Origin of the sequence: Microcoleus harperi Pol14_C6 (assembly GCF_036701295.1) — a bacterium.
Lineage (GTDB): Bacteria > Cyanobacteriota > Cyanobacteriia > Cyanobacteriales > Microcoleaceae > Microcoleus.
Map to the genome: position 1 here is coordinate 1 of NZ_JAUBQN010000041.1, position 57,671 is coordinate 57,671.

The following is a 57,671-nucleotide window of genomic DNA, read 5'->3' on the forward strand; positions in this document are numbered from 1 at the left end:
CTTTTTTTGGCATAGGGGGTTTGGCCTCCCTGTGAATCGGCTGCCCTTAATTATAACTAATTATCCGAACCTGATATAAAGCCTGGAAGCGCGTCGCCTTCAGGCATGGAAATATTAAGATACAGACTTTTGCTGGCTGGGTATCATAATGAGAGCCCAATAGGGAACTTCAGCGGGATCGACATCTGCGATCGCCCGAATTCGCTGATTCGGCATAGTGGCGCGTTCTATATACAGTGCTCGATCGAACTGTCCCAACTCAATCAGTACGTCTCGGACTTTCGCAAAATGCCGACCCAGCTTAATAATCACAGCAGCATCAACAACCGCCAGTCGATCGCGCAAAACCTCAGCATCCAGCGTCGCAGGCATAATACTTAACACATCGTTACGATAAGTCAGCGGCACTCCCAACGCAGCCGCACTCGCCATTGTCGAAGAAATTCCCGGCACAACTTCAGTCGTAAATCTCCCCGACAAACGGTTGAATAGATACATAAACGAACCGTAGAGAAAAGGTTCGCCCTCACATAGCACCGCCACATCCCGCCCCTCGCTCAGATGTGCGGCAATTTTCTCGGCAGCAATATCATAATAAGGTTGAGACGATCGCGTCGGACTAAAAGGCAACGGCATCGGAATCTCAATTTGCTCCGGGCGCAGATAATCGGCGACGATCGCCCGCGCCAGCACCTTACCATTTTCCATCGCCGGATAAGCAATCACCGGCACCGATTGCAAAATCCGATAAGCTTTCAAAGTAATCAACTCTGGATCGCCAGGGCCAATACCCAAACCGTACAATTTACCACTAGCCTTAGTCATAATTCATCCTTTTTCGCTAACGCATTCACTGCCGCCGTTGCCATTGCACTGCCGCCGCGCCGCCCGTGCAACGTAATAAATGGCACTCCCCGACTGTTGGCCGCCAGTTCGGCTTTGGATTCGGCGGCCCCGACAAATCCTACCGGGAAACCCAAAATTAAAGCCGGTTTGGGTGCTCCGGCATCCAGCATTTCCAGCAGTCGGAACAAAGCAGTCGGGGCATTGCCAATTGCCACAACCGCACCCTGCAAGTTGTCTAGCCATAAATCAAGGGCTGCGGCCGATCGAGTATTTCCCATTTGCCGCGCCAACTCTGGGATTTCGGAATGCCAGAGGGTGCAAATCACCGGATTATCAGCGGGAAGACGTTTGCGAGTGATGCCTTCGGCTACCATCCGGGCATCGCACAGAATCGGCGCACCTGCGACGAGGGCTTGGCGTCCGCAGGTGGCTGCACCGGGGGAAGCTGCTAAATCTGCAACAATATCGGTCATGCCGCAACTGTGAATTAGTCGCACGGCTACGGATTCTAAATCGGGCGGCAAGCTTGACAAATCTGCTTCGGCTCGAATTGTAGCGAAGGATTTAATGTAGATTTCTGTTCCGTCTCGAATGTAGTCAATCATTGTTTAAAACTGCTATGGGAATTTTGTGGGATTTGTGAAATAGATTTTTTGAATGAACCGCGAAGGCGTGAAGGGCGCGAGGGAAGAAATCTCAAGAGAGATAGAAAGAGAAATGCTTAAAATTTGTCTTTTTTTATGGGATATTTTTTCACTTTCAATTCCTATTTTCGGTGCTCAACAACTCCTGCAATTGGTCGATCGCCTGGCGATCGACAAACTCACCCAATGACTCCACAGGCTCCCGAAACCGCTGATACACCCGCAACATTCGCTCGATCGCACCGGGCATCTCGATCGCACTCACCGCCTGAAAAATTTGTCGTCCGAAGGGCAAATCTTTTCTACCCGCATAAATGTCGTAACCTTCGATCGTCTCGTCTCCTCGCTCAATCTGAATTCCCACCAGCGTGATATCAATTGGCTGGTGCTGGGCGCAGGACTTTTCGCAACCGCTGAAATGAATGTTAATCGGCAGGTCGATCGTCAATTTTTGCGCTAAATCCCTCACCATTGCTAGGGCGTGACTTTGAGTATCTGTCGCCGCCGACGCACAGCCGCTGCTGCCGGCACAAGCCACCAAGCACGAATCTAGGCGAGTCGCCGACGAGTGCAATCCCAAATCTGCCACTTGCTGTTTTACCTCAAAAAGCTGGGAGTTGGGGATATCAGAAATTAGCAGATTTTGCCACGGCGTAAGTCTCAGGGTACCGCTGGCTAGATTTTGGGCTAAACTTGCCAAATTCCGCAGTTGCTTTGATTCTAGCCTACCGAAAGGCAGTGCAATTCCCATGTAGGAGAAACCGGACTGTCGTTGAGGATGAATGCCGAGATGTCGGTGATGGGGGAGGGATTTTTCAGATGAGGCATCTTGGCTGTTTTTGGGAAAGGTGCAAGATGTGAATTGCCATAAAAATGGTAAATTCTGCTGTACCCTTTCTAGATAACTTTCAGCGCCCCAATCTGCCAGCAGGTGACGCAAACGCGGTTTTTTGCCATCAATTCGAGGTCTTATTTTGGTATATTCAAGATAGGTGCTAGCAAGGGCGGCTAATACTGAAATACATTGCGATTCTGGGATTAAAATTCCTGTATCGCTGTTTAAATGCAGCCGAAAAACGATTCCTGATTGGGTTGAACGACCGCATGCAGCTAATAAAATATCGTTGCGTAAAGCCTGGATCGAAACCGATTCCCCGCCGTCGAAGCCAATACTGAACTTAGGCGAAAGTTTCGACAACTCGGAATGTGTTTGCAGGTAATCATCCCAAGCTTTGACTAGCGGCCGAGTATCCAGTAACTGCTGGCGATCGATCCCTGCTGTCGGACTTGCCATAATATTGCGAATCGGGTCAACTTCAACGCGGCGAGACGCTATCCCCAATTCCTGCAAGCGGTTCCAGACTTCCGGGGCTATTTCCGAGTTCACTTCTCGGATTTGCAAATTTGCCCGATTTGTCACTTGCAAACAGCCGGTACTGTATTGAGCGGCCAAATCGGCGATAGTCCGACACTGCTGCGCGTTTAAAATTCCCCCCGGAATCCGCATTCTCGATAAAACTCCGTCTCGGGCTTGGGAACCGTAAAATAAACCCGGACAAGTCGGCAAATCAGTCAAAGCTAACAAATAATCTCCTCCCCGTGCTACGCAGGGAATCCAAAAGTAAACGCCCACAAAGCGCCCCCGAAATCGGCATTCTGACTTTTACAGTTGCGGCACAGCGCCGGAATTGCACCGGACTTTCCCGCTTTCAGGTTTTAGAAAGGTATCACGAGCTGACCCACAGAAAGCAAAACCCTCAACTTTCTTAACAAAACCCCTGACGATCGCCCATCTCTCTGGTTTCATCAGCTTTCCTAATATCAGTCATCAGTTTAACTGTCGCTCAACCCCTTTACAAACCTTAACAACACCGTTAATAATATAAACATCATCCGAACATTGACAACCAAATACAGCAATCATAAAACCATGACAACAACCTTACAGCAGCGCGAAAGCGCCAACGTCTGGGAACGCTTCTGCGAGTGGGTCACAAGCACCGACAACCGCATTTATGTAGGTTGGTTCGGAGTCTTGATGATTCCTACCTTGCTCAGCGCCACCATCTGCTACATCATCGCCTTCATCGCTGCCCCTCCAGTGGACATCGACGGCATCCGCGAACCAGTAGCAGGTTCCTTGATGTACGGCAACAACATCATCACAGGTGCAGTTGTTCCTTCATCCAACGCCATCGGCTTGCACTTCTACCCAATCTGGGAAGCAGCTTCCCTCGATGAGTGGTTGTACAACGGCGGCCCTTACCAATTGGTAATTTTCCACTTCCTGATCGGTGTATTTTGCTACATGGGTCGTGAATGGGAACTGTCCTACCGCTTAGGTATGCGTCCTTGGATCTGCGTCGCTTACTCTGCACCAGTTGCAGCAGCAACCGCAGTATTCTTGATCTACCCAATTGGTCAAGGTTCGTTCTCTGACGGTATGCCTTTGGGTATCTCCGGCACATTCAACTTCATGATCGTGTTCCAAGCTGAGCACAACATCCTGATGCACCCGTTCCACATGTTGGGAGTTGCTGGTGTCTTCGGTGGTAGCTTGTTCTCCGCCATGCACGGTTCTTTGGTAACATCTTCCTTGGTTCGTGAAACAACCGAAACCGAATCGCAAAACTACGGTTACAAATTCGGTCAAGAAGAAGAAACCTACAACATCGTCGCAGCCCACGGCTACTTCGGTCGTTTGATTTTCCAATACGCTTCATTCAACAACAGCCGTTCCTTGCACTTCTTGTTAGGTGCATGGCCAGTAGTCGGCATCTGGTTTACCGCTTTGGGTATCTCCACGATGGCTTTCAACTTGAACGGTTTCAACTTCAACCAATCGATTATCGACTCTCAAGGTCGTGTCATCAATACTTGGGCTGATGTGATCAACCGCGCTAACTTGGGTATGGAAGTAATGCACGAGCGCAACGCTCACAACTTCCCGCTTGACTTGGCTGCAAGTGAAGTCACTCCTGTAGCTTTGGTTGCTCCTTCTATCAATGGCTAAGTTTTAGTCTGAGATAACAAAAAGCGCTCCTAGAAATAGGGGCGCTTTTTGTTTTGGGAAAAAAGAGTTTTACTGGGGGGATGGGAAGTATCGCAGTCGCTAAGGCAGTTAGGACGCTTGACCTAAGACATCTTCAATTACCAGAACGTAAACAATCAAACTGTTGCAGTTGTTGGCGGGTTCGACTCTTTAACCAAGACTCTTCTTGGCTCAATCTTGTTTAGCTAGAGGAGAATATGGTGGTAAGTACACTAATGTTTCAAAAAAATTTTGTTCAATAAATAACCATCAATAGCTGTGCGATCGAGCTTTTTAATTTTCCCATCCCTGAAGTGCTACGAAGCTACTGCAAAATCTGTGTACTGCCGCATCCCAGGCTCGTGAAATGCCAAAACAATATCTTACTTGGGAACTCCAGCGCGCACCAAATCCGTTGCAATCCCATCTTCTGTCCAGTCTTCCTCAATCCAGAATTTGCGATCGCGAATCCGAACGTAAACAGTGATATCGGTAGTGCGCTCGCCCTTTGGCCAGCCCAGGTTCATCCAGATGTAATGACCGTTTTGTTCGTTTGTAATCAAGAATGTCTCAATGTCTTGTTGAGAAGGGCGATTATTGCACAATTCTATATACTCGGTCAAAATACGCTTGATTAGTTTGGGATATTCGATTAGTTGATCTATTGCACAATTTTCTCTACTTCTGTATTTACGATAATTATTTTATAGATGACAAGCAGATAGTTTGGAATCTAACCAATGCAATCCCAATCCCCAGCTATTTCCACCAGGGACGATGACTCTTCTATGTCCTAACCAATATACAAAAGTATGGGGAAGATGACCAAGGGGAGCGCGGAGTTCATAGGTCATTCTACTATTAAATGAATCCCATTTAACGTATTCGCAGAATTTGTCATAATCTTTGCCCGCTTGTTGCCAAATAGACCTTTGTACTGAAAATCCGAAACGCTCATTTGAGTATTTTACCCAAAGTTGGTTAATTGTTTGGAGGTCTGTACAAGGAAAGTTTACCCAATCTGAATGCCATAAATAGCCTAATTTTTCACAGCACGCTACCCAAAGTATAATTTGTTTAGTTTCGCAATCAGCTTCTTTAAACTTGCCCTCTGCTAAAAAATTGCGTAATTGAGTGTAATCAGCTCCGCTTTCTGACGCTAGATTAAGAAATTGGTTGTCATAATTTAAAGATTGAAAATCACTCATGGTCAGCGCCCAAGATATTTTGAATATGAGATTATTTGACTTGATCCATATGAATTTGCTTCGCGCCCGCTTCGAGAAACCCATGCTTGAGTTAATTATAGTTTTGTAGGGTGCGTTAGGCCGTAGCCGTAACGCACCCATCCTAACCCTAGCTGCCGCCAATCCGAGCAACATCGCGAGCGTTTTCTTCAAACGCAGCCGTCAGCGCATCATCACCGCTTAAACCCGATGCGATCGCCCTTTCAATAGCTTGCAACACCCGCTTATAATCCCTCGGCATCACCTTCACAAACACCGGCACCATCGAGTCCCAATTTGCCAGAACCTTCGATGCTTTCGCACTTCCAGTCAAATCAAAGTGAGTCTGAATTAACTGCCGCAAATCGCTAATTTCCTCAACATCCTCCAACTTTTCCAAATCCACCATCGACATATTGCAGCGAGTAGCAAAATCGCCCGCTTCATCCAAAATGTAAGCAACACCGCCACTCATACCCGCTGCAAAATTGCGCCCGGTTTCACCCAAAACTACAACTTTGCCGCCAGTCATGTACTCGCAACCGTGATCGCCCACACCTTCAACTACTGCATTCACGCCGGAGTTACGCACCCCAAAACGTTCGCCCGCCATCCCTCGGATGAAAACCTCGCCGGATGTCGCGCCGTAAAGCACTACGTTACCCACAATCACGTTTTCCTCTGCGACAAAGGTAGAAGCTGGCGACGGATACAGGATGATTTTGCCACCGCTGAGGCCTTTGCCCAAATAGTCGTTAGCTTCGCCTTCGAGCTCCAGGGTGACTCCCTTGGGAACGAATGCGCCAAAGCTTTGCCCAGCGCTGCCTTGGAAGTGCAGGTGTACCGTGTCATCTGGCAAACCTTCCCAGTGGCGTTTGGTGATTTCGTTGCCGAGAATTGTGCCGACAACGCGGTTGACATTGGTAATTGGCAGTTTGGCGTGTACTTTTTCGCCATTTTCGATCGCACCTTTGCACAAATCCAACAACACCGTCATGTCGATCGACTTTTCCAAACCGTGATCCTGCGCCATCTGACAGTAGCGCCCGACATCCGCCCCAACTTCCGGCTGATAAAGGATTTTCGAGAAATCCAAACCCTTAGCCTTCCAGTGTTCCACAGCTTGTTTCGCTTCCAAAACATCAGTCCGCCCCACCATTTCATTCAGCGTGCGGAAGCCCAACTGCGCCATAATTTCCCGGACTTCCTGCGCGACGAAGGTCATAAAGTTTACCGTGTGATCGGGGTCGCCGGTAAAGTTTTTCCGCAGCAGCGGGTCTTGCGTCGCCACGCCCACCGGGCAAGTGTTCTGGTGGCAAACGCGCATCATGATGCAGCCCAATGTCACCAGCGGCGCCGTCGCAAAACCGAATTCCTCAGCACCCAGCAAGGCAGCAATTGCTACATCGCGGCCGGTTTTCATTTGACCGTCAGTTTCCACGACAATTCGGCTGCGGAGATTGTTGAGTACCAAAGTTTGATGAGTTTCCGCCAGTCCCAATTCCCAAGGTAATCCCGCGTGTTTGATCGAAGTTTGCGGCGAAGCGCCGGTTCCGCCGTCGTAGCCGGAAATCAACACGACATCGGCGTGGGCTTTAGCAACACCCGCCGCGATCGTCCCGACTCCAACTTCCGACACGAGTTTGACGCTAATCCGCGCTTCCCGGTTGGAATTTTTCAAGTCGTGAATCAATTCTGCCAAATCTTCGATCGAATAAATGTCGTGGTGAGGAGGAGGCGAAATCAATCCCACACCCGGAGTCGAGTTCCGCACCTTGGCAATCCACGGGTATACTTTTTTACCGGGCAACTGTCCGCCTTCACCGGGTTTCGCGCCTTGCGCCATCTTAATTTGCAGTTCCCGCGCTTGGGAAAGGTACAAGCTGGTAACGCCGAAACGCCCAGAAGCAACTTGTTTGATCGCGCTGTTTTTCGAGTCACCGCGATCGTTCGTCCAAGTGTAGCGTTCCGGGTCTTCCCCGCCTTCACCGGTGTTCGATTTGCCACCGATACGGTTCATCGCTACTGCTAGAGATTCGTGGGCTTCTTTAGAAATCGAACCATAACTCATCGCCCCAGTTTTAAAGCGTTTGAGAATTGATTCGATCGGCTCAACTTCCTCAATGGGTATCGATTCCCGCTGTTTGAATTGCAACAAACCGCGCAAGGTAAAATGCTGCTGGTTTTGTTCATTAACCAGCCCCGAATACTGTTTGAAAAGCGTATAACTGCCCTCGCGCACCGATTTTTGCAGTGCGTGAATTGTCTGCGGACTAAACAAATGCGCTTCGCCTTCTTTCCGCCACTGATATTCGCCGCCGACATCGAGAGTATGTCCGCTGGCTGGGCGATCGGGGAATGCGTGATTGTGGCGCAAAATAGCTTCTTGGGCGATGACTTCGAGGTCTACGCCTTCAATCCGCGAGGCTGTCCAAGCAAAGTATTTATCGACTACGGATTTGTTTAAGCCGATCGCCTCAAAAATCTGCGCGCCGCGATAACTTTGAATTGTGGAAATCCCAATTTTCGAGGCAACTTTCGTCACGCCTTTAGTTGCGGCTTTGATGTAGTTTTTGCAAGCAGTTTTGTACTCGACATTTAGCAGCAATCCTTCGCGGATCGAATCGGCGATCGTCTCAAAGGCCAAATACGGATTAATCGCGCCGCAACCGTATCCAATAAGTGTCGCAAAGTGATGCACTTCCCTCGGTTCGCCGGATTCGAGCACCAGTCCCGCCCGCGTGCGCGTACCTTTGCGGATCAAGTGGTGGTGCAGGCCCGCAACTGCCAGCAGCGCCGGAATTGGGGCTTTGTCTGGACTGATACCCCGATCGCTCAAAATGATGATATTCACCCCGGAGGCGATCGCGCTGTCTGCTGCTGCAAAAACCTCTTCTAAGGCTTGTTCGAGACCTTTTACGCCGCTTTTGGGGTCAAACAAAATCGGCACGGTGAGTGACTTGAAATTGCCCTCATTTACGTGTTGGAGCTTAGCTAATTCTTCATTGCTGAGAATTGGCGTTTTCAGTTCAATCAAATGACAGCTTTCCGGTTCCGGTTTGAGCAAATTGCGTTCAGCGCCGATCGTAGTTTCGGCCGAAGTTACAATTTCTTCGCGGATAGAATCGATCGGCGGATTGGTAACTTGAGCAAACAACTGCTGGAAGTATTCATAAAGCAGTTTTGGCCGATTGGAAAGCACCGCCAGCGGCGTATCCGCACCCATCGCGCCGACAGCTTCCACGCCATCTTTCGCCATCGGTGCTAACAGCAACCGCAGTTCTTCAAAGGTGTAGCCAAAGGCCATTTGCCGCTGCAATAATGTTTCGGGATGAGATTCTGCTACGGCCGGCGCATCTTTAAGTTTGGCGATTTCGACCATGTGCTTGTCGAGCCACTCACGGTACGGGTGTTCGGAGGCAATTTGATGTTTAATTTCCTCGTCAGAGACGATGCGGCCTTCCTCGGTATTTACCAGGAACATCCGCCCCGGTTGCAAGCGACCTTTTGATACAATTCGTTCTGGGGCAATCGGCAAAACTCCGGCTTCCGATGCCATAATTACCAAGTCGTCTTTGGTAACGCAGTAGCGGGAAGGGCGCAAACCGTTGCGATCGAGCACGGCCCCGATCGAAGTACCATCAGTAAAGGCGATCGAAGCTGGGCCGTCCCAAGGTTCCATCAAGCAAGAATGGTATTCATAGAAAGCCTTTTTCTCGTCACTCATGGACTCGTGGGCTGTCCAAGGTTCGGGAATCATCATCATTACAGCGTGCGGCAAAGAACGCCCGGCCAAATTCAGCAATTCCAAAGCATTGTCAAAAATCGTCGAGTCGCTGCCTTCGATATTGATTAAATTGGGGATTTTCTTTAAGTCATCGCCGAATAGTTCCGACTCGAACAGCGATTGCCGCGCGTGCATCCAGTTAATGTTGCCGCGCATCGTGTTAATTTCGCCGTTGTGAGCGATGTAGCGGTAAGGGTGCGATCGTTCCCAACTCGGAAAAGTATTCGTGCTGAAGCGCGAGTGAACCAGGGCTAGAGCGCTTTCCATGTCGGGGTCGTGCAGTTCGGGATAGTAATCTCCCACTTGCACCGGCATTAACATACCCTTGTAGACGATCGTCCGGCACGAGAGAGTGGAATTATACCAGTAGGGGTCTGTGTTAGTCCTGCGGATGGCATTGTGAGCCCGTTTGCGGATGACGTACAGTTTCCGCTCGAAAGCCGCCTCATCAATACCTGCGGCCCGCCGGAGGAACACTTGCTGCATGAAAGGTTCGCTAGCTTTGGCTGTGTCGCCGAGGGACGAGTTGTCCGTGGGAACATCGCGCCAGCCGAGCACTTCCTGGCCTTCTTCTGCGGCGATTTCCTCAAAAATGCGTTTGCCGTTTTCCCGTTCAGTTTGATTTGGCGACGAGTAAATCGCGCCAACGCCGTACTCGCCGGCTTCGGGAAGTTCGATGTTTAGGGCCGCTGTTACTTTCTTGAGAAACTTGTGGGGCACCTGCATCAAAATCCCCGCCCCGTCTCCGGTGTTGGGTTCGCAGCCGCACGCGCCCCGGTGGTCGAGGTTCAAGAGGATTGTCAGTGCCTGCTCGACAATTTCGTGGGATTTGTTACCCTTCATGTGTACGATGAATCCGACTCCGCAAGCGTCGTGCTCGAACTGCGGATCGTACAGACCTTGCTTTTGTGGCAGTCCGTTGCTGTTCATTTTGATGCTCCTGTCAAAGTGGCGAAAAGATGTTGATCTAGAGTAGAGGGTGGGATGCCGATCGCTCTAGTATCATGTATTATATGTGGATCTACTCAATTGGGTAGATGTACCCAAAAATCAAAGCTTATTCCATCCGAGTAAAAAATAGTTAAAGCCGATAATTTAACTAGGGAACCCGGAGATTAAAGATTTATGCTTAAAGACTCTTCAATTATGTGAATTATTAAAGCGCAGAGGCCGCAGAGAGCGCAGAAAAAGAGAAGACAGATGAGTAATTCCGATACTAACTCACATCTTGCACCCTTGTTAATAAGCTTTTCAAGGGCGGGCTTTCCGGCCGGACCGACAAAATTTACTCTCTGTGGAACAGGCCGGAAAGCCTGTTCTTGAGAAATGAGTTTATAGCATTTTTAATGCGACTGTATCCTCAGCGTGTGGGTGACATTCTCCACCAGCATTTTGCCTTCTCATCAGCAATGAGTATTTCTGAAAAATTGCAAAAAGTCGATCGACTCAAAGCGTGGTTAGATAGCTTTCGGCCGCTTTCTCCCACCCTGGTTGCAGAATTGAAAAAACTCTACGACGTTCGGTTCACTTATCACTCCAAGGCGATTGAGGGAAATACTTTGACGCAGGGCGAAACCGAATTAGTCCTAGAAACCGGCATTACTGTCGGCGGCAAAACTTGGCGAGAAAACCTAGAAGTCATCGGACATCGAGATGCGATCGACTACATTGAAATGCTAACGCGATCGGACACTGCGATCGGTGAATGGGAAATTAAACAAATTCACAACTTAATTATAAGGGCGATCGCCCCGGAGGAAGCTGGACGCGATCTGCAGTTAGAGCTCAAAGCCGCCGGTACCGAATACCTCTATCCGCCTCATTATTTGCTTTCGGGTTTGATGCGGGAATTTATCCAATGGCTCAACAGTGATAAAATCAGATCGTTACATCCGCTAGAGTTGGCAGCCAAAGCACATCTTCGCTTTGTTTCGATTCATCCATTCGGGATGGTAACGAACCCACCGGGCGGCTATTGATGAATCTGCTGCTGTTGCGGGCGGTATATCCCAGGGTCATTATCTCTAACCAGATGCTAGAAGTTTGGCGGCAGCAGTCTCAAGATGTGGATTAGGATTCACCTTTAATCAATATTCAAGAACCAGCGCCGTTTCTATGAAGATTTGATGTAGATTGGGGCGATCGATCTAATAACAGGTGACAACAGCTATGTTGGTTTTGCTATGGTTGTTAAGGCAAGTCGATCGGGCTGAGCACAACTCTTGCAAAACTCTACAGTCGGCTAACCAGTCCCCGCAGGTGGGCTTCGATTTTAACTATAGATTAGTTAATCTCAAAAAACAACGTCGTTTACCAAAGGATTCAGCAAGCAATCCTCAAGGAGTGAAAATCATGGTTCAGATTCAAGAAATTTCTCAAGTATCTACCCTGCACGCACCTGCAGCACCCAACGCAATAGCCGCTACAGAATTGCGGCCTTGGGGTTCATTTACGACTCTAGAAGAAGGCCCAGGATATAAAATTAAGCGGATCGAAGTTAAGTCTGGACACCGCCTCAGCCTGCAAATGCACCACCACCGCAGCGAACACTGGATTGTGGTTTCTGGTACTGCAAAAGTTACTTGTGGCGACACTGAACAAGTTCTGTTTACAAATCAGTCTACCTACGTTCCTCAGTGCACTTCTCACCGCCTGGAAAATCCGGGAGTTATCCCCCTGGTTTTAATTGAGGTGCAGAATGGCGAATATCTCGGAGAAGATGATATTATCCGCTTTCAAGACGATTATGCTCGTAATGAAAAAGCTAAGTAACTCACGTTGCTAAAAATATAGGGGTAAGGTGCGCGGCCCGGCGCACCCTACATTCTCCGGGTAAGGTAGACGCCTAGGCACATTTTACATTTTCAAAACTCAACATTACTTCCCAATTAGCAATTACTCATAATGATTCATCTGAGCAAAACAGCAGCAACAGAAGTAACGCGCCTCAAGTCGAAGCATCCGAACCCCAATGCTTTATTTCGTCTGGGCGTGGAATCGAGCGGCTGCTCCGGTTTGTCTTATACAATGGCATTTGACGATGCGCCAGCCCCAGAAGACGCTGTATGCGAGTCGGAGGGAATTTCCGTTGCGATCGACCCCCAGCACTTAAAATATCTCAATGAGCTCACCTTGGATTATTCAGAAGACTTGATGGGCGGAGGTTTCCGATTTCACAATCCCAATGCCGCCCAAAGCTGTAGCTGCGGCAACTCCTTTTCGGCTAAGGAATAATAAATAGGATGACACTCAAAGACTTATAAAAAGTCCAAAACGCCTTCAAATAAGCCGATCGAGAGTACCAGTGCCGAAGCCATTTTAGGATTAGGAACTGACTGCAATATCGAACTCAGAACTCCCAATACTTACCCCCTTAAGACTAAAACCAACTGTCACAAATAGGGGTTGAAATTTATTATGTAGTTGCCCTTCAGCGCTCTTAAATTAGAGAAGAGCGCTGAAGCGCAACTACATACTTTTGTTTAATGTGCCAGTTGCTTAATTCCTATATACCTAAGTTCCCAGAAAACCATTATGGTAAGGTGCGTCGCCCGCAACAATCTGCAAGTGTCATCCAACATCTAAGAGTTCCGCACCTAGAGATTCGCACCACATAATATACCCTTGAGGAGTAGAATTAGGCGTATATCACCTCCGTGAGAAGCGCTATAGATGGTTGTAAAATCCGCTTTTACGATCGCGCAAATTATAATATAACGAATCAACCAGAAATGATATAAAAGCTCGATCGACTATCAACACAATCAAGCTGGCTTACCGAGAATAGTCCACTGCATTAACTGCTGCCACTCGATAGATTGAGCTAATAAATCTGCATCGAATTCATTTCCCGCATCCTGCGAAAACTCGGCAAAAGCTTCCGCCCAATTAATTACTGTTTCCACAGGCAAATAAGGCGTATAATTCCAAGAACGCTGCAAAAACTCTACCATCTCAACAGAATGACCGGTGCGGTACAAATACCAAGCAATCCAAACTAAGGTACTGTACTTGATTTGCTTTTCCAACAAACGTATTTTATCCGGCAACTCGGGGCGGGCAAAAAAATTGTCCATCACTGCGGCGAGGGATTTAGCCTGCGGTAAACCTTTGTACATGGCGCTTTGTTCGTGCTGGCGGTAGCAAACAGTTACTTGCTGCAACCACTCTGCTTCGCATCCCATTAAGGCTAAACGCAGCACTAAATCTGTATCTTCCGCCGGTGGAAATCGAGGATCAAATCCGCCAGCGCGCTCTAACCACTGACGGCGAAATACCATCGCGCTGGGTAATACTGGTTTCCACCGCAGCCACATTTCTAAGTCTAATTTAGGGACATTTTGCCAGGGTTTGACATCTTTTAGGGGTTCGCCTATACTATTAACTAGACGCCAGCCGCTGTGAACTATTCCTAGATTTGGTCGCGCTGCAAATACAGCCATTTGTGATGCTAATTTGTCGGGGAAAAAGTAGTCGTCAGCATCAAGAAAAGCGATAAATTCTCCTTGGGCTAGCTCGATGCCGCGATTTCTAGCAATCGAAACTCCTTGATTTTGTTGGTAAATGTAGCGAATTCGATCGCCATATTTCTCTAAAACTAACTTGGTATCGTCTCGGGAGCCGTCGTCTACGACAATAATTTCCCAGTTAGTATAGGTTTGGTGCAGAACGCTATCTACGGCTTGGCCGACGTAAGCAGCGCAGTTGTAAGCCGGAATTACTACGCTCACCTGCGGAGTGCGATCGATCGTAACATTACTCATAATTAATTATCTTAAATTCGATTGCGTCTCTATTTTACAATGAGCTTAGGGTGCGTCAGGAACTGACGCACCCTGTAAGGGCTTCTTGTGTTCATTAATTTGGGGTCAAGAATTTGCCAAGGAAAGTTGGTGCGAGTTCAGTAAATCATTGGGGCGAATTGCGAAAGGGTAGCGATCGCCTTTTACCTTCAAATACTTGTCAGCTATTTGCAAAACCTGTTCGGGATTGGCTGGCTTGCTCAAAAAATCCGAAGCACCTGTCAATTTCGCTCGCGTGCGGTCAATTATACCGTCTTGACCGGTCAAAAACACGATCGGAGTTTCCCGAAAAGCCGGTGTCTTCCGCAAAAAATTGCACAAAGCAAAGCCGCTTGTCTTCGGCATCACCACGTCCATAAAAATTAAAGCAGGCTTTTGTTTGGCGAGGATACCCACTCCCTGCATTGGGTCTTGAATTTTTAGGACTCGATATCCCTCCGGCAACAAAATTTGCTCTAAAAATTCGCATACTGTCGGACTGTCATCGATACAGGCAATCAAAGGGCGACCCGGCCCTGCAATAGCTGCGGCCAGGCGCCACTGTTCTATAGGCGACGGCAAGTCTGGTACTGTTCGGAAATTTACTAAACCCTGCTTGATGTAATTAACTAAAGCGCGAGTTGCCACTGTCACGCACTGCTTTTTCTTAAATGCTATATCCCAAAGAGTATTCTCGCCGTTGAATACGTTACCCAAAGCGATCAAAGAATTAGAACTAAATCGATTTTGCTGCAACTGAGCCGACGGTTTTAAAAGCGGTGCTTGTTCTGGATCTACCAGCCACAAACCCATTGCTTTCCACTTCTGCCAAATTTCTTCTGTACAACACAGAACTTTCTCTACTTCTGTTAAAGACAGCAGCAAAGAAGAGGTAATTGTAGAAAAATATTTCTGGGACGGACGCCACTCCCGGCGCAAACCCGATTGACCGATCAGAGCAAATAACACTTCGGAAAGGCTGGTCTGGACGATCGCCCTAGCTTGTTCCAGACTCATTTCGCTGGCTGCTATCCCTCGCTGAAGCAGTTGATATTCCCACAGTTCTCCAGCATCAAGGTCTCTGAGATCCACATGAAAGTTTCTACAGTGTTGCCCGATCGCCCTGTACCAGCGCCTCGATCTGTGCGACCCTCCCGTGGCATAAACCAAACTACCCTGAAAAAAGTAAAGCTGCCACTGTTGTTCCCCTTGCTCTAACAGCAGTTTCCCCGTTGCTTGTTTCTGGCTGAGTACAGCCAGAGTATGGGACAACATTTTGTATCCGATTGCGGTAGCAGACATATCAACTCGCATCCCCTGTACTCTGTTTGTACCATTATATAGCTGCTGAGTTTTGAAAGATAACAGTGATATTACTGAATTTGGGTTAATAAAAACCACTAATTATGCGAATTTAACCCCATCAGGGAGTGATTCCCCTCGGTAGTTTTAGCCAGTAGGATGCCACGCCTATTTGCACTATTAACTAATCACTAAAATCCAGATTCTAACTAATAACTAATTGCCCTCGCTATCTTTGGGAGGTACTGGATCGTAACCCCCTGGATGAAAAGGATGACAGCGCAAAATCCGCTTAACTGCCATCGAACCGCCGCGGGCGGGCCCAAATCTTTCTATTGCTTCGATCGCGTATTGCGAACAAGTGGGCTGAAATCTACAGGCGTTAGGCAGGTAAGGAGAAATCCCCATTTTGTAGCCTCGGATTAATCCGATCAGCAATATTTTCACAATTTTTACCTCAGCGATTCATTAGATTAATAGCAAAATCTCGTCCCGTACCGCTGTAAGCTAGGTGAATCGAAGGCATTCTCAGCAGTTAGACTTCCGCTAACTTTTCCAGTACCAATTATACCTATTTTCATTTTTATTTTAGATAGCTACAGCACAATTTGAGGAGATAATATGGTACTTGTCTCTGAGTTGGCTACTTGACCGATACCTAAAAAATTACCGTCTCGATCGTACACCTGCAACGGATAGGGAGGTTGGGGTATTGGGTTGTCGGGGGGATTGTTCCTACTGTCCTCCTCTGGCCCGATCGGCGTTTCGGGAATCGGGAGGCGCTGTCCTTGAAACCAGCGTTTGGTATATTCAGGGGAAAGGACGATCGCCCCTAAATGCCCCAAAACCGCCGATGGCAAAATCGGGGAGAATTTATTTTCCTGCAATAGCAGTTCCAATTGTTCAAAACTGAGGCTTTCCTCGATCGAAAAACCGCTACTTTCGGTGCGAGTCAAACAAGCCAAGGTACCGCCTACATTCAACACAGCGCCCAAATCCCGCGCGATCGCCCGAATGTAAGTACCCGCCCCGCAGGCGATCGACAAATCCAATTCAGGAAAATCCCCCGGCCGCCAATCCAATATTTCCAGCCGAAAAACCTCGACATTCCTAGCAGCAACTTCTACAGTTTCCCCTTTCCTAGCTAACTCATAAAGGCGTTTTCCTCCCACCTGCACCGCACTAAAACTCGGTGGAAACTGCTCGATTTTTCCTATAAATTTTGGCAGTGCAGCTTGCACTTTTTCCAAACTCAACTCTGGCACCGGTCGAGAATGGATAATTTCTCCTTCTAAATCGTCAGTAGCAGTAGTTAAGCCAAACCGAATCGTACCTCGGTAAGCCTTATTGTGTTGGAGATATTGCAGCAGTCTGGTTGCTTTGCCCAGGGCGATCGGTAAAACGCCAGTCACAGCAGGATCGAGGGTTCCTCCGTGTCCGACTCGCTTGAGTTTCAATAGCCGACGCACTCGCCCCACGCAGTCGTGAGATGTCATGCCGGCAGGTTTGTTGAGATTGAGAAAACCGTCAGTAGTCATTAGTCATTAGGAAGAAGGAAGAAGGAAGAGGGAAGAAGGAAGAAGGAAGATGGCAAGGAAACAGCGTACGGGATTTAAAGCAGAGAAGCAAGCAAGAAAAAGGAAGATGAAAAGTTTTGAGATTGCTTTCCTTCGCATCGCGAAAGCTAACGTTATTAGCAACGGGAAAGCGGTTTGGAGTTAAAAAGTTCGACCTTGAAAACTTAAAACTACAAAGTACCCGCCCGCCCAATTATCAATTCCCAATTCCCCATTAAAAAATAAAGTCCGCCTGACTGATAGAAGTGCGCGCAACTCCGAATAAAGTAGCCAGAGTTTCCTTACTGCTTGTAAGCTGAATAATTGTACTCGGCGAAGTTCCGCTTCCAGCGGAAATGGTGAGTTCGCCAAAGGTGAGGCCGGCAGTCAAGCGAATTCGATCGGTAACATCAGTAAAATCTGTAATCACGTCACCATCTGCCGATCGCCCGATCGCAAAAGTATCGTTTCCGACGCCGCCAGTTAAAGTATCTCGGCCGCGATCGCCCGATAAACAGTCATCGCCGATGCCACCAAACAGCGAGTCATCGCCGGCCCCCCCAAAAAGCGTGTCATCGCCCGCGCCTCCCAACAAAGTATCGGTGTCTTGGTTGCCAAACAGCAAATCATTGCCCTCGTCGCCCAGCATGGAGTCAGAACCTTTGCCGCCGTAGAAAGTATCGCCGCCGGCGCCGCCCAAAACGCTATCGCCGCCGGCACCGCCGAACAGCAAATCATTGCCAACGTCGCCCAGCAGTGAGTCATCGCCGTCGCCGCCGTATAGGGAATCGTTGGCACCTAAGCCAAAAATGCTGTCAGGGCCACCCAAACCAAATATCAAGTTAGCGCCCGCACTACCTCTGAGGGAGTCAGGACCGCTGGTGCCCCGAGTGCCGCCAGGTGATCCTCCTGGACTGGTACCGTTGGTGGGGGTTGGGGTTGTGACGGGAATGGGTCGAATTGGCACTGCTGATGGCATGATTCTGAAGATGGGTAGAAATTTGCCATTCTAACTTAGCTTAAAACCGGAAGTTATAAGCTCGCCAACCGCCGAGATGAGAAATATCGATCGCATCCGCCACAGCATAAGGTTCGCACAAAAACCCCTGCACCGTCGAGCCGTCCTCCAACACCAGCGTACCAATTCCCAGCGGCGGGGGAATTTTAGCGACAAATCCGCCGAAAGCCGCGATCGACAACTCCCAAACTTCCACCTCGATCGCGCTACCGCCCTCTATCTGACGCACCAATCCCGGCTTGCCCAGGGCAGTACCCGTCAAAGCGTACAGCTTGTAAATCGGGCTGGTACGGCAGGCGCGAACCAAAACGCCTCCCCCCTCGATTAGTTGATAATTCAGCGGCTCACCGCTCAAATGAGCGCCAACCACGGCTATTTTGACTCGTTTTTCTGAGGAAGGTTTTGCTGCGATGACGGGTTCCGGGAGGGTGGGCAGCGGCAGGCCGGTTGCGCCCATAGTTCCCCCCAAGCGAGCGTGGAAAGCAGATCCCAGGCTGCAGAGCGATAAATCGTGCCACGCAGGAGCCATCAGTGTCAATCCTGCTGGCAATCCGCTGCTTTGAAACCCGCTGGGAACTGCGATCGCACACAAATCGAGCAAATTCGCAAAGTTCGTGTAGCGCCCGAGATTGGTGTTGAGCGCGATCGGCTCGGCTGCAACTTCTGCGACAGTATAAATAGTGCCTGTCGTCGGCACCGCCAACACATCCATTGACTCCCACTGAATTTCTGCTTGCTGGCGGAGTTCGGCCAATCGGTACGACGCGCGGTAGGCTGAGACGGCATCGTAGCGTTTGCCGCCGCTGATAATTTCGTAGACGATCGGATCGATATCCTCTGGGTGCGCGTCGAGGAAATCGCCGATCGCGGCCAACCTTTCTGCTACCCAAGGCCCGCCGTAGAGCAGTTCCGCAGCATCTGCAAAGGGTTTGAAGTCAATAGGTGCGATCGTGCAGCCCAATGATTGCAAGCGCGCGATCGCCTCTCGGTAGCGCTGTTTGGCTTCTGAATTCCCGAAAAATTCGAGTTCGCCGTCTCCGGGAACTCCCACTCGCAAGCGGGATAAATCCGGCAAAACTTTCGTTTCAGGGCGACGAGAAAACGCATCCTCAGCGTCAAAACCGCTGGCTACTGCCAGCACCGAGGCTGCATCCGCACAGGTGAGAGCGAACACAGAAACGCAATCGAGCGATCGCACCGCCGGCAGCAGGCCGCGAGTGCCGATCGAGCCGCAACTTGGCTTCAGCCCGACAATGTTGGTAAAAGCAGCGGGAACCCGCCCCGAGCCTGCAGTATCGGTACCCAGAGCAAAACTCACCAATCCGGCGGAGACTGCTGCGGCGGAACCGGAACTCGATCCGCCGGGGATGTAGCGTGAATCGAACGGATTGCGACAAACTCCATAAGGCGTGCGGGTTCCGACTAATCCTGTGGCAAATTGATCCATGTTTGTTTTGCCGATCGCGATCGCACCTGCAGCGCACAGCCGCTCTACGACTGCGGACGATCGCGCTGGAGTGCGAGCAAACTGCGGACATCCCGCCGTAGTGGGAACGCCCGCCCAATCGAGATTATCTTTGATCGCAAAAGGTATCCCGTAAAGCGGCAATTGTTCCCGATCTAGGTTTTCCAAAGCTTTAGCGCGTTCGAGGGTTTCCGCCAGCGGTGCTAAATAAATCCATACCGCCGGATCTGCATAGCGCTCGATCCGATCGTACACGCTCGCGATTACATCTGCAGGCGCGATCGAGCCGGTGCGGTAGCGATCTAGCAGCGAATGAATGTCGAGACTGTTGCTGTAGTTAAATTTTTCCATAATGCACGGTCAGTCGATTTTAGATTTTAGATTTTAGATTTTAGATTGAAGAGTTGACTTCACAGGCTGTGTTTGGCGATCGTTCGATTTTAGATTTTAGATTTTAGATTTTAGATTGAAGAAATGACTTCAAAGGCTGTGCAAGGCGATCGTTCTTACAAATAGAAGGTTAGTTTACCGCATTGTCGATCGTACTTGCATCTAGTCGAGGGCTCGAAGTATTTCTTGAGAAATATTCAACCCTGACCTTGCGGGTTTCGTCTTTGTGTGCAGGTAAACTTCGCGATTTCCCATCGTCCCCTCTCATCGCCCGCTTTAATCTTCCAAAAATTTTAATTAACAACTCCCAAAAAAACAATTTTTTGTAACATTTTACACATTTTTTCATTAAGTTTGCTGTTACCGTTTGAAACGTAGCAATCTAATATGATTGCACGCTACATTGTGCTTACCTTTAAAAAAGCTAAGTGCATTGCTTTTACGGACAGTCTTGAATAACTCCTTAGGTTGCAAACAGGACTTATACAGACAAAAAACTAAAAATTTAACCGCTTCTAGGGTTCCGATTTGAATTAGTTTCTAAGTAAGCTTAGAAAGTTCAAGTGCTGGTCCGAGAGAAGCAGACTGGTTCTCCCAATATTTTGATGTTAGGGAAACACTAGCCAGTTACACGGCGGGATAAAAGCCCGGGAGAAACGCGATCGGTCATCAAGACTCGGTTCGTTAGCTCTCGGGCTTTATCCTTGTATATCAGGGAGGTTTGCGGAAGCTAAGGAAGCCAAAGAAGGTGCAAAAGCTCGATCGACATATTCACCTCTAACCAGCAACCAGAATATGCTATGAATATCCGATATTGCTCCCCAAAAATAACGCGATCGCCCTTATCCTACTGCGCCCTATTTTTCATCACCTTGTTTTTCGCTGTCGGCTGCGTCAACCCGGCAATTTATATCAAAACCACGACTGAAAGCGAAGCAGCTTCTTCAGTAAGTGCTGATGCAGTTAGCCTCGGATTCAGCGCGTGGCCCGGCTGGTTTCCTTGGCAAATTGCCAAAGAACAAAAAATATTTGAAGCCAACAATGTTGCTGTAGACTTAAAATGGTTTGACGGCTACTTAGAATCCATCAGCACCCTCACAGCAGGACAGATAAATGCTAACAGCCAAACCCTCGGCGATACAGTAAACTCGATATCGGGCGGCGCCGACCAAGTAATTGTTTTAGTCAACGACAACTCGACGGGAAATGACAAAGTAATTGTCGCCGAAGGCATCAATTCCGTTGCCGACTTGAAAGGAAAGAAAGTTGCAGCAGAGGAAGGTACAGTCGATCACTTTTTATTGCTGTTAGGGCTGAGAAAAGCAGGTTTATCAGTGCAGGACATTCAATTTGTACCGCTGGAAACCGGCAAAGCTGCGGCGGCTTTCGTCGGAGGGCAAGTCGATGCAGTGGCAGTATTTGCGCCGTTTACCACCCAGGCATTAAAACGCTCAAACAGCAAGGAACTGTTTAGTTCAAAAGATTTTCCGGGGGCAATTTCCGACCATTTGGTATTCACGCGCAAGTTTATCAACGAACACCCAGATCGAGTGCAAGCCCTGGTCAATTCATGGTTCGCAACCTTGGAATACATGAAAGCAAATAAAGAGAAATCTTACGAAATTCTAGCAAACCGCGCCGGAGTCAGCGTTGAGGAATACAAAGAATATGAAAACGGCACTAAGATATTTACGATCGAGGAAAACTTGAAAGCGTTTCAACCGGGAAATGACATGACATCATTACAGTTTGCGGCGGCCGAAATGACTAAATTTCTCGTAGATGTAAATTTAGCAAAAACCCAACCCGATATCAGCACATTATTTGACTATCGCTTTATAAAAGCTTATTCCGAAGGTAAAAGCTAAAAGGCCTAATTTACGATTGTGCAGACACAAAAAACCTAAAAAAAAATACTTTTTATAATCCCCAAAATCAACTTCCATTACTCGCTCAATTGTTCTGCAATTAAATCATGCCACCAAATCCCGATCCGCGATCGATCCAATCCCACCTCAAGCAAAAAAGCCTAAATCCGACCGTTTTCTGGCGGATTGCGGAAGAGATACCACAACCCCTCAATATTGGGTTAACGGTAACATCGATCGCACTGCCGCTGCTGCTGTGGTGGCTAGTAACAACCTTCGCCGATGTAGACCCCAAATTTTTGCCTTCACCCGGCAAAGTTTTAGAGGCATTTGGCCGGCTGTGGAACACTCGCGAACTTTTGAAAGACACGGTAGCGAGTTTGTGGCGGGTGGGAGTGGGCTTTCTGTTCGCCTTGGTTTTTTCCATACCAATTGGCGTGCTGATGGGCAGTTTTCCCAGCATTCGCGCCTTGCTGGAACCCATGTTCGGCTTGATGCGATATATGCCCGCACCAGCATTCATTCCCCTGCTAATTCTCTACTTGGGAATCGGCGAAGAACCCAAAATTACCCTGATATTTATCGGCGTCTTTTTCTTCAATTCGCTAATGGTGATGGATACGGTCAAGTTTGTTTCAAAAGACTTGATCGAAGCTACTTATATATTGGGGGGGAATCGCTGGGAAATCCTAACTCAAGTTATTTTTCCCCACGTTTTGCCGGGAATTCTTGATGCTAGCCGCATCAACCTAGCTGCGGCTTGGCAATTGGTAATCGTGTCGGAATTAATTGCGGCAACCGAAGGTTTAGGCCGCCGGATCAGCGTCGCCGGTCGATTTCTCCGAACCGATGAAATTTTTGTGGGGCTGATTGTCATTGGGGCGATCGGATTGGCTTTTGACTTGCTTTTTCAATATCTGCTGCGGGTTTCTTGTAAATGGTCCAGTCAGAAACAGTAAGCAGATGTTAAAAGGCAGAATGGTGTCATTTTTTTACTTACAATACAGAGGATAAACTCATGTTTCTACAAATCAACAATCTGCACAAAAACTTTGAAACAAAAAAGGGTAAGTTAGTTGTCCTCAAGGACATCAATATGAGCATCAAGCAAGGCGAATTTATCTGCGCGGTAGGCGCATCCGGTTCTGGAAAATCTACTCTGTTGAGGCAGATTGCGGGATTGGACAAGCCGACAACAGGGGAAGTGAAAATTGATGGCAAAGAAGTTGTTTCGCCTGGGCCGGATCGAGGTATGGTATTTCAGCATTACACTCTTTATCCTTGGATGAACGTGCAGGAAAATGCCGAGTTTGGCCTCAAACTTCAAGGCGTGTCCAAGAAAAAGCGGCGCGAACAAGCGAGCTATTATTTGAATGTGGTAGGATTGACGCAGTTTGCTTCGTCGCTGCCGAAGGAATTGTCGGGTGGGATGAAACAGCGGGTGGCGATCGCCCGCGCCCTCGCTTCTGAACCTAAAGTGTTATTAATGGATGAACCTTTCGGCGCCTTGGATATCCACACTAAAGAATCGATGCACGAATTTATGCTCGATTTGTGGCGCCGCACTCAGATTACAATCTTTATGATTACCCACGATGTCGAAGAAGCGGTGTTTCTTTCAAATCGGATTTATGCTTTGGGCGCTCGTCCCGGTACAGTGAGAAAGGAAATGTCGATTAATTTGCCCGATCGCACTCCCAGCGTTAAACGCCACGCTAAATTCCACGATTACCGCGACGAACTCATGGATTTGATGCGGAAACACGGACAGGAAGCTGTTGCAATGGCTGCTTAAATAGAAAATAGAAATAGGTTTGTAGTTGCCCTTTTTGCACCCGCGCCAAGAGTTTAACTGCCAACCTAAGTAAGTGGAAACTTAACATCTTGCACCCTTGTCAATTACCTATTTAGGAACGGGCAAGATGCCCGTTCCACAATAAAAGTGAGTGTTGTGGAACGGGCATCTTGCCCGTTCTTGAGAATGGTGCAAGATATCAGTGGAGATAAATATTACTTTGGGAGAGGGTGAGTTGTGCCACTACAAAATACTATTGTGTTGTTTCGCTGACACCCCCAAATACATCAAGAGGAACTTATGGTGCAACTATCATCGATCGACACAAACTCAGAAATCGATTCAAGCCTCGTATTAATGCAAGAAACCGTACCGGGCGGCGCGTACTGGTCGGGGGTCATCAAGCGGGGAAACACCCTGCGAATCACTGATTTAGAAGGCTCTCGCGGCGTTTCCATGCTGTGCTACAACGCGGACAATGCGATCGAACGTTTCAACGCAGCAGACACCGCCAAAATTCAATTCAACGCCTTTCTCAAACAAGGCATGGTGATCTACACAGACATGGGACGCGTCCTATTTTCCATCACCCAAGACACCTCCGGCTGTCACGATTTGCTAGGAGGATGCAGCAACGCCATTAGCAATGCCAAAAAATACGGCGAAGGAGACTGGAAAAACTCCCGCGACAACTTCCTCAAAGCCTTAACTCGGTGGGGATTGGGCAAAAAAGATATCATGCCCAACCTCAACTTATTTACTCGCATTGCCGTCAAACCAGACGGCACGATGGAGTTTCGCGAAGGCTGCGAAAAACCGGGGAGTTTTATCGATTTGCGAGCTGAAATGAACGTATTGACCGTTATATCTAACTGCCCCCACATCCTGCATCCGGCTTCAATTTACGATCCAAAACCCATCCAAATTCAGATTGTGAAAACCCCCGCACCCGCACCAGACGACTTGTGCCGCACCGCCAACCCAGAAGTTGTGCGCGGCTTCACCAACACCGATGCTTTGTTCCTGCAATAGACAGCACTGCATTTAATCGCCTCCAATTCCCGCCATCATCTGCGTTTATCAGTGTTTATCTGCATAACATCTGCGGTTAAAAGAGCCATCAAAAACTGATGCAAAACACCTAAGAAACCAGATTTGAAAACTATATCTAATCAGCACCGATCTGCGGAAAAAAATGCTGTAAATTCATCAAACCAAGTGAACCATGACTGCAACCACCCAACAAATCCTCGATCCAGAAACAGCAATTTATAACGAAGTTTTACCCGCCAGACATCCCTGGTCTCGCGTCATCAAAAAAGGACAGATTCTCCGCATTGTAGATTTAGGCGGAAATCAAGCAGTAGATTTTTTAGTTTACAATGCCGATGACCCTTCCGAACGCTACAGCGCCCCCGATACGATCGTCAATCAAGGCAACATCTTTGTCACTACAAACAGCCAACTCATTTCCAACGAAGGGCGAGCCATGATGACCATAATTGCGGACTCCTGCGGGCGGCACGATACCTCCGGCGGCGCCTGTAGCTGCGAGAGCAATTCGGTGCGGTTTGGACTAGATAAAAAATACCAGCACGCCTGCGTTGAAAATTTCCTCGCCGCAATTCTTCCCTACGGTTTAGGCAAACGAGATTTAGTCAGCAATATCAACTTCTTTATGAATGTTCCGGTTAGCGAAGACGGCACGCTAGAAATTGTTGACGGCATCTCCGACCCGGGAAGTACAGTTGATTTGCGAGCGGAAATGAACGCGCTAGTTGCTATTTCTAACTGCCCGCAAATGAACAATCCTTGCAATGCTTACAATCCTACACCGATTCAGTTGATAGTTTGGGATTCCGTGTAATCTAATAAGCCTGCCACCATCTATTAGAATCCACCGCGAGGGGGACGCTAGCACTATTGTTAGCGCCCTTCCCTATTGCCCCAAAAGACTTGCATAGCATTCCCAAACTTTCCTATCTAGAAATTATCTGCGTTTATCTGCGTTCATCTCCCTAACATCTGCGGTTGACTTATCAATCAAAGATTTATACAATCACCCAAATGTTTAACAAAGTTCTAATTGCCAATCGCGGTGAAATTGCCTGCCGAATTATCCGCACCCTCGATCGCCTCGGAATTGCTTCAGTAGCAGTATATTCGGAAGCCGACGCCCGCGCCAAACACGTTTTCGCCGCCAGCGAAGCCGTTTGTATCGGTGCAGCCGCCGCAGCCGAGAGTTATTTGCGGTTCGATCGCATTCTCGAAGTTGCGCGCCAAACAAAAGCTCAAGCCATCCATCCGGGTTACGGCTTTTTGAGCGAAAATGCTGAATTTGCCGAAGCTTGCGCCAGCGAAAATATTGCATTTATCGGCCCGACTCCGAGTCAGTTGCGCTGCTTTGGATTGAAGCACACCGCGCGGGAAATAGCCGCTGCAAATCAAGTGCCGCTAACCCCCGGAAGCGAACTTTTAGCAAGTTTAGAGGATGCCCAAAAAGCGGCTGGGGCGATCGGCTATCCGGTGATGCTCAAAAGTACCGCAGGCGGCGGTGGCATCGGTTTGCAGGCTTGTTTTGGCGATCGAGATTTGGCAGAAGCATTTGAAAAAGTACAGCGTTTGAGTCAAAGCAATTTTAAACAAAGCGGCGTTTTTTTAGAGAAATACATTCAAACAGCTAGGCACATTGAAGTCCAAATTTTTGGAGATGGCAAAGGCAATGTCATAGCATTGGGCGAGCGAGATTGTTCGGTGCAGCGGCGCAATCAAAAAGTAATAGAAGAAACCCCCGCCCCTGCTATTACCGACGAACAGCGAAATCAGTTGTACGGTGCAGCCGTGCGGTTGGGAAAAGCGGTAAATTACCAGTCAGCCGGTACTGTTGAATTTGTATTTGATGTCGATGCGAAACAGTTTTATTTTTTGGAAGTCAACACGCGCTTGCAAGTTGAACACGGCGTTACTGAAGCTGTCAACAACATCGACCTCGTTGAGTGGATGGTAAAACAGGCTTCGGGAGATTTGTTCCCCCTGGAAGAGTACCGCTATCAACCGCAGGGACACTCAATTGAGGTGCGAATTTATGCGGAAGATGCCGGCAAGAATTTTCAGCCGAGTTCCGGGTTGCTGAATCAAGTTGTGTTTCCCGAAAACGTCCGCTGCGACAGTTGGATAGAAACCGGCACGGAGGTTACTCCTTTTTACGATCCGCTGCTAGCCAAAGTAATCGTTTGCGGGGATAATCGAGAAGAGGCGATCGCTCAACTCAAAGCTGCTTTAGATGCCAGTGAAATAGCGGGAATTGAAACTAATTTAGATTACCTCCGCCAGATTTTGGACGATTCCCGATTCAGCCGGGGCGAACTGAGCACACGCTTTTTAAACTCTTTTGAATACGCACCTTTAACGATCGATGTATTGGATGGGGGAACCTACAGCAGCATTCAAGATTATCCGGGGCGGATTGGCTATTGGGATGTTGGCGTGCCGCCTTCTGGGCCGATGGATCATCTGGCATTTCGATCGGCAAATCGTTTAGTAGGAAATCCCGAATCGACAGCAGGCTTGGAATTCACAGCTACAGGCCCAACTCTGCGCTTTAATGCCGATACAGTTATTAGTTTGACCGGTGCAACTATGAAGGGAACGCTAAACGGCGAACCGGTGCCGTTTTGGACGGCAGTTCCCGTAAAAGCTGGCAGCATTCTCAAGTTAAAAGGCATTCAAGGCGGCGGCTACCGCACTTATTTAGCAGTAAAGCACGGCTTGAATGTTCCCGATTATTTGGGCAGCAAATCAACTTTTGTACTGGGCAAATTTGGCGGACACGCGGGCCGCACGCTGCGTCCGGGAGATGTGCTTAAACTGCTTCAAACTGCAACTCTGGAAGCGGAAATATCTTTGCCTCCCGAACTAATTCCCACCTACAGTAATAAGTGGGAAATCGGCGTTTTGTACGGCCCTCACGGCGCGCCGGATTTCTTTACTGAGTCAGACATCGAAATGTTTTTCTCTACAGAATGGCAGGTGCATTATAACTCGACGCGGACAGGCATTCGGCTGATCGGCCCGAAGCCCACCTGGGCGCGTCAAGACGGGGGAGAAGCGGGTTTGCACCCGTCTAACATTCACGATAATGCTTACGCGATCGGCACGATCGATTTTACGGGCGATATGCCTGTAATTCTCGGTCTTGACGGCCCGAGTTTGGGAGGTTTTGTGTGTCCTGCTACTATTGTGCAGTCGGAATTGTGGAAAATCGGGCAACTGAAACCGGGGGACAGCATTCGCTTTCACTGTTTGAGTTTTGCTGAAGCTTTGCAGCGGGAATTAGCACAAAATAGGCAAATTGCTACTTTTTGCTTGCCTGTTTTTGGGGAAAAGGCGGAGGAATTGCCCGCAGTTTCCGCTTCTCCACTTTTGCACGAAATTCCCGAATCTCCGGGACAGGTTGCTGTTACTTACCGTCAAGCTGGGGATAAATATATTCTAGTCGAATACGGCCCGTTGGTGCTGGATTTAAATTTGCGTTTTCGGGCGCACGCATTGATGGAACAGTTGAAAGCAAATCCGTTGCCGGGTGTTATCGAATTAGTGCCGGGAATGCGATCGCTCCAAATTCATTTTGACAGCCGCCAGATTTCGCAACAGCAGCTAATGGAGGCGCTGATTGCGGCGGAGGCGGAACTTCCGGCGATCGAGGATTTGGAAGTGCCGGCGCGAATTGTGCACTTGCCTTTATCTTGGGAAGATGAATCGACGCTGTTGGCCATTGAAAAATATATGCAGTCTGTGCGATCGGATGCACCTTGGTGTCCCAGCAATATTGAGTTTATTCGCCGCATAAACGGGCTTGACAGCATCGAACAAGTCAGAGAAATTGTATTTAATGCTAGCTATTTAGTGATGGGTTTGGGAGACGTTTATTTAGGCGCGCCCGTCGCAACTCCCCTCGATCCGCGCCACCGTTTGGTTACTACTAAATACAATCCCGCCCGCACTTGGACTCCTGAAAATGCAGTTGGCATTGGCGGCGCGTATTTGTGCGTTTACGGGATGGAAGGGCCCGGAGGTTATCAATTTGTCGGCCGCACGGTGCAAATGTGGAATCGGTTCAAACAAACGCCGGATTTCCAGTCTGGTAAACCTTGGCTTTTGCGCTTTTTTGACCAAATCCGATTTTATCCGGTTTCCCATGAGGAATTGCACCGCTGTCGGGAAGCATTTATCGAAGGGAAGTTTAAATTAAAGGTTGAGGAAATCACTTTTAATTTGAGAGAATACAATGAATTTTTGCATTCTATTGCTAACAGTGCGGCTGAATTTAAAGCCCAGCAGCAGGCCGCATTTAATGCAGAGCGCGATCGCTGGGCCGCATCCGGGGAATTTGACGCTGAAGCGGCCGCAGAAGCCTCGGCGGATGTAGCTTCTGAAACGGTGGCGGAGGTTACTTTGCCGATCGGTTGTGAGGCAGTTGTTGCTCACGTTTCGGCCAATGTTTGGCAGGTGCTGGTTAATGTTGGAGATGCGGTTGCAGAGGGCGATCGCCTGTTAATTTTGGAAGCGATGAAAATGGAAATTGCTATTACTGCTGATGTTGCGGGTACTGTCGCCCAATTGTTTTGTGAAAAGGGGCAAACGGTGACAGCCGGACAAATTCTAGCGGCTGTTCAACCGAATTAGTCCCTCTGTTGTCAGTTCGGGGACAGTCGGAAGCTAGGCGGCCAACAAATCTGTAACTACTCGGCGTTGCATAATTGCGGGATGATTTTGATTGTTTTGTGGGATGGGATATCGTAGCCCGAAGGCGTGTATTTTCACAGCAGGCGGGACAGCTCACAAGAATCATCCTCAAATTGTGCAACGCCCGCTCATTTAATGAAGATTTAGCAGCAGTTAGCGCTTTAAAAGGGTGGGGATATATCAATCAAGCAGACCTGTGGGCGATCGCCCCGCAATTTTCGGCGGCGGGCAGTTTTTCGGAAGGCTTAGCCACTGTCAAGCGCGATGGCAAATCTGGCTTTATCAATCAAACTCGAAAGCCAGTCATTTAGCAGGTTGGGGCTTTGTTTAGGCTTTAAATTTGTTTAAGTCTCGTTAGCTTAACTCCAACAGCCCAGAATTGACTGGCCAACCATCCTGAAATACCAGCAATTCTCCCGGCTGAATTTGCGTCCAAACTTCGTTATCTGTCAGCGGAAAAGTGGCAATAACAGCCACGCGATCGTCCTCCTTGGTCAATTCCCGAAAATCGACTGTTATATCTTCGTCGATCGAGTGAGCGCTAGCAAAAGGTGCTTGTCGCACAATATAATGCAAATTAGTAGAACAGTGGGTAAACAAGTGTTCTCCATCGGAAAGTAAATAATTAAAAATTCCGTGTTCTGCCAAAGTTTTAGTAATTTCCTCCAGTACCGGGTAAATTTCCGCTAAAGCAGGCTTACTTTGAGGAAAAGTAGAGCGCAGCTTTTCTAATATTAAACAGAATGCTTTTTCACTGTCAGTTTTGCCAACCGGTTTGTAAACTCCGGCACATTCTGGATAAAAGTTTTCGAGATTTCCGTTGTGAGCAAACACCCAATAACGTCCCCAAAGTTCCCGAATAAAAGGGTGGCAGTTTTCCAGAGCAATTTCGCCTTGGGTAGCTTTGCGGATGTGAGCAATGACGTTAGTGGAATGAATGGGATAGCGACGCACTACTTCTGCAACCGGAGAAGCAATCGCAGGTTTAGAGTCTATAAAGAGGCGACATCCCAAACCTTCAAAGAAAGCAATTCCCCAACCGTCTTGATGAACGTCCGTTTTGCCCCCCCTTGCAGAAAAACCCTCAAAAGAAAAGCAAATATCTGTCGGAACATTGCAGTTCATTCCCAGTAATTGGCACATAGCTTTTAAGTCTCTGGAGTGTAGATCGATCGCGCAGCTATTGGCAGCTACAGATTTGCGGTGATAATATTATAGTATTAACGGGTTAAATACACTTAATATTGGGCTTAATCAACCTTAATAATACTGAAGTTAAAAAGTTGGCAAGCTAAAACAATCGATTGTGTTTCTGTCGGAACGATGTTATACGCTCACTCGCTCCGCACCTTTTACGTGCATACAGCGAGGATAAAGTATTAGCGTCATGGAAAAAATGATATAATTTTGATTATTTTTTGACCTCGTGTGAAGGGAAATAATAACCGTCCGCAAGTTACAAAAATAAAAAAATATTAATTTACTCAAGCTTTCAAAAATAACTCAATTATATGTTTATATAGTTTTATAGTTGTTAAAATCATTAAGCGATAACAAAAACCACCAAAATGGATTTTTATAGATTATATCCCACTCTAAATTATTAGTTTTACTACTTTTTTGGGGTTGAGATCGATAGGTTTTGATTAAACTCAAGGACAATAGCAGAGGAAGATATGAGGGAAAAATATCACATATTTTTGACTCTTCATTCATTACAAAATCTGTTAAAAAAAACGGGAACCGGATTGTCAATCAGCCGTCACATAGTGGAAGAAAGCGAGGGTGGCAGTTCGACTTGTTCGTCGGTTTTGGGAGAAGGAATGCAATTTACGATCGCCCTTCATCTCGAATAGTGCGCGCGTGCGTAGCTATCCCGTAGGAAATCGCGCTTTTTCTCAGTTTTTTGACTCTGAGTTCACAAAGTATAAATACCATGAAAAATCATAAGTGCGATCGACAAATTTGGAAAATCCTTAGCAGCTTAATACTAGGATTCGGATTGCAGGCATTATTCAGCATTCCAGCCTTAGCAGAAACGACTGATCCTGAAACAACAGCAAATAGTGCAAATTCGGAAGATCCAGTTAATGAATGGTATCAATTACCCGCACCGACAAATAATCTACCGGAGAATTTCGATCGTAATCTCGATCGCAAATTAGTCGAAAAAGCTGACAATGTAGAGGAAACTTCACCGATAAACCCCACATCGGAGCCGCCCCTACCTATCGCGAGTGAGATAGAAACTCACGTATCCGAAGCCAGCGAAACCCAGCCCGCCCCAATACCCGCATTAGTTGAAGAAAATAAATTAGAAAATCCCCCATTAATTTACCCTGCAGAAAACTCGATAGAACAAGTTACATCAGTTTCCCAACTCAGCGACGTACAGCCCACAGATTGGGCCTTTCAAGCACTGCAATCCTTAGTAGAAAGATACGGCTGCATAGCTGGATACCCCGACGGAACCTATCGCGGAAACCGCGCCCTTACCCGCTATGAATTTGCAGCCGGAGTCAATGCTTGTTTAGATACAATCCGCGATTCCATCGCCAAATCAACTGAAAATCTAGCTAAGCGAGACGACTTAATAAAACTGCAAAAATTGCAAGAAGAATTTGCCGCCGAAATTGCCACAATGCGAGGCAGAGTGGATGTGCTAGAAGCGCGAACTAGCGAACTAGAAGCCAATCAATTTTCGACCACAACTAAGCTGTCGGGATTCACAATTTTTGGAATACAAGGGCGCACGCCCAACCGTGCGGATCTGGTTCCCAGAGACGGCAAAAGAGATACCAAAGACCCCGGTACAAATGTCAATACCATCAACCTAAATCAATTTTACTTAACCACTCAATTTAGTCCTCGCAGTAACTTATTGATCGGTTTTTACAACCAGAACGGAGGCACTTCTCCGCAACTAACCGAAGACGTAAACCTTGCTTATGATTTAGGTGAAACTTCGGGATTAACTCTCAGCGATCTCAACTACCGCTTTCTGGTCGGCGACAAATTGGCAGTGTTTGCAGGAACAGCAGGAGTTAACATGATTACCGCTTTTCGAGGGCCGAATCGGGCAGAAAGTGCAGCTTCCGGCCCCCTTTCTGCGTTCGCCCAAAGAAACCCAATTTTGAACACTGGTTTAGGTTTAGGCGGCATAGGCATTGACTGGCAATTCGCGAAGCGAGCCAGTTTGCAAGCAGTTTATTCAACTAACATTTCGGGATTTTTTGTCAGTTCTAACGGGTCTAAAGGACACAATACATTGGGTGTACAACTAACTCTTACACCAGCAGATCCAGTTGATATTACTGTCTATTATGTTAACGATTATTCGCCGGACGGTAATCTGATTAGTTTGGCGGGGGATAGCCAATTGACCGCTATCAATTCTAACACAAATAAGTCCGCTTCTCTGCAAACAAATGCAGTGGGAGCAAGTTTAAATTGGCGCCTTTCATCGCGAGTTTCTCTGGGGGGTTGGGCTGGTTATACTAATTCTCGCATTCCTGGTAAATCTGGTACGTTAGCCACTACAAATTATATGGTTTTTGTAAATTTTCCCGATTTGTTTAAAGCAGGAAATTTAGGAGGAATTTATATCGGGCAACCGCCTAAAATTGTCAGCAGCAATTTACCTACAGGCAATAACGTTCCTGATTTTTTAGATACGGGTTTAGGGCGATCGGGCGGGCAACCTGGAACGACTACTCATGTAGAGGTATTCTACCGCTGGCAGGTGAATGATAATATCAGCGTCACCCCTGGATTGATCTTGATTTTTCAACCCGGTCACACTCCCGATAGCGACCAGATCTCAGTTGGTGTACTGAGAACTTCATTCTCCTTTTAAGAGTTTAATACTGTGGGGCCGGGTTTAGTAGATCGATCGCCAATTGCAAACCATTTTGGTGAACTCGGCCCGGAGAAACGGCCCACAAGAAAATTTAATTTTGTGGAACAGACCTCCGGCAGCATCTCATATTTGTAAAAGGCGTTGCTTAATCAGGGTATGAAAAAATAACTTTCAAATTCCAAAGCTTTGTGGGTAATGGTTTCTATGACTGGCATATTTAGCGTTTATACCATAAATCAGCAACGCCTTGTAAAAATACTTCTTCTGGCTCCTTCCTTCTGCGTTTTTCCTTCTGCCTCCTGCCTCCTGCCTCAATCAAAACTTAGATTTCTAGCTTGGCTGCTTTCATTGAGATGCTCCCCAGGCCTCCTGCCTGTTAAGCGAGAAAGGTGTTCTTCGGTAAACAGACAGTGATTAAAACCCTCGCGGGATTTCCTAATATTTTTTCTCAGTAAAAACCCGCTATCTTTACTGCAACTTTACATTGAGTAGTAATTTCCCCGTTTTTATCTTTTTTTCCTACATACAAATACCTAATTATTAAGTTGAAAAAATACGCATAAACACGCTTGAAACATAAGTTTTCCTAACTTAATCTATTATTAGGAGCATTACTAATAGTTCTTAAGTTTAGGTTTAGATAAATATGATTAAATCAACGGGCTATTTTGGGTTTCTGAGCTTGGCTCTAATTTCTGCTATGACTGCCTATCCGTGTCAGGCACAAACCCCTGTCAAATCGCAGACAAGTGTCAATGCAACACAGGAGATTACAATTACCGAATCACCAAATCTTGCTAACACTTCTGCCAGTCCTCTCTGGAAAAATCCTAACATTTCTAAATCTTTTACCGTCTCAGAATTGAATAGCATACCTTCTACCTCTAGTCCTCCTATAACCACTCCTCAAAATCAATCTGCACGCAGAAATCCATTAGGATGTAGATTTTTCACTACTCCTTCTATGGAGCAATAAATTTTCCTGCACTTCTGGACAAAAGAATATCAGGGCTGAATAGATGGCGATCGTTTTTTAGCATCGCCCTCTATTTGTGCGATCGTACTTCCGAAGAAGATTAGAACCCATAAAAAAGATGAAATAAAGTCTGGTTTAAAAAATATTATCGGGGAAAATCCGAAAGTTGTTTGATATCCTTCAAAACTATTTGAGGCTTCCCTTTGTACTGTTCTACCTTCCCACTGACATACACATATCCCCGTCCCAGGCCCGCATAACGCTTCTCGATTAGCCGCTTCAAGGGAGCTCTTTCATCAGTTGTAGCATCGGGTATCCACAAATCTAATTTATGATACACTGAACCAGCATAAATTAGAGCGCTCCCGCCGATCCATTTAGTAATTCCCGCCTGCAAATCGCAGAAAACAGTAATAGATTTAGCTCTCTCAGAAGCCGCTAATATTTTCGGGTAGTGCAACCTCAAAGAAAGCGCTCCTGCCGTTGCTTCCGACAACCGAAACTCTTCAACTATTGAGGCGCGCATCGACCACCAAGGCAGTAAATTAGCATAATTGCGAGAGGGGATTTTGGCATTGATAATCGGATTCCAAATCATCAGATTGTAAGCTTTTGCTGCCGATTCTGCCTCAGTCATTTGGCGGTGATACAATCTGGAGCGCCCGTATTTGACGAAGTAGGGACTCCAGCCTTCTTCAATCAGTTTAAGATTGTAATTTTCTGCGTCTTTATGTACGTAACAGAGAAGACGCCCGTAGTTGTCCCGGTGTTTTTGTAGAGCCACTTCAACCGAATCGTCTGTATCAAATTCTATGTCAATTTGAGCAAGTCCGCCATCTGCTGTGGCGAAGTATTTTTTAGCCATTTCTGAAGCTGCTTTCCCCGCCGCAGTTACAGGTTTGGAGCCTCCCGAATGACTTTCTTCTGTATCGACGCAAATCAGGCGCAGAGACTCGGTTTTGCCGTTGAGAGAAATTTTGATGCTGTCGCCATCAACTACTTTAGTTATTTGCAGGTTCGGAATTCTGGTTGCCATATTTTGAACCCTTTTGCATTTGAGATTTCATGCAGGTATCGCTTGGATTATACACGAGTTCGTTATCACTATCAACAAGAATTTTTGTTTTTTATATTAAAATTTGCCAACAGTCGCATATTTTATCAAATCAGGAAAAAAATCCCGAAAATCCGATTCTAAGCGTTGATAGTTAGCTGTCAAATCTTCTATGCCGCTTGCCAAGTTATTTGTGCGTTTCAGTCGCGCCGACATTCTTGTAAGAGTGATGCCGATTTCGGCAATTTCCTGATAAGATGAAAGCAAGTCGCGGGCAATTATTGTGGGCAACACCCGCTGGAGAGAGTCAGGTAATATATCGCGGTTGTCTTGCAGGATTTTATAGACATCCTGAGAAAAATCCCGGAGCGGAATTTCTGAATACTCCAGCCAATTTTTAGCTAAGAAGTGGTCGTAAAACACGTCAATCAAAACTCCAGCAAACCTTCGTCTGTGAGAACAAACAAGGCTTTTACTCGATCGCACTATTGGGTGAGAGTCCGTGTAGCTATCTACTTTGCGGTGCAAATCGATGCCTTTTCTAATTTCCTCGGAATAAAGGTTGATGGCCGTTCCTTTGACAAAATCTCCTAAGAGGTTGCCAATCAGGGATTCTGGCGTGCCTTCTGATAAGAATAGATGAGCCAAATAATTCATTGCTACAGTAAAAATATCTAAGATAGCATAAGGAGAAAGAGTAATGGCTGTTCTAGAATGTGTAAAACCGGGTGCTAAACTCGGTCAAATTATTCTTGCCGTCCATCTTACTGTTGCCGGTGCTGTCGATCGCGTTTTGGCAAAAATTCAAGACTTGGGATATGACCCAGAAATTCGTCATGTCAACTATCCGTCTGGAGTGCAGGTCTTGGCAATTCTCAAAGACGAACAGCATTCAGAAGCAGTCGATGATGACTACTTGTTAGACGAGTGGCTGCAAGTAAGATCGGAAATTAACCCCGATGCGGTTCATTTGTGGCGCGGTAAATAAACCAATTAACACTTAAACAGCAGATTAACGCAGATTAACGCAGATGAGCTGATGGGAATTTCATCTGCGTTTATCCGCGTTAATCTGCTAAAATCGGCGGTGACAAAATACCCCTACGCACCACCCCGCAACTTATCCAAAACCGTCCGGTCTTCCAACGTAGAAGTATCCCCAGAAACCTCTTCTCCCGCCGCCAAAGAACGCAGCAAACGCCGCATAATTTTACCGCTTCGCGTTTTCGGCAAAGCATCGGTAAATCGAATTTCGCCGGGACGGGCGATCGCCCCAATTTCCTTAACAACGTGCTGCTTCAATTCCTTAGCCAATTCATCGCTAGGTTGCTGCGAGTTGTCCAGCGTGACAAAAGCCACAATGTCCTCACCTTTAATCTCATCCGGTTTACCAACAACCGCAGCTTCCGCCACCGCTGGATGCGATACCAAAGCTGACTCGACTTCCATCGTGCCGAGTCGGTGTCCGGCCACATTAATTACATCGTCAACGCGGCCCATTACCCAGAAATAACCGTCTTTGTCCTTGTGCGCGCCGTCCCCTGCAAAGTACACAAATTCGCCATCTTTCGGGTGCAAATATTCCCAATAAGTGCGGCGGAAGCGATCGGGATCGTTGTAAAGCGTCCGCATCATTCCCGGCCAAGGATGTTTCACCACTAAATAACCGCCGCTTTCGTTAGTGACTGGTTCGCCATCTTGGTCAACAACATCGACCACAATTCCAGGGAACGGTAGGGTGGCAGAACCTGGTTTTGTAGGAATTGCACCAGGCAAAGCGGTAATCATAATTCCCCCGGTTTCTGTTTGCCACCAAGTATCGACGATCGGACAATTTGAGTTGCCAATTACGCGCTGATACCACATCCAAGCTTCGGGATTGATCGGTTCGCCGACGGTTCCTAACAATCGTAAAGATGACAAATTGCGCGCATTCGGCAAGTGTTCACCCATTTTCATAAAGGTGCGAATAGCGGTGGGTGCAGTGTAGAAAACTGTGACGCCGTATTTTTCAATTACATCCCAAAAACAGCCGGGATTAGAAGGGCGAGGAGCACCTTCATACATTAAAGTTGTCGCACCGTTGGATAGCGGGCCGTAGAGAATATAACTATGTCCAGTAATCCAGCCTACATCAGCAGTACACCAGTAAACATCGGTATCTTGGAGGTCGAATATCCACTTGGTTGTCATGTGGGTATAAAGGTTATAACCACCGGTTGTATGGACGACTCCTTTCGGTTTTCCGGTACTTCCAGAAGTGTAAAGAATGAACAGCAAATCTTCGCTATCCATCGGTTCTGCCGGACAGTCAGCGGATGCACCTTTTTGCAATTCATGCCACCAGCGATCGCGCCCTGGTTCCATGTCAATTTGCTGTTTGGTGCGCTGAACTACCAGAACATTGGTAACGCTGGGTACGGCATTATTTGCTAGTGCTTTGTCTACTTGTGTTTTGAGGCCGACTGCTGCATCTTTGCGGAAGCCTCCGTCGGCGGTGATGACGAGTTTTGCTTGGCCGTCGTTGAGGCGATCGCGCAAAGCTTCTGCACTAAATCCGCCAAAAACAACGCTGTGTACGGCACCGATTCTGGCGCAGGCTAGCATGGCGATCGCAGCTTCGGGAATCATCGGCATATAAATGCCGACGCGATCGCCCTTTTGGACTCCGAATTCCTTAATCACATTTGCCATTTGGCAGACTTCGCGGTGGAGTTGCGCGTAGGTGAGGGTGCGGGAGTCTCCGGGTTCGCCTTCCCAAATCAGGGCGGCTTTATTTTTGCGCCAAGTGGTTAAGTGGCGATCGAGACAATTGTAAGAAATATTAATTTTGCCGTTGACAAACCATTTAGCAAAAGGCGGCTGCCAGTCGAGTACGGTATCCCAGTTTTGGAACCAGTGCAATTCTTGGGCAGCGAGTTCTGCCCAGAATGCTTGGGGGTCAGCTTTGGCTTTGTCGTAGAGGGCTTGGTACTCTTCTAGGCTTTTGATGTGAGCTTTTTGAGAGAATTCAGCGGCCGGCTGAAATAGCCGCTTTTCTTGCAGAATTGATTCGATGGTATCTTGTGACATCGTTCTTAACTTTAATTTCGGTTAGTCTTTGTAACTATTGTTTGCATAAGTTGGGACCAAAGTATGTTTATTTTCCTTAAGACTTTGGGAAATTTTGTAATAGGTGGAGAGGTTGTTCTTTTTTTGCTTGCCGATGAAGGCAGATTAACGCAGATGAAGAGGATTTTTTAGCCTATTTAATACTTAATTCTTCCTAGTAATTATTGTATTAGAATCTTTTAATTGGCACTTTTTTGTAAATTAAATCAGCTATAATTAGGTAGTTAGTTAAATTTACTTAAATGAAAACAATGAGGCAAATTTTAGAAGCAAGCCACCTTTCTCTAAACGACGTTCGCCGCCTTCTCAAATTGGAAGAGCGAGAAGGAGACGCCTTCACCGATTTTTTATCTTTGGAACCGCTGTCAGAATTAGAACAGCAGGAAATATTAAAAATTAGAACTGACTTTCGACGCTACTTATCCGCCGGAAAAGTTTCAGAAGAACTTGTTAAATTTTTAGTGCTTTCACCGTTAATGAGATTAGCAGGATTTTTTGATATTCCGATCGTGCTGACAATGGAAGATAGCATCCCGATCGAGGTTGAGGATGGGGATACTTTAATTAAAGGGCGCTTGGATGTTTTAGCGGTAAATCAGCCGGATGCAGAGCTAGCGGCTGCACAGTTTTAGATTTTGGTAGTCGAGGCGAAAAATAGTGCGATCGCACCTTTGACTGGTTTGCCGCAACTCCTGACTTATACTTATAAAAGTTTGCAGCAGCAATCGTCTGTTTGGGGATTGACGACGAATGGCGAAAGTTATCGGTTTGTGCGGGTGACGCGGGGAAATCCTTGTACTTATCAGATTTTACCGGAATTGAATTTGATTGACCCAGAGCGATCGCTCTTGCTGGCGCAAGTGTTGAAAGCGATTTGCAAGTTGCAGAATGTGCAGTTGCAGTTGGCTTAAAAAGGGCGATCGCATCCCATGTTATTGTGACGCTGGAGTCCTGTGCTCGATCGCTGGATTTGGCGGTTGTGGGGTATTTTGAGGGGTGATGTACGTTGTTGCTAACGGAATTAGGGCGATCGCGATCGGTACTACAACTTTCTCGATCGACCACTTGATGTTGGAATTGTCAGATTTTTTCACTTGATTTACCTTTTTAGCTGATGTACTCTTGTTCTGGGGCAGCCGATTTAAATTTTTCATTTAGTTAATTCCCATATCTACAATTCAATAATAAACTAACTTTCTTACTATTATTTGATTGATAAATAAATTCACCAAAGTTGTCAATTGCCGGGGAATTACCAATTTTTTTGACAATTGAGTTGAAGGGTTTGTGAAAAAAAATTCACAAATTAGCTGGTGTTTGTCAATTTGTGAAATTAAACTGGCGATCGGGGCTGAAGCTGACAACTGTGGTAAATTAGTAAGAGTGGTAGGTAAAGCGCTAAGGCAGGTATGCGGAGCATGAATCAAAAAGAGTTTGACGCCATTTATCCAAAAGAGCTAAACCCCATACAGCATAAGGTATTAGATATGTGGTTGCAAGGCAAGTCAGAGGAAGCGATCGCTAAATTCCTCAAACTTAATGATTCATCGGGTGCCAGATACCATATTATAAATATCTGCAAGTTATTTGGTTTTAAAAATGAAGAGGGCGAACGCTACCGACAGCGTGATAAATTAAAGCCGCTATTTGCCAAGTATAAACCTGAATTAGTTAGCGATAAATTAATAAAACGTCCGGGAATCTCCTCTGACGATAGAGAAGAATTGAATTTTTACTATGTAGAGCGTCATCCGATCGAATCTGAATGCTGTGATAAAATCTTGGAACCTGGAGCAGTGATTCGGATTAAAGCACCTAAATATACGGGGAAAACTTTACTACTGAACCGAATTACCGAGCGTGCTAAAGGTCATAATTATCAAGCCGTTACTTTAGATTTTCAGAAAGCAAGTAGTAGTGTTTTCTCAAGTTATGAGGAATTACTAAAATGGCTGTGTAAAGGAGTTGGTAAAGCTTTGGGTTTAGAAAACAAATTAGCTGAATATTGGGATAGCGATGAGTTTGACGAACACACGAATACTCAAACCTACTTTGAAGACTATTTGTTAAATAATCAGACTCAACCTTTGGTACTGGCTTTTAAAAATGTCGATCGGGTTTTTGAGCAAGAATCTTTCCGAATTGATTTTTGTGAATTATTGAGATGTTGGAGTCAACTGCACGTTGAGGGAAATCAATTTGCTGAACTTTGGAAAAAATTGCGGTTAATCATTGTTCACTCAACTAATGTTTACGGTTCCTTAGATATCAACTGTTCTCCTCTTAGCGGTGTGGGCTTAACTAGAACTTTACTCGATTTCACTCCCGCTCAAGTTGATTATTTAGCCAATTGCTATCAACTTCAGGGGTGGGATGCAGATATATTTAAGCAATTTAGGAAAATTTTTGGCGGACATCCTTATCTAATCCAAGAAGCTTTGGTTTTTCTCCAAAAAGAGCAATGTTCCCTCGATAGACTTTTGGAAATTGCTGCTACAGAAGCAAGTCCATTTATCAATCATTTACGACAACTGTTGGGAGAACTCCGTAAAAATCCTCAACTAGAAACTGCTTACTATCAAGTTGTCAATGAAACACAGCCCGTGCGACTTGACACCTACGCAACTTTTAAATTGCAAGGTATGGGATTGGTGCTGGTAGATCTAAATGATTGTTGGCCTCGGTGCGATTTGTATCGGCAATATTTTTTCGATCGCCTAAATCCCAATTAAGCGGAGTAACAAATGACTTACAAATATATTTGTGAAGCTACTTTGGGCGTTGATACCCAAACTTATGTCAAGCGAGAAGCTGACGAACAACTGTATGAAGAACTGAAAAAAGGTAAGTTTTGTTATGTTTTCAATTCGCGCAAAACAGGTAAATCTAGCTTGCGCGTACAAGTGATGAATCGCCTGAAACAAGAGGGAATAGCTTGTGTTGAAATAGATTTTTCTGGAAAGGGAACTCAGTTAACTACCCCGGAAAAATGGTACAACAGTATTTTGTTAAATCTCAATCGCAAATTATCGCTGGATGTCAATCTAAAACATTGGTTGAGCGAGTGTGATTGGCTGTCACCGCAGGATCGTTTGGCAGAGTTTATCGATTCTATCCTCCTGAAACGCATTTCTCAAAACCTTGTAATTTTTATTGATGAAATTGATAGCGTTCTTAGTTTGAATTTTCCGACTGATGACTTTTTTGCTTATATTCGTGCTTGTCACAATCAAGGTCAAAGCGGTGAAACTCCTGCTTATCAACGCTTAACATTTTGTCTGTTGGGCGTCGCCACACCTTCAGATTTGATTCAAGATAAAAAACGCACCCCCTTTAATATCGGTCAAGCTATTGAATTAAAAGGTTTTACTAAGGAACAAGCTGCACCTTTAGCAAAAGGTTTAGAAGGAAAAGTCGATCGTCCGATTCAGGTTTTAAATGACATTATAAACTGGACGGGCGGACAGCCTTTTTTGACTCAAAAACTTTGTAAAATTGTCCTTGAACGAGCAGAAACCTGCAATCCTGACATTGCCGAACTGGTACAAGCTTACATTATTAACAATTGGGAAGAGAACGACAATCCCGAACACCTCGGAACAATTCGCGATCGCATCCTCAGCAACCAACAGCGTACCAGCCAACTCCTCGGCATCTATCAGCAAATTATTACCCGCCCTAATCCTCCCTTAGCAGAGGAGGAAAAAGACAATCTTACTCCCCCCCTTAGCAAGGGGGGGCAGGGGGGGGTCGTCGCTGATAACAGTCCCGACCAAATGGAGTTACAGTTATCGGGGTTAGTTGTTAAAAAACACGGTCAACTGCAAGTTTACAACCGTATTTATCGAGAAATATTTAACCTCGATTGGGTACAGCAAGAATTAGCGAAACTCCGCCCCTACCAGGAAAAATTCGCCGCTTGGATCGCCTCAAATCGTCAGGATACTTCCCGACTGTTGCGCGGCAAAGTGTTGGATGATGCGTTGCAGTGGAAAGTGGGGAAACGCTTAAGCGATGAGGATAATGATTTTTTAGATGCCAGTCAAGCTGATGAGCGGCAAGAACTGAGAACATCTAATAAATTTTTAAAAGAAGTTCGGAGACAAGTCAGGGAAGTTATTAAAGTTGAAGAAGCTGGACGCAATGCCTTAAAGCTTTTTCAGTCGGATGGAAAGCAAGTAGAAGCCTTGCGGGCAGCTATCAAAGCCGGAGAAGATTTAAAAAAGTGGATACCAGATAATCCCCCGCTTTCGGAATATCCCGTTACCAATCCTCTGTTAGTTTTGCAGATGATTCTTGCTAAAATCCGCGAACGACGCCAGTTTGTCGGACATAATGACTCGGTAAGAAGTGTCAGTTTTAGCCCCACAGGAGATAGGATCGCTACTGCCTCATCTGACAAAACTGCGAAATTGTGGGACTTGCAAGGCAACTGCTTGGTAACATTCACCGGACATCATCAGTGGGTAAATAGTCTCAGTTTTAGCCCCACAGGAGATAGGATCGCTACTGCCTCATCTGACAACACTGCCAAATTGTGGGATTTGCAGGGTAACTGCTTGGTAACATTCACCGGACATAATAACTCGGTATGGAGTGTCAGTTTTAGCCCGACAGGGGATGCGATAGCTACTGCTTCATCTGACCACACCGCTAAATTGTGGGATTTAGAGGGCACCTGCTTGGTAACATTCACCGGACATAATAACTCGGTAAGAAGTGTCTGTTTTAGCCCCACAAGAGATGTGATCGCTACTGCCTCATTTGACAAAACTGCGAAATTGTGGGACTTGCAGGGTAACTGCTTGGTAACATTCACCGGACATAATCACTCGGTATGGAGTGTCAGTTTTAGCCCCACAGGGGATGCGATCGCTACTACCTCAGATGACACAACCGCGAAATTGTGGGACTTGCAAGGCAACTGCTTGGTAACATTCACCCGACATAATTATTCGGTAACAAGTGTCAGTTTTAGCCCCACAAGAGATGCGATCGCTACTGCCTCATCTGACAAAACTGCGAAATTGTGGGACTTGCAGGGCAACTGCTTGGTAACATTCACCGGACATAATCACTCGGTATGGAGTGTCAGTTTTAGCCCGACAAGAGATGTGATCGCCACTGCCTCAGATGACGACACCGCGAAATTGTGGGACTTGCAAGGTAACTGCTTGGTAACATTCACCAGACATCATGACTCGGTAAGAAGTGTCTGTTTTAGCCCCACAGGGGATGCGATTGCCACTGCCTCAGATGACAACACCGCGAAATTGTGGGACTTGCAGGGCAACTGCTTAATAACATTCACCGGACATAATCACTGGGTAAGAAGTGTCAGTTTTAGCCCGACAAGAGATGCGCTCGCTACTGCCTCATCTGACAACACCGCGAAATTGTGGGACTTGCAGGGCAACTGCTTGGTAACATTCACCGGACATAATCACTCGGTAACAAGTGTCTGTTTTAGCCCGACAGGGGATGTGATCGCTACTGCCTCATATGACAAAACTGCCCAATTGTGGGACTTGCAGGGCAACTGCTTGGTAACCTTCACCGGACATAATAACTCGGTAAGAAGTGTCTGTTTTAGCCCCACAGGAGATGCGATCGCTACTGGCTCAATTGACAACACCGCGAAATTGTGGGACTTGCAGGGCAACTGCTTGGTAACATTCACCGGACATAATAACCCGGTAACAAGTGTCTGTTTTAGCCTGACAGGGGATGCGATCGCCACTGCATCACAAGACGGCACTGCCAAATTGTGGGACTTGCAGGGGAATTTACTGGCTGACTTTAGCGGCTATAAGGGCAATTTGCTCAAAGGTGAGGCTGATTTTGTGGAGTTGAAAAGTCCGATTTGGAATATTTGTTTTAGTCGGGACGGGAAGTTTTTAATAACTGGTTTGCAGGATGGAAAGGTGCGGTTTTGGCCGATCGAAAGTTTGGACGAGTTGTTGGCGAGGGGGAGGGAATGGCTTGGTGAGAAAATTTAACCGCTGATCCACGCGGATGATTGGGATATAGCAAAGATTTTACGATTCTTTTTCACTTGTTCAAACTGCTATTAGCTTTACCCAATTTAGACACCAGAATTATTGAATAATTCTGGTATCTAGCAGACTACAAGCCGGAAATTTAAAAGTCAAGATTTATTAAGATTTTACGAAATAACGATGACAAATCATAAATCATGTATCTAAAATAAGAGACAATTTGACCCGGAAACTGAAGGTAAGAAAATGTCTGAACTTAGACAAAATCTAATTACCAGAGATTGGGTAATCATCGCCACCGAACGGGCGACAAGACCGGATCAATTCGCTAACAAAAAAAAGTGGGCTGCCTTAGTGCCACCGCACCGTGCCGATTGCCCGTTTTGCGTGGGAAATGAGGAAGACGGAACCTTAGAAACTTGCCGTTTGGGCGATCGCACTGGGTGGAAAGTCAGGGCAATTCGCAACAAATATCCCGCCCTCTCCCCGACAGCAGAATGGATGAGGATATCATCGGGAATTCACCGCACGATGGCGGGAATTGGCGTTCACGAAGTAATTGTCGAACACCCGCGACACGATTTGACGACAGCTTTGTTGAGTGTTGAAGAAGTTGCAAACATACTTTTAGTATACCGCCAGCGCTATGTAGAAATTAGAAAAAATACCCACATAGAAACAATTATTATCTTCAAAAATCACGGGGAAAGTGCCGGAACTTCTCTCGAACACCCCCACTCGCAGATAGCAGCGACGCCCGTTGTACCCAGCCAATTTCGCAGCCGGATCGACGAAGCTATTAGATATTTTGATGACACGGGAGAATGTTTGTTTTGCCGTACTTTGGAAGATGAATTAGCGGCGAAGGAAAGAGTGATTTGTGAGAGTGAACATTTTGTAGCTTTTATCCCTTACGCTGCACTTTCACCGTTTCACACTTGGATTTTTCCGCGCCGGCATTCCTCTTCGTTTGATGAAATTACTGATACGGAACTTACCGATCTTGCTTATACTTTGAAAACTGTACTGGCTAAGTTTTATTACGGATTGAACAATCCCGATTATAACTATAATATTCGATCGGTGCCCATCGCCCAACGGGCAACAAAATACTTTCACTGGTATATTGCAATTATTCCCAGAGTTACTAAGCAAGCTGGGTTTGAGTTGGGTAGCGGGATGTTTATCAATACTGCTTTGCCCGAAGAAAGTGCGGCTTTTTTGCGATCGATCGAAATTCCTAGCGACAGTAATTTCCCCCCCATCTAAAGTATCCTACATCACAATAGTCCAATTTACTTCAAATTGGGGTAGAAATGCACGCAGCCACTCTGAGTTGCGAGTCTGCGTTGGGGGAGGAAACTGATATTATATCGATTCCGGTTGCACCGGAATCATTGTTGACTGTTGACTGTGAGTCAAAAAAATGAAAATTGCGGGAATTATTTGTTGGCAGCTTGATTCGACTTTATGTCCGACTCCGGAAGCGCGGATTTGATATCATTCCGGCGCAGACGGAATTGATATTATTGGAGATTGGATATTTGAGATTAAAGAATTGCGCCTAACGCATGATCTAATGGGGTAGATCATCGGCCTAAAGTTGGATTCTTTTGTTAAACTGGTATAACATACGTTCTCAAGTTATGAACGTACAAATACTTGTGGATTTTACCAAACTCACAATAAACTTTCGACATAATGCCAGCCATCGTCGCTAAAAGTAGCTCTTAACATATCTCTAATTTTGGCATCGATCGATAATATCCCCTCACCCGAGTCACCATTATCGCCGATTTCGCAACTGTCTTCAGACATATGTTCTTGGATGTGGGCCAGAGTATCGGCGAAATTAGCCAGAAAATAATGTTCGTGCACCCATGCTGTCGGATCTGGTATTGCTGCACTCCCAAAAGCTCGATCGACTAAATCTTTTTTGGCAACATCGTCAGTCTGGTTTTTCATGTTGAGTTCGATTTAGGTAGAACTGGTAACTTATCTCATTTTAAGCTTAATTGTCAACAGGATGGCGATCCAGATCGACCACAGCAGTGACAAATTTGTATCGTTTGTGCGATCGCGATCCTAATTTTTTGGTCGATCGCGTGTTATCATTTTACCTCAAACTCCGTGACCAATAATTTTCACTTCGGGCAAAATACACTTGGGCATCATTCCGTGAACTCCTTTTTGGGGATTGTTGACAGCCTGCGTAATCCGAAAATTTACCGCAATGGAACACAAAACATAAGCCTGTTCTTCTTTGAAACCTGCAAACTTTTGCAACCAATAAACCGTCTGTTTTACCGTCATTTCAAACGCTTCATCTAATGTTCTACCGAATCCCATAATTACAATATGAGTGGGCGTTTCGGCAAACGGGAATATCAAAATAAAATCCTTGCGTAAAATGATTTGAAGAGTGCCGTTCATCGAAGTTTCAATGGCAGTACCGTCAACTTCAGCGTCTCCTTGTGCCGAATGTCCGTCGCCGATGGACAGTAAACCGCCGCGCAGAAAAACAGGTAAAAATAACCGCGTTCCTGGTTGGAGTTCCTGATTGTCCATATTGCCGCCGTAACGCTGTGGAGGAATAGAAGAACGGTTGATTTCTGAATTCGCAACACCTATAATTCCAAAAAAAGGATGCAAGGGAATCGCAAGGTCACTACCTGGGGGAAATTCAGCAGTTTTTTGCTGTAAATCTAGGGGAATAAACCGCAATTTAGGTTCGGGGAAATAGTCAGGTAATGCCCCCCATCCGGCGCGAATTGCATTAAATCCTACTGGTAAACTCGGATAAACATCCTCAATGTGAATTTCTAAAACGTCTCCCCGTTCGGCATTGTTAACATAAATTGGGCCCGTCAGCAAGTGGGGTCCAGGGCCCACTTTGCGGTTGGGAGGCAAATTCTGACAAATATCTAAAAATTCGGGAGTGAGAAATTCCGGTGGGGCTTTGTCAGCAACATAATATCCTGAATAGGTTTCGATATCAATGTGATCGCCCGAATCGACGATTAAAGCAGGTTCGATATTCGGAGAGAAACCGCCCAAGTGTACGGTTTTGCAGTTAGCCTTGAGAAGGTGGCGAGTCATGGGATTTTGGATTTTAGATTTTAGATTTTAGATTGAAGGAAGGGTGTTAAGAATGTGATAGCGCAAGTCTCAAGCATTTTTGATAAAGATTTTTTTTAATGAACCGCAGAGGGCACAGAGGGCGCACAGAAAGAGAACTCAGATATAAGAAGAGGTCAATCGATTTTAGATTTTAGATTTTAGATTAAAGAATTGAAGCTGTGACCCCACGGATAAATTCGGGGGGCAAGTTTCATCGGGTACACGTTTTTTATTTCTGGGTCCTGAGTCTGCGAAGGAATGAATCTGGGGGCTTGTATCCTGGACGCTTTGGGTCAAAAAATGGTTGAGGTTTATTATATCTGAGATAGTCTACTAATTTTTTAACTTTTTGATAACTTTGGTAGTTAAAAATTTAAAGTCTAGCATCTCTAATCGCTCGCTTTTTTTTCTTCAGACTAATGACTGTTTAGTAATTCAGTTGGCGGGGGCGGCTTTGTACAGAACTTGCGGATGTTATGAGGTACAGTATAATCGACTAATAAATAATATCCCCATGAAAGCATATTCAGTATATTTGCGAAAAAAAAGTAGCAGCACATAAGCGAGCAAAAGCTGTCTATCCGAACAACAGCAGCAATATTTGCTGTGAGTAAAAGCTTAGTTCAAAAGCTTGTAAAACCACAAAAAATAGAGGGAAATGTACAGCCACAACCCACAGGCAAACCGAGGTATAGCCATTTGAATAATGCCGAAACAGAAAGCGCGAGAAATAGTGACAGCACATCCTGATGCAACCAAGCGTAGAGTTGTGTGAGCTATTTGCCCACACAACAGGAAATTGGGTGGGTAAAACAGCAATGTGTAGCACGTTACAGAAGTCGGGATGAAATCGAAAAAAAACTCTCAGGAGTAGCCAAGCAGGGACAAAAAGAGTGATGAAATTAAAGTTAGAGTATTGGGAAAAAGTCAAGGATATTGAGCTAAAAAGCAAGCGTATTTCTAGATGAGACTGGAGTCTTGCTAGGTTGAATACGAACTCATGCAGGCTCGAAGGAACTAGATCCCAGGTAGTCAAACCTTTTTATCGAGGGGAAAACCTCCCAGTAATTGGTGCAATTAGTATCTCTTATAGTAGTGGTATTACTGGCAATAGATAGCTCGATGGCGCGGCCAAGTGAAGTATTTATAGAGAAATGTTGGCTCCCATGATTGTGGTCGGGAGCATTAGTAGTTATGGATAATTTCCCCGCTCATAAACTAGCTTCTATTAAGCCTATGATTGTCGTGTTGGCTGCTTCCATCTTGTGTGTGTCCCCCTACTCTCCTGATTTTAATCGGATTGAATTATGGTGGTCTGGGCTTAAATCTTTGTTGCGACAGTTTTTACCCACTATTACTAAAATGGTTGACACCATAATTGCTGTGGCTCTTGACTTAATGAATCCCAACCATCTCAAAAACTGGTTTACTAATTGCTGCTACTGTACCTCATAACATCCGGAAGTGCTGTATCTGCTATCTCCACAAGTGCTGTTTTTGTGGAAAATTTGGGCTGAGGCAAGTTTTGAGTTCCCTTGTTATCATTAGCCATTTTTTACGCATCCTAATTAATCATTAGTGGCCGATGACTTATGTATTGATGATTCCAGTATGGAAAACTTAGGCCACAACAATTATTGGTAGTTTCAGACAAGTTGAGTTGGTATTTTCGGTCATCAGCATTGCACTTTTCGGTAATCAACTTGATAGGGTCTTGCCTTTGCAGGTTAATCGCCCAAACCCTTGATTGCTATCAGGTTTGCTGTGGCTTGAGAAGCTCCAGTCGTGACCGGTTAAGAAAGTGGAGCGAATGTCTATGAGCCAATCTACGCAATTCAACAGAGAATGGCTGTTAAAGCCATCTTAAATTAGTGGGATTTGTCAGCAGAAAGAGCAGCCTGAACATCTTGATAAACAGAGCGTAAATGTTGGAGTAACTCTTGTTGGGACAACTCATGAATCTGAAGCTCTCTGATCAAGAACGCCAGCCTTTGTAAGGCACCATTGTGAATTTCTGCCTCAAGCAGCTCTATTAACTGTTGCTGTGTTAGCAGTTGTTGTTCCAAACAACGCATTCGTCGCCACCAACAATGTCCATGATAGACAACGCACGCAATTAATCCCGCTGTACCAAACATAATTAGGCTGGACACAAGAGTTATCTTATCCATTAGTCTTCCTCCTTCCCTGCTTCATCCAAAAAAAGGTGAAGTCTAACCAGACTTCACCTGGCTTAAATTAGGAATTTCTAAGTCAGCCTTATTAACTTTTCCGGAGTGCTTATTCTAGAACTGACTAGGTATTATTCCTAACAATTCCATCAGCGCTTAAAGCCAAAATTGATGGGGTTTAACAGTGGCCTCGGAATCAGACATGGGGTTTTTATACCGCACCGCCGATTTCAGGCTCCCAAAAATTTTTCGCTCTATGTAGCGCGAAGCTACAAATTAGCAATTGCAGCATTTAACGCCAGGAGTTGTTCATCTGTTTTATCCAGCCTGCTTTTTGTCTGGGTTGTCTGGTTGGCAAAGGACAAATAGTCTTTTAAGGCTTGTTGTTGCACGGCTTGCAGTTCTGGTGTAGGTAGAGGTTTACGCAACTCATTAGGAATAGCGTCGTTAAAGAGATGGCTCACCAGTTGAGAGTACAATCTAAGTTCAGAGTTCCTGACGTTATCTAATTCCTGCTTTCCTCTAGCTGTACTGTAGTTGTAAAGTTCTGCTTCCATACCTTTGGTTTGAATATCGATGGTGCCAGAACGCCAGAAGTTATAAGCTCCTAGTTTCGCTTTGTCTGTGCGATATCCAATCACATGATTTGGAGCATCGCCGGCGAGTAGCAAAGCGCCCAACAAATCTAAGATCAGTTCATCTGTCGTATGAAGAATGTAAGGGCGACCTGACGCATTTGGTTGGCGCAGGATTTGGGCAATATCCAAGCGTGTCTTTAAATGTGAAAATGCCCGTTGGGTACGCCATCTATTATCTCCACTAGCGAGGGTAAGTAACAAGGGAACAATATCTACGCTAGAGCAAAGTTGTGTCCGTTCTGTTCCTGGGGTGGAAACCCACTGTTTAGTTGGGTCTTTGATGTAAAGAGGAACGTTAATTGATTCTTCATAAACACCACCACTTTTACCGCGCAACCCGTGAGAACCGCCATACTCGCCGTGGTCTGAGGTAAACACGACGATCGTATTTTGGGCAAATGGGGATTTTTCTAACATATCAAGTGCTTTCCCTATTTCAGCGTCCACAAATTGTTGGAATAGTAGGTATGAATCCAACAGTTTCAGCCAGGGTTCTCCGAATTTTGGCGGTAAGTAGCCAGCCCCTAAGTTTGCTGCTCGGCGGAATGCTTCTTGCAAGCGGGGCTTTTTCGCTAACCCGATGGGGTTTTCAAAGTTGGGAATTTTATCTTTGAAGACACTTGGCGGGTTGCTTTCTGCGGGTATGTCCTTCGTTCCTTGGGGGTACCAAGAAATGTCATGGGGGTTGATTAAGCTGATGGTCGTACACCAAGGAGTATTTCTGGCTTCGTTGGAATTGAGCCACTCGGTAAACTGTTCGGTGGATTTAATTCCTTGAGGAGGCGTACCGCCTTTGACAATATAAGGGTCTACTTCTAAACCTTCTCCGGGATTACCATTGGGGGAAGGATAAGTTCCGCCACTAAATCCGTAGGGTTCTAGGGAATCTCCGGTGGATAAATGCCATTTACCAAACCACCAGGTACTGTAACCAAAGTTCTCTCGCAACAGTTTTCCCCAGGTAGGGAAGCCAGCGTTAAGGCTTGGCGCTGGCGCTTTAATGAGTACACTATTCCTACCACCCTCACCATCATTCAAATGTGTATCCATCACAAACGTTTGGTGGGAGTATAAACCTGTCACCAATGTGCCGCGAGCGGCAGTACAGGCTGTTGCTGCTGTATAGTATCTTGTGAAGTTGACTGAACTCTTCCGCAATTTTGCGATCGCGGGTAGATATTTGTCGAGAGTGGCTTGTGCTGGAAACCATTGGGGAGTGCGTAGTTGGTCTACGACAATCACAAGGATATTGGGCTTTTTATATCTCGATGTTTGTGCAATTGCCGGAGTGTCTGATTTATTCAGAAGCTGAGACCCAAGTAGCGCAGCTCCTGTCAAACCTGTTGCTGATAGAAATGTTCGTCTTTTCATCATCTTGATTTAATTTTACGAAACATAAGAATTTTGTCCGGTGAAGTCTAATCAGACTTTACCCTGGCTAGGCATTAGTAATTGCTTTGTCAGCCGTGTTAGCTTTTTAAGAGCGCGTCTTCTAGAATTGTCCAGGTCTTATTGCCAACAATGCCATCAGCACTTAAATGGAAATCGGATTGAAATTGTTTCACTCGCGTCGCGGTTGTATTGCCAAAGTTGCCATCTACAGCAATCGTCATTGTCCCTGATTTCCCTTGTCTTTTGGCTTGATTGAGCCGCGCCTGTAGATATTTCACTTCCGAAGGATTGTTGCTAGAGCTTTGGCTCAAGGTGGAGTGCTGCTTCTGGGAATAAGGGACAATGGCGTCGAGGTAACTCCAAGTTTGTGACCAAACTATGCCATCAACTTTTACGCTGCAATCGGCTTGAAATTTCTTGACGTATTCTTCAGTAATATCGCCGAAGTAGCCATCAACAGTAATAGAGCTGTGGTAGAAAAGATTGAGTTGTTCTTGCAGGTATTTAACGTCGCTATTGTTGCTACCTTTGCTTAAGGTGGTGTAAGCTTTCATCGTTTTATTTCCTGAAATCGATGTGTGTTTTCTTTGATGATTCCAGTATCGAAAAACTAGGAAGGCAAAAGCATTGGTAGTTTCAGACAAGTTGAGTTGGTATTTTCGGTCATTAGCATTGCACTTTTCGGTAATGAGCTGATAGGGCCTCGCCTTTCCAGGATTAATTGCTAGGGGCTGTAAGCGTCTCTCGCGGGCGTAAGATCGAATTGTTGCGTCAGGTATAGGTAATGTCCCATAACTCCACCCAAGAACAGCAAGTAGAGATTCTGATTGTTGATGACCATCGCCTGCTTCTCAATGGAACGATTAGTCTGGTTGGCGATCGCTTTCCTAGGGCGCAAATCCGCTCTTGCCAAACCGTCCAGGACACTCTAACCGAAGTGAGAAAGGATTTGCCTGACCTGGCGATTGTGGATTTGTCCCTTCCAGAGATATCAGGAACGGCTGCCAATGTTGAGCAGGGATTGGGGTTGCTCAAGGTCTTGATGCAGGATTATCCCCAGCTAAACCTGATGGTGCAAAGCAGTAATGTCAAGGCATTAGTTCGCATCATGCCTGAAATTGACAATCATCAGGGCGGATTTACGATCGCAGACAAAAGCGTGGCAATAGATACCTTCCTGACCCGGATGGAGTGGGCTATCCAAGGGTTAACCCATACCAAAGACCTGCAAACCGACTTGGAAGTGAAACCCGAATGGTTGGAGGTAATGCGACTCGCTTTTGAGGAGGGACTTCAGGATAAAGCTATCGCCCAAACCATGCACAAGTCCGAACGGATGATTCGCCACTATTGGTCTAAGATTCAGGATGCACTGTCAATCTACCCGGAAGAAGGTAAAAATATGCGGGCACAAACCCAAATTCGTGCCCGTAAAATTGGATTAATTGATTAAACGAGCAATGTCTACGGTTAATGAGCCATACAATATTTTAATTTTAAAGCGCCGAGTCGTGCTGGCAATGTTGAGTTTGGCGACGGTTGGCGCAACTATTGCTACATTTCTGCACCGACTGCAACCACACCCTCGTACCATTTATCTAATTACACCTCCGTTGTTGGCGATCGCCTGCCTGATTTTACTGATTCGTCTTTACAAAAAACCAGAGAGCTTGCAACAAGTGATAAATCTGGCTTTATTAGCAGGGGTACTGTTCGTAGTGGTTCCCAGTTGGTTGTATACCCTACAAGCGATCGTCTCATCGGACACAACCCTCGTAGGTAGTCTGCCCCCCGTAACACCAGCGTTGTTCGTGTTGACACTGGTGATGCTGATCGCCCTGCGTCGCCGCCAGCAATTGGTTATTGCAACTCTCATCGCTTGGATTGCGATCGCTGCCCCAATTCTCACCTATTTGCTGCTGCACCCGCAAGAACTTCGCACTTCGCGAGGATTGGATTTATTCATCTCCCTCGGTCCAACAATGGGGATACAAATTCTCCTCATTCTGTTTTATAACCGCGTCCAAGATATCGTCCAGGGCTTATATACCGAGCGTCTCCAGTACTATGCTCAAATTGTCGAGCGACAGGCGATTCGTCAGCAGGCAATGGAACAAGCCTTCACGCAAATCCACAATGGTCCTTTGCAAACCTTAGCTCTCCTCCTGCGGGATATGCAGCAAGAACAGATGCCATCTCAACAATTGTTCCAACGCTTGCATAGCCTGAATGCAGAGATCCGGGCAGTGGGGCGCAGTCTCACCGATGAAGCGGATTCAGAGCAACACTCCGCAGCCGTTTTAACCAGCCTAGAACCCCCTAATTCCGAACAAACTCTCCGTCTGGGGGAAGGCACTTGTATCGATCTCAACCGCCCCCTGCATAATTTATTGTATGAAGTTTATGCCATTACTTTGAAGCGCAATTTGCCTTATTTCCAGACCATTCAAGTCAAAGTGCGAAATTTCGCCCCCATCGAGCAAACTAACCTCACCTTGGAGAGAAAGCGGGATTTCTGTTTGTGGTTAGAGGAAGCTTTATGTAACGTGGGGAAACACGCTCTTGGAACAACTCGAATTGTCGTGACGGGAGAACATCAGCAGGGGCAATATGTTCTCAAGGTGCAAGACAATGGCCCTGGACTTAAACCCGAACAAGGACAACAGGGAACAAAGCACTCTCACATTTTGGCTCAACGATTGGGGGGACAGTTTCGACGAGAATCTTTGCCCAAGGGAGGGGTGATTTGCGAACTTTCTTGGTTAGTGAAGTCATAGCTATTGTTGAATTGGATTGGGTTTTACTTATGGCCCAAGTTAGGGCAAACTGTCCTGTTCTTAACAATGGTGCACGATGTAAGATTAAACCTTTTCTTTGGCAGGTGGAACCAAACCGGTTTTATTCAAACCCGCATCAATCTGCCTGAGCAATTTAAAATCGTCTTCGGGTAAAGAATTAACAGGCGAGTGTTTTTCCAGAAACGAGAATGCTTGGCGAAATTCACGCGGCCGGGAGTCGATCGCACTATCGAAGTGACAAGGTACAATCCTTTGAAAATCCCAACTCGCCACTTTATCCACCCAATCGAGAGTTTCCCTGGGCGCGCGGTTGAGAATCAATGTCTGCAAAATCGGCGCCACAAACAACCGCCCCCCTCCCCGCAAAGCCTCAAACGATCGCACCCAATCTGTTTTCCACTTGAACGGATACAACCCGAAATAAGCTTTCCTAGAGCGTTCTGGCGCTTGGCGCGCGCTGGCCAATACCTCCGACCACGGTGGCACTTCCAGCACGCTGGGGCTAAAATACATGGCAAATAAGGCGATTCTCTGCCACCCTTTGCGCCGATTTTCGTGGGTGTCTGCCACGGTGTCCGAGGCGCTGTCTTTGGCGTGAAACAGCAGCGGGTACGAGTCGAGTTGGACGATCGCCGGCGGATTTTCGGGAATGGAAACCACGGAATCTGTTAGCATCAGCGTGCGCGATCGCCTGTGAAATAACGCAACTTCAGCAAATTTGCCCAAACCCAGGTTGAGGGGGCCGAGAATTGCCCAGTCAAATTGATCGGCTAACGGGGTGTTGCTGCTGTCCAAGGGCAGTACAGACGTGCGTTTCGCCGGCAAACCCAGCCAACTCAGCGGCAAATTCACCGGGAAACTCCACTGCTGCGGGGCGACAAACACCTGCGCTTCGGGAAAACACCTCGCAAAGGGGCCGACAAAAACTTTGTGCTCGATGCCCGAAACCGTTGTCAGCAGGATGTACTTCACCTCGCCGTGCTCTGCTACTAACTCTTTTACCAAGCGGATGCACTCAGGAGTGGGTGCAACGGGGGCGTAGACGAGAAGGCCTTCGGGTTCTAGTTTAATTACTGTCATCCGAATCGGCACGACAACGTAAAAAATGCCTTGTAGTTGGTCAAAAGTCCAGATTGTATCCTTAACTATTTCCTTGCGGATGGTGCGCCGCTTGCTGTAGGGATAGAGGGGGACGACTGGCCAAAAGGCCCAAGAATAGTCCCTAGAATCAATCTGTGCTGATGTTGGTATGCCTTCGCCCTCTGCCACTGGTGCGACTCCTTGCCGATTTTTTTGTACGTGCGTGCGATCGAACTATTGTTAGTTATAGATTAAGTTATCGTCTTTATCAATCGGCGGTTGAAACCGCTTCAGAGTCAAACGAAGTCTGCCTCTGCGGACTAAGAGATAAAGAATGAATTTTTAGCTGACTGGTCCTGATACAATGATAAGCTCGCAAAAATTTCTCAATTTAGTAGATATGACTCAAAACTACCGCATCACTCTTTTACCAGGAGACGGCATCGGCCCTGAAATTATCGCTGTGGCGGTAGATGTCCTGAAACTTGTCGGCCAACAATTGGACATCGGCTTTGAATTTCAAGAAGCTTTAATCGGTGGTGCTGCTATTGACGCAACAGGCAATCCGCTACCCGAAGAAACACTCTTAAAATGCCGCGATTGCGATGCAGTATTGTTAGCAGCAATTGGCGGTTACAAGTGGGATAATTTGCCCCGCGAACAGCGGCCGGAAACGGGATTATTAGGACTGCGCGCCGGATTGGGATTGTTTGCAAATTTGCGTCCGGCGACTATTTTACCGCAATTGGTTGATGCTTCTAGTTTGAAACGGGAAGTTGTCGAAGGCGTGGATATTATGGTCATCCGCGAACTCACAGGCGGCATTTATTTCGGCAAACCGAAAGGTATTTTTGAGACGGAAACAGGCGAAAAACGCGGTGTTAATACGATGGCTTACACCGAGTCGGAAATTGACAGAATCGGGCGAGTCGCTTTTGAGACGGCTAGGAAGCGGGGAAAAAGGCTGTGTTCCGTTGATAAAGCGAATGTTTTGGATGTTTCGCAACTGTGGCGCGATCGTATTATTGCCCTTTCTTCAGAATACCCTGATGTCGAACTTTCTCACCTCTATGTTGACAACGCAGCAATGCAGTTAATTCGCTGGCCGAAACAGTTCGATACAATTGTCACCGGCAATTTATTCGGCGACATTCTTTCCGATGCGGCGGCGATGCTAACTGGTAGTATTGGGATGCTGCCTTCTGCTAGTTTGGGAGCAACCGGGCCGGGGGTTTTTGAACCAGTGCACGGTTCCGCACCAGACATCGCCGGACAAGATAAAGCCAATCCCATCGCCCAAGTTTTAAGCGCGGCAATGATGTTACGTTACGCCTTAAATCAACCGGAAGCTGCTAATAAAATCGAGCAAGCAGTTGTCGAAGTTTTGGATCGAGGTTATCGCACTGGTGATATCATGTCGGAAGGCATGAAACTCGTCGGCTGTCGGGAAATGGGCGATACTTTAATTGAAGTTTTGCAAGGTTGATCTATTTATTTTGTAGGTACTGTCTTGACCTGTCAAGGGGTAGCGTTCAAATAATTGAGATCCAAAGGCTTTTGGGATTTTAAAATCCCAAAGGCCAAATGCAGCAACTTCCGATATCATTGCATCAATCACCTGCATTTTCACCTTTCCACGAGCCCATAATCGCACAGCGAGTCGCTTTGAGTAACGGGTTGCAGGGCATCGCCACTACCTCCTGCAGATACAACGCCTTTTTTCGTCGGACGTTTCCGGTACAAAACAAACGAATTTTGCCTTTAACTGAAGTTCCAGAAGTGCGATCGCGCTTGAGTTAGACCAGCATAGGCTGCTAATTGACGCAGCAGCAAGTTGCGGATGAATTGGACGTGAGTCTAACCACTGTGAAAAATTGGGAAGCGGGTAGACATATTCCAAAGCTGTATCTAGAACAAACGTAAGGATTCAGGTCTAAACCAGGGGTATTAAAGATGGGGTCTGCACAGCAGGATTAACCCTCGCTTTGATAGCTTGCTCAAAAAACTCGGCGGACAGAA

48 protein-coding genes, 1 pseudogene and 2 riboswitches (1 of these 51 running past the window's edge) are annotated in these 57,671 nt (G+C 46.5%); of the genes and pseudogenes, 25 read left to right on the top strand and 24 right to left on the bottom strand.

The genetic code is table 11. From position 1 onward, the window contains the following. Positions 1-114: 114 nt before the first annotated feature. The 3 genes from QUA27_RS22330 to cobG all read right to left on the bottom strand — a co-directional run bounded on the left by QUA27_RS22330 (position 115) and on the right by cobG (position 3,123). Positions 115-825 carry a precorrin-2 C(20)-methyltransferase gene (locus QUA27_RS22330; protein WP_333070600.1) on the bottom strand — a complete coding sequence of 237 codons (711 nt, stop codon included), beginning with the start codon at positions 823-825 and terminating at the stop codon, positions 115-117. After that, the gene (locus QUA27_RS22335) at positions 822-1,451 is read right to left on the bottom strand and encodes a precorrin-8X methylmutase (protein WP_333070603.1); all 630 of its coding nucleotides are present in this window, start codon (positions 1,449-1,451) and stop codon (positions 822-824) included. The genes QUA27_RS22330 and QUA27_RS22335 overlap by 4 nt, the downstream gene beginning before the upstream one ends. Before the next feature lie 154 nt (positions 1,452-1,605). Next, the gene (gene cobG / locus QUA27_RS22340) at positions 1,606-3,123 is read right to left on the bottom strand and encodes a precorrin-3B synthase (RefSeq protein ID WP_333070605.1); all 1,518 of its coding nucleotides are present in this window, start codon (positions 3,121-3,123) and stop codon (positions 1,606-1,608) included. 8 nt (positions 3,124-3,131) lie between these two features. Next, positions 3,132-3,211: riboswitch (adenosylcobalamin-variant (AdoCbl-variant) riboswitch) on the bottom strand. Between the two features lie 209 nt (positions 3,212-3,420). Between cobG and psbA the strand changes: the two genes are divergently transcribed. Then, complete coding sequence (gene psbA, locus QUA27_RS22345) at positions 3,421-4,503, top strand: photosystem II reaction center subunit D1 (protein WP_333070606.1); 1,083 nt, start codon at positions 3,421-3,423, stop codon at positions 4,501-4,503. 401 nt (positions 4,504-4,904) lie between these two features. Here psbA and QUA27_RS22350 read toward each other — a convergent pair whose 3' ends face one another. From QUA27_RS22350 to gltB, 3 genes are all read right to left on the bottom strand, one after another. Further along, positions 4,905-5,186, bottom strand: a complete 282-nt coding sequence (locus tag QUA27_RS22350; protein WP_445251534.1) for an element excision factor XisI family protein — start codon at positions 5,184-5,186, stop codon at positions 4,905-4,907. Between the two features lie 39 nt (positions 5,187-5,225). Next, positions 5,226-5,729, bottom strand: a complete 504-nt coding sequence (locus QUA27_RS22355; RefSeq protein WP_333070609.1) for a GUN4 domain-containing protein — start codon at positions 5,727-5,729, stop codon at positions 5,226-5,228. Positions 5,730-5,877: 148 nt separating this feature from the next. Further along, positions 5,878-10,464: a glutamate synthase large subunit gene (gene gltB / locus QUA27_RS22360; RefSeq protein WP_333070610.1), complete on the bottom strand. Its 4,587-nt coding sequence runs from the start codon at positions 10,462-10,464 to the stop codon at positions 5,878-5,880. A 479-nt stretch (positions 10,465-10,943) separates the two neighbouring features. Here gltB and QUA27_RS22365 point away from each other — a divergent pair, with 479 nt between their 5' ends. The 3 genes from QUA27_RS22365 to QUA27_RS22375 all read left to right on the top strand — a co-directional run bounded on the left by QUA27_RS22365 (position 10,944) and on the right by QUA27_RS22375 (position 12,768). Then, on the top strand, positions 10,944-11,513 hold the full coding sequence (locus QUA27_RS22365) for a Fic family protein (protein ID WP_333070611.1): 570 nt from the start codon (positions 10,944-10,946) through the stop codon (positions 11,511-11,513). 373 nt (positions 11,514-11,886) lie between these two features. Then, positions 11,887-12,306 (top strand): cupin domain-containing protein, encoded by a 420-nt coding sequence (locus QUA27_RS22370; protein ID WP_333070612.1) that lies wholly within the window; start codon positions 11,887-11,889, stop codon positions 12,304-12,306. A 132-nt stretch (positions 12,307-12,438) separates the two neighbouring features. After that, positions 12,439-12,768 (top strand): HesB/IscA family protein, encoded by a 330-nt coding sequence (locus QUA27_RS22375; RefSeq protein ID WP_333070615.1) that lies wholly within the window; start codon positions 12,439-12,441, stop codon positions 12,766-12,768. 530 nt (positions 12,769-13,298) lie between these two features. Here QUA27_RS22375 and QUA27_RS22380 read toward each other — a convergent pair. The 6 genes from QUA27_RS22380 to atzF form a co-directional block, all read right to left on the bottom strand. Continuing rightward, on the bottom strand, positions 13,299-14,297 hold the full coding sequence (locus QUA27_RS22380; protein ID WP_333070617.1) for a glycosyltransferase family 2 protein: 999 nt from the start codon (positions 14,295-14,297) through the stop codon (positions 13,299-13,301). Between the two features lie 105 nt (positions 14,298-14,402). Next, positions 14,403-15,617, bottom strand: coding sequence for a response regulator (locus QUA27_RS22385; protein WP_333070619.1), 1,215 nt, complete (start codon positions 15,615-15,617; stop codon positions 14,403-14,405). A gap of 216 nt (positions 15,618-15,833) precedes the next feature. Further along, positions 15,834-16,064 (bottom strand): membrane protein insertion efficiency factor YidD, encoded by a 231-nt coding sequence (yidD, locus tag QUA27_RS22390; protein ID WP_333070621.1) that lies wholly within the window; start codon positions 16,062-16,064, stop codon positions 15,834-15,836. A 149-nt stretch (positions 16,065-16,213) separates the two neighbouring features. After that, on the bottom strand, positions 16,214-17,155 hold the full coding sequence (truB, locus tag QUA27_RS22395; protein WP_333070623.1) for a tRNA pseudouridine(55) synthase TruB: 942 nt from the start codon (positions 17,153-17,155) through the stop codon (positions 16,214-16,216). A 253-nt stretch (positions 17,156-17,408) separates the two neighbouring features. After that, positions 17,409-18,152: a calcium-binding protein gene (locus QUA27_RS22400; protein WP_333070625.1), complete on the bottom strand. Its 744-nt coding sequence runs from the start codon at positions 18,150-18,152 to the stop codon at positions 17,409-17,411. Between the two features lie 40 nt (positions 18,153-18,192). After that, on the bottom strand, positions 18,193-20,007 hold the full coding sequence (gene atzF / locus QUA27_RS22405) for an allophanate hydrolase (RefSeq protein WP_333070626.1): 1,815 nt from the start codon (positions 20,005-20,007) through the stop codon (positions 18,193-18,195). Positions 20,008-20,550: 543 nt separating this feature from the next. Then, positions 20,551-20,702, top strand: a riboswitch (guanidine-I (ykkC/yxkD leader). 144 nt (positions 20,703-20,846) lie between these two features. On the opposite strand from atzF, the gene QUA27_RS22410 reads away from it, so the two are divergent. The 7 genes from QUA27_RS22410 to QUA27_RS22440 all read left to right on the top strand — a co-directional run bounded on the left by QUA27_RS22410 (position 20,847) and on the right by QUA27_RS22440 (position 29,765). Beyond that, complete coding sequence (locus tag QUA27_RS22410) at positions 20,847-21,914, top strand: ABC transporter substrate-binding protein (protein WP_333070627.1); 1,068 nt, start codon at positions 20,847-20,849, stop codon at positions 21,912-21,914. Positions 21,915-22,021: 107 nt separating this feature from the next. Further along, a complete protein-coding gene (locus QUA27_RS22415) occupies positions 22,022-22,873 on the top strand; it encodes an ABC transporter permease (RefSeq protein ID WP_333070629.1) in 852 nt (283 codons plus the stop codon). A gap of 59 nt (positions 22,874-22,932) precedes the next feature. Then, on the top strand, positions 22,933-23,709 hold the full coding sequence (locus tag QUA27_RS22420; RefSeq protein WP_333041363.1) for an ABC transporter ATP-binding protein: 777 nt from the start codon (positions 22,933-22,935) through the stop codon (positions 23,707-23,709). A gap of 300 nt (positions 23,710-24,009) precedes the next feature. Further along, complete coding sequence (locus QUA27_RS22425) at positions 24,010-24,741, top strand: urea amidolyase associated protein UAAP1 (RefSeq protein ID WP_333070632.1); 732 nt, start codon at positions 24,010-24,012, stop codon at positions 24,739-24,741. A gap of 193 nt (positions 24,742-24,934) precedes the next feature. Beyond that, the gene (locus QUA27_RS22430; protein WP_333070634.1) at positions 24,935-25,576 is read left to right on the top strand and encodes an urea amidolyase associated protein UAAP2; all 642 of its coding nucleotides are present in this window, start codon (positions 24,935-24,937) and stop codon (positions 25,574-25,576) included. Positions 25,577-25,776: 200 nt separating this feature from the next. After that, positions 25,777-29,394, top strand: a complete 3,618-nt coding sequence (gene uca, locus QUA27_RS22435; protein ID WP_333070637.1) for an urea carboxylase — start codon at positions 25,777-25,779, stop codon at positions 29,392-29,394. Positions 29,395-29,468: 74 nt separating this feature from the next. Further along, entirely contained in the window at positions 29,469-29,765 is a 297-nt protein-coding gene (locus QUA27_RS22440) for a WG repeat-containing protein (RefSeq protein WP_333070640.1), read from the top strand. Positions 29,766-29,808: 43 nt separating this feature from the next. On the opposite strand, the gene QUA27_RS22445 is transcribed toward QUA27_RS22440, so the two are convergent. Then, positions 29,809-30,597, bottom strand: a complete 789-nt coding sequence (locus QUA27_RS22445; protein WP_333070642.1) for a class II glutamine amidotransferase — start codon at positions 30,595-30,597, stop codon at positions 29,809-29,811. A gap of 533 nt (positions 30,598-31,130) precedes the next feature. Here QUA27_RS22445 and QUA27_RS22450 point away from each other — a divergent pair. Then, positions 31,131-31,310, top strand: a complete 180-nt coding sequence (locus QUA27_RS22450; protein WP_333070644.1) for a hypothetical protein — start codon at positions 31,131-31,133, stop codon at positions 31,308-31,310. A gap of 80 nt (positions 31,311-31,390) precedes the next feature. Continuing rightward, positions 31,391-33,310, top strand: coding sequence for an iron uptake porin (locus QUA27_RS22455; protein WP_333070646.1), 1,920 nt, complete (start codon positions 31,391-31,393; stop codon positions 33,308-33,310). Positions 33,311-34,434: 1,124 nt separating this feature from the next. On the opposite strand, the gene QUA27_RS22460 is transcribed toward QUA27_RS22455, so the two are convergent. Continuing rightward, entirely contained in the window at positions 34,435-35,325 is an 891-nt protein-coding gene (locus QUA27_RS22460; protein WP_333070647.1) for a thermonuclease family protein, read from the bottom strand. A gap of 96 nt (positions 35,326-35,421) precedes the next feature. Then, positions 35,422-36,000, bottom strand: a complete 579-nt coding sequence (locus QUA27_RS22465) for an acyl carrier protein phosphodiesterase (protein WP_333070649.1) — start codon at positions 35,998-36,000, stop codon at positions 35,422-35,424. 43 nt (positions 36,001-36,043) lie between these two features. Here QUA27_RS22465 and QUA27_RS22470 point away from each other — a divergent pair, with 43 nt between their 5' ends. Next, positions 36,044-36,331: a hypothetical protein gene (locus QUA27_RS22470; protein WP_333070650.1), complete on the top strand. Its 288-nt coding sequence runs from the start codon at positions 36,044-36,046 to the stop codon at positions 36,329-36,331. A gap of 113 nt (positions 36,332-36,444) precedes the next feature. Here the strand turns inward: QUA27_RS22470 and acs are convergent, their stop codons facing one another. Beyond that, the gene (gene acs, locus QUA27_RS22475; RefSeq protein WP_333070653.1) at positions 36,445-38,415 is read right to left on the bottom strand and encodes an acetate--CoA ligase; all 1,971 of its coding nucleotides are present in this window, start codon (positions 38,413-38,415) and stop codon (positions 36,445-36,447) included. A gap of 290 nt (positions 38,416-38,705) precedes the next feature. Between acs and QUA27_RS22480 the strand changes: the two genes are divergently transcribed. Further along, positions 38,706-39,086, top strand: coding sequence for a hypothetical protein (locus QUA27_RS22480; RefSeq protein WP_333070655.1), 381 nt, complete (start codon positions 38,706-38,708; stop codon positions 39,084-39,086). A gap of 3 nt (positions 39,087-39,089) precedes the next feature. After that, entirely contained in the window at positions 39,090-39,365 is a 276-nt protein-coding gene (locus tag QUA27_RS22485) for a hypothetical protein (protein WP_333070657.1), read from the top strand. 21 nt (positions 39,366-39,386) lie between these two features. Here the strand turns inward: QUA27_RS22485 and QUA27_RS22490 are convergent, their stop codons facing one another. Then, entirely contained in the window at positions 39,387-39,608 is a 222-nt protein-coding gene (locus QUA27_RS22490; RefSeq protein WP_333070658.1) for a hypothetical protein, read from the bottom strand. 264 nt (positions 39,609-39,872) lie between these two features. On the opposite strand from QUA27_RS22490, the gene QUA27_RS22495 reads away from it, so the two are divergent. From QUA27_RS22495 to galT, 3 genes are all read left to right on the top strand, one after another. Beyond that, on the top strand, positions 39,873-41,186 hold the full coding sequence (locus QUA27_RS22495; RefSeq protein ID WP_333070660.1) for an AAA-like domain-containing protein: 1,314 nt from the start codon (positions 39,873-39,875) through the stop codon (positions 41,184-41,186). A gap of 12 nt (positions 41,187-41,198) precedes the next feature. Further along, the gene (locus QUA27_RS22500) at positions 41,199-44,453 is read left to right on the top strand and encodes a WD40 domain-containing protein (protein WP_333070661.1); all 3,255 of its coding nucleotides are present in this window, start codon (positions 41,199-41,201) and stop codon (positions 44,451-44,453) included. Positions 44,454-44,699: 246 nt separating this feature from the next. Further along, entirely contained in the window at positions 44,700-45,722 is a 1,023-nt protein-coding gene (gene galT / locus QUA27_RS22505) for a galactose-1-phosphate uridylyltransferase (protein WP_333070662.1), read from the top strand. A 411-nt stretch (positions 45,723-46,133) separates the two neighbouring features. On the opposite strand, the gene QUA27_RS22510 is transcribed toward galT, so the two are convergent. Together QUA27_RS22510 and QUA27_RS22515 are read right to left on the bottom strand one after the other, a co-directional pair. After that, positions 46,134-46,418: a hypothetical protein gene (locus QUA27_RS22510; protein WP_333070664.1), complete on the bottom strand. Its 285-nt coding sequence runs from the start codon at positions 46,416-46,418 to the stop codon at positions 46,134-46,136. A 156-nt stretch (positions 46,419-46,574) separates the two neighbouring features. Next, positions 46,575-47,552 (bottom strand): acetamidase/formamidase family protein, encoded by a 978-nt coding sequence (locus QUA27_RS22515; protein WP_333070666.1) that lies wholly within the window; start codon positions 47,550-47,552, stop codon positions 46,575-46,577. A 1,215-nt stretch (positions 47,553-48,767) separates the two neighbouring features. Between QUA27_RS22515 and QUA27_RS22520 the strand changes: the two genes are divergently transcribed. Then, positions 48,768-49,028 (top strand): transposase, encoded by a 261-nt coding sequence (locus QUA27_RS22520; protein WP_333070668.1) that lies wholly within the window; start codon positions 48,768-48,770, stop codon positions 49,026-49,028. A 413-nt stretch (positions 49,029-49,441) separates the two neighbouring features. Here the strand turns inward: QUA27_RS22520 and QUA27_RS22525 are convergent, their stop codons facing one another. The 3 genes from QUA27_RS22525 to QUA27_RS22535 all read right to left on the bottom strand — a co-directional run bounded on the left by QUA27_RS22525 (position 49,442) and on the right by QUA27_RS22535 (position 52,328). Continuing rightward, the gene (locus QUA27_RS22525; protein WP_333070669.1) at positions 49,442-49,744 is read right to left on the bottom strand and encodes a hypothetical protein; all 303 of its coding nucleotides are present in this window, start codon (positions 49,742-49,744) and stop codon (positions 49,442-49,444) included. Between the two features lie 269 nt (positions 49,745-50,013). Continuing rightward, positions 50,014-51,624, bottom strand: a complete 1,611-nt coding sequence (locus QUA27_RS22530) for a sulfatase-like hydrolase/transferase (protein ID WP_333070671.1) — start codon at positions 51,622-51,624, stop codon at positions 50,014-50,016. A 227-nt stretch (positions 51,625-51,851) separates the two neighbouring features. Continuing rightward, complete coding sequence (locus QUA27_RS22535; protein ID WP_333070672.1) at positions 51,852-52,328, bottom strand: peptidoglycan-binding domain-containing protein; 477 nt, start codon at positions 52,326-52,328, stop codon at positions 51,852-51,854. Positions 52,329-52,558: 230 nt separating this feature from the next. Here QUA27_RS22535 and QUA27_RS22540 point away from each other — a divergent pair, with 230 nt between their 5' ends. Together QUA27_RS22540 and QUA27_RS22545 are read left to right on the top strand one after the other, a co-directional pair. Further along, complete coding sequence (locus QUA27_RS22540; protein ID WP_333070674.1) at positions 52,559-53,227, top strand: response regulator; 669 nt, start codon at positions 52,559-52,561, stop codon at positions 53,225-53,227. A gap of 7 nt (positions 53,228-53,234) precedes the next feature. Continuing rightward, positions 53,235-54,551, top strand: a complete 1,317-nt coding sequence (locus QUA27_RS22545; protein WP_333070676.1) for a hypothetical protein — start codon at positions 53,235-53,237, stop codon at positions 54,549-54,551. An 84-nt stretch (positions 54,552-54,635) separates the two neighbouring features. Here QUA27_RS22545 and QUA27_RS22550 read toward each other — a convergent pair whose 3' ends face one another. Next, a complete protein-coding gene (locus QUA27_RS22550; protein ID WP_333070678.1) occupies positions 54,636-55,841 on the bottom strand; it encodes a DUF4336 domain-containing protein in 1,206 nt (401 codons plus the stop codon). Between the two features lie 211 nt (positions 55,842-56,052). Between QUA27_RS22550 and leuB the strand changes: the two genes are divergently transcribed. The 3 genes from leuB to QUA27_RS22565 all read left to right on the top strand — a co-directional run bounded on the left by leuB (position 56,053) and on the right by QUA27_RS22565 (position 57,575). After that, positions 56,053-57,138: a 3-isopropylmalate dehydrogenase gene (gene leuB, locus QUA27_RS22555; protein ID WP_333070679.1), complete on the top strand. Its 1,086-nt coding sequence runs from the start codon at positions 56,053-56,055 to the stop codon at positions 57,136-57,138. 98 nt (positions 57,139-57,236) lie between these two features. Beyond that, positions 57,237-57,452, top strand: a complete 216-nt coding sequence (locus tag QUA27_RS22560; protein WP_333070682.1) for a hypothetical protein — start codon at positions 57,237-57,239, stop codon at positions 57,450-57,452. 18 nt (positions 57,453-57,470) lie between these two features. Beyond that, positions 57,471-57,575 (top strand): helix-turn-helix transcriptional regulator, encoded by a 105-nt coding sequence (locus QUA27_RS22565; protein ID WP_333070684.1) that lies wholly within the window; start codon positions 57,471-57,473, stop codon positions 57,573-57,575. A gap of 10 nt (positions 57,576-57,585) precedes the next feature. On the opposite strand, the pseudogene tnpC reads toward QUA27_RS22565, so the two are convergent. Then, a pseudogene (gene tnpC, locus QUA27_RS22570) lies at positions 57,586-57,671 on the bottom strand (IS66 family transposase) (its annotated part continues 776 nt past the right edge of the window); the annotation flags it as partial.

What these genes read in the sequence shown, in the direction of transcription:
- QUA27_RS22330 (WP_333070600.1), bottom strand. Translation starts at nt 825, where the DNA reads ATGACTAAGGCTAGTGGTAAATTGTACGGTTTGGGTATTGGCCCTGGC.
- QUA27_RS22335 (WP_333070603.1), bottom strand. Translation starts at nt 1,451, where the DNA reads ATGATTGACTACATTCGAGACGGAACAGAAATCTACATTAAATCCTTC.
- psbA (WP_333070606.1), top strand. Translation starts at nt 3,421, where the DNA reads ATGACAACAACCTTACAGCAGCGCGAAAGCGCCAACGTCTGGGAACGC.
- QUA27_RS22355 (WP_333070609.1), bottom strand. Translation starts at nt 5,729, where the DNA reads ATGAGTGATTTTCAATCTTTAAATTATGACAACCAATTTCTTAATCTA.
- gltB (WP_333070610.1), bottom strand. Translation starts at nt 10,464, where the DNA reads ATGAACAGCAACGGACTGCCACAAAAGCAAGGTCTGTACGATCCGCAG.
- QUA27_RS22365 (WP_333070611.1), top strand. Translation starts at nt 10,944, where the DNA reads ATGAGTATTTCTGAAAAATTGCAAAAAGTCGATCGACTCAAAGCGTGG.
- QUA27_RS22370 (WP_333070612.1), top strand. Translation starts at nt 11,887, where the DNA reads ATGGTTCAGATTCAAGAAATTTCTCAAGTATCTACCCTGCACGCACCT.
- QUA27_RS22375 (WP_333070615.1), top strand. Translation starts at nt 12,439, where the DNA reads ATGATTCATCTGAGCAAAACAGCAGCAACAGAAGTAACGCGCCTCAAG.
- QUA27_RS22380 (WP_333070617.1), bottom strand. Translation starts at nt 14,297, where the DNA reads ATGAGTAATGTTACGATCGATCGCACTCCGCAGGTGAGCGTAGTAATT.
- QUA27_RS22385 (WP_333070619.1), bottom strand. Translation starts at nt 15,617, where the DNA reads ATGTCTGCTACCGCAATCGGATACAAAATGTTGTCCCATACTCTGGCT.
- truB (WP_333070623.1), bottom strand. Translation starts at nt 17,155, where the DNA reads ATGACTACTGACGGTTTTCTCAATCTCAACAAACCTGCCGGCATGACA.
- QUA27_RS22400 (WP_333070625.1), bottom strand. Translation starts at nt 18,152, where the DNA reads ATGCCATCAGCAGTGCCAATTCGACCCATTCCCGTCACAACCCCAACC.
- atzF (WP_333070626.1), bottom strand. Translation starts at nt 20,007, where the DNA reads ATGGAAAAATTTAACTACAGCAACAGTCTCGACATTCATTCGCTGCTA.
- QUA27_RS22410 (WP_333070627.1), top strand. Translation starts at nt 20,847, where the DNA reads ATGAATATCCGATATTGCTCCCCAAAAATAACGCGATCGCCCTTATCC.
- QUA27_RS22415 (WP_333070629.1), top strand. Translation starts at nt 22,022, where the DNA reads ATGCCACCAAATCCCGATCCGCGATCGATCCAATCCCACCTCAAGCAA.
- QUA27_RS22420 (WP_333041363.1), top strand. Translation starts at nt 22,933, where the DNA reads ATGTTTCTACAAATCAACAATCTGCACAAAAACTTTGAAACAAAAAAG.
- QUA27_RS22425 (WP_333070632.1), top strand. Translation starts at nt 24,010, where the DNA reads ATGGTGCAACTATCATCGATCGACACAAACTCAGAAATCGATTCAAGC.
- QUA27_RS22430 (WP_333070634.1), top strand. Translation starts at nt 24,935, where the DNA reads ATGACTGCAACCACCCAACAAATCCTCGATCCAGAAACAGCAATTTAT.
- uca (WP_333070637.1), top strand. Translation starts at nt 25,777, where the DNA reads ATGTTTAACAAAGTTCTAATTGCCAATCGCGGTGAAATTGCCTGCCGA.
- QUA27_RS22445 (WP_333070642.1), bottom strand. Translation starts at nt 30,597, where the DNA reads ATGTGCCAATTACTGGGAATGAACTGCAATGTTCCGACAGATATTTGC.
- QUA27_RS22450 (WP_333070644.1), top strand. Translation starts at nt 31,131, where the DNA reads ATGAGGGAAAAATATCACATATTTTTGACTCTTCATTCATTACAAAAT.
- QUA27_RS22455 (WP_333070646.1), top strand. Translation starts at nt 31,391, where the DNA reads ATGAAAAATCATAAGTGCGATCGACAAATTTGGAAAATCCTTAGCAGC.
- QUA27_RS22460 (WP_333070647.1), bottom strand. Translation starts at nt 35,325, where the DNA reads ATGGCAACCAGAATTCCGAACCTGCAAATAACTAAAGTAGTTGATGGC.
- QUA27_RS22465 (WP_333070649.1), bottom strand. Translation starts at nt 36,000, where the DNA reads ATGAATTATTTGGCTCATCTATTCTTATCAGAAGGCACGCCAGAATCC.
- QUA27_RS22470 (WP_333070650.1), top strand. Translation starts at nt 36,044, where the DNA reads ATGGCTGTTCTAGAATGTGTAAAACCGGGTGCTAAACTCGGTCAAATT.
- acs (WP_333070653.1), bottom strand. Translation starts at nt 38,415, where the DNA reads ATGTCACAAGATACCATCGAATCAATTCTGCAAGAAAAGCGGCTATTT.
- QUA27_RS22480 (WP_333070655.1), top strand. Translation starts at nt 38,706, where the DNA reads ATGAGGCAAATTTTAGAAGCAAGCCACCTTTCTCTAAACGACGTTCGC.
- QUA27_RS22490 (WP_333070658.1), bottom strand. Translation starts at nt 39,608, where the DNA reads ATGAAAAATTTAAATCGGCTGCCCCAGAACAAGAGTACATCAGCTAAA.
- QUA27_RS22495 (WP_333070660.1), top strand. Translation starts at nt 39,873, where the DNA reads ATGAATCAAAAAGAGTTTGACGCCATTTATCCAAAAGAGCTAAACCCC.
- QUA27_RS22500 (WP_333070661.1), top strand. Translation starts at nt 41,199, where the DNA reads ATGACTTACAAATATATTTGTGAAGCTACTTTGGGCGTTGATACCCAA.
- galT (WP_333070662.1), top strand. Translation starts at nt 44,700, where the DNA reads ATGTCTGAACTTAGACAAAATCTAATTACCAGAGATTGGGTAATCATC.
- QUA27_RS22510 (WP_333070664.1), bottom strand. Translation starts at nt 46,418, where the DNA reads ATGAAAAACCAGACTGACGATGTTGCCAAAAAAGATTTAGTCGATCGA.
- QUA27_RS22515 (WP_333070666.1), bottom strand. Translation starts at nt 47,552, where the DNA reads ATGACTCGCCACCTTCTCAAGGCTAACTGCAAAACCGTACACTTGGGC.
- QUA27_RS22520 (WP_333070668.1), top strand. Translation starts at nt 48,768, where the DNA reads ATGGATAATTTCCCCGCTCATAAACTAGCTTCTATTAAGCCTATGATT.
- QUA27_RS22525 (WP_333070669.1), bottom strand. Translation starts at nt 49,744, where the DNA reads ATGGATAAGATAACTCTTGTGTCCAGCCTAATTATGTTTGGTACAGCG.
- QUA27_RS22535 (WP_333070672.1), bottom strand. Translation starts at nt 52,328, where the DNA reads ATGAAAGCTTACACCACCTTAAGCAAAGGTAGCAACAATAGCGACGTT.
- QUA27_RS22540 (WP_333070674.1), top strand. Translation starts at nt 52,559, where the DNA reads ATGTCCCATAACTCCACCCAAGAACAGCAAGTAGAGATTCTGATTGTT.
- QUA27_RS22545 (WP_333070676.1), top strand. Translation starts at nt 53,235, where the DNA reads ATGTCTACGGTTAATGAGCCATACAATATTTTAATTTTAAAGCGCCGA.
- leuB (WP_333070679.1), top strand. Translation starts at nt 56,053, where the DNA reads ATGACTCAAAACTACCGCATCACTCTTTTACCAGGAGACGGCATCGGC.
- QUA27_RS22560 (WP_333070682.1), top strand. Translation starts at nt 57,237, where the DNA reads ATGCAGCAACTTCCGATATCATTGCATCAATCACCTGCATTTTCACCT.